At 62.2% G+C, this 55,139-nt stretch carries 54 protein-coding genes, 1 tRNA gene and 3 pseudogenes (1 of these 58 running past the window's edge); 32 read left to right on the top strand and 26 right to left on the bottom strand.

Features of this window, described 5'->3' with window-relative positions:
• From A3AS_RS0114230 to A3AS_RS0114205, 6 genes and pseudogenes are all read left to right on the top strand, one after another.
• Positions 1-28 carry the 3' end of a GatB/YqeY domain-containing protein gene (locus tag A3AS_RS0114230; RefSeq protein ID WP_018318249.1) on the top strand. The gene continues 428 nt to the left of window position 1, outside the view, so only the last 28 of its 456 coding nucleotides appear in the window; the start codon falls outside the window, past its left edge; its stop codon occupies positions 26-28.
• A 224-nt stretch (positions 29-252) separates the two neighbouring features.
• On the top strand, positions 253-1,392 hold the full coding sequence (locus A3AS_RS0114225) for an epoxide hydrolase family protein (protein ID WP_018318248.1): 1,140 nt from the start codon (positions 253-255) through the stop codon (positions 1,390-1,392).
• A 50-nt stretch (positions 1,393-1,442) separates the two neighbouring features.
• Positions 1,443-3,053 (top strand): acyl-CoA synthetase, encoded by a 1,611-nt coding sequence (locus A3AS_RS0114220; RefSeq protein ID WP_018318247.1) that lies wholly within the window; start codon positions 1,443-1,445, stop codon positions 3,051-3,053.
• A gap of 26 nt (positions 3,054-3,079) precedes the next feature.
• Complete coding sequence (locus A3AS_RS0114215; RefSeq protein WP_018318246.1) at positions 3,080-3,547, top strand: MarR family winged helix-turn-helix transcriptional regulator; 468 nt, start codon at positions 3,080-3,082, stop codon at positions 3,545-3,547.
• 112 nt (positions 3,548-3,659) lie between these two features.
• On the top strand, positions 3,660-4,013 hold the full coding sequence (locus A3AS_RS0114210; protein ID WP_018318245.1) for a nuclear transport factor 2 family protein: 354 nt from the start codon (positions 3,660-3,662) through the stop codon (positions 4,011-4,013).
• A 2-nt stretch (positions 4,014-4,015) separates the two neighbouring features.
• Positions 4,016-4,458 (top strand): annotated as a pseudogene (locus A3AS_RS0114205) (hypothetical protein).
• Position 4,459: 1 nt separating this feature from the next.
• Here the strand turns inward: A3AS_RS0114205 and A3AS_RS0114200 are convergent.
• Positions 4,460-6,691: an ATP-binding protein gene (locus A3AS_RS0114200; protein WP_018318244.1), complete on the bottom strand. Its 2,232-nt coding sequence runs from the start codon at positions 6,689-6,691 to the stop codon at positions 4,460-4,462.
• Between the two features lie 240 nt (positions 6,692-6,931).
• Between A3AS_RS0114200 and A3AS_RS0114195 the strand changes: the two genes are divergently transcribed.
• On the top strand, positions 6,932-7,702 hold the full coding sequence (locus A3AS_RS0114195; protein WP_026201985.1) for a DUF2189 domain-containing protein: 771 nt from the start codon (positions 6,932-6,934) through the stop codon (positions 7,700-7,702).
• Positions 7,703-7,905: 203 nt separating this feature from the next.
• On the opposite strand, the gene A3AS_RS0114190 is transcribed toward A3AS_RS0114195, so the two are convergent.
• Genes A3AS_RS0114190 through A3AS_RS0114180 form a run of 3 tightly spaced genes read right to left on the bottom strand, consistent with a single transcriptional unit; the run spans position 7,906 to position 9,192 of the window.
• Positions 7,906-8,418, bottom strand: a complete 513-nt coding sequence (locus A3AS_RS0114190; protein ID WP_018318242.1) for an SRPBCC family protein — start codon at positions 8,416-8,418, stop codon at positions 7,906-7,908.
• Positions 8,415-8,885, bottom strand: coding sequence for an SRPBCC family protein (locus A3AS_RS0114185; RefSeq protein ID WP_018318241.1), 471 nt, complete (start codon positions 8,883-8,885; stop codon positions 8,415-8,417). The genes A3AS_RS0114190 and A3AS_RS0114185 overlap by 4 nt, the downstream gene beginning before the upstream one ends.
• Positions 8,878-9,192, bottom strand: coding sequence for a helix-turn-helix transcriptional regulator (locus A3AS_RS0114180; RefSeq protein ID WP_018318240.1), 315 nt, complete (start codon positions 9,190-9,192; stop codon positions 8,878-8,880). Before A3AS_RS0114180 ends, A3AS_RS0114185 begins: the two co-directional genes overlap by 8 nt.
• Positions 9,193-9,308: 116 nt before the next feature.
• Between A3AS_RS0114180 and A3AS_RS0114175 the strand changes: the two genes are divergently transcribed.
• Together A3AS_RS0114175 and A3AS_RS0114170 are read left to right on the top strand one after the other, a co-directional pair.
• Entirely contained in the window at positions 9,309-10,754 is a 1,446-nt protein-coding gene (locus A3AS_RS0114175) for an LVIVD repeat-containing protein (RefSeq protein WP_018318239.1), read from the top strand.
• 256 nt (positions 10,755-11,010) lie between these two features.
• Positions 11,011-11,631 carry a LysE family translocator gene (locus tag A3AS_RS0114170; protein WP_018318238.1) on the top strand — a complete coding sequence of 207 codons (621 nt, stop codon included), beginning with the start codon at positions 11,011-11,013 and terminating at the stop codon, positions 11,629-11,631.
• 3 nt (positions 11,632-11,634) lie between these two features.
• Here the strand turns inward: A3AS_RS0114170 and A3AS_RS0114165 are convergent, their stop codons facing one another.
• Positions 11,635-12,438, bottom strand: a complete 804-nt coding sequence (locus tag A3AS_RS0114165) for an N-formylglutamate amidohydrolase (RefSeq protein WP_018318237.1) — start codon at positions 12,436-12,438, stop codon at positions 11,635-11,637.
• A 75-nt stretch (positions 12,439-12,513) separates the two neighbouring features.
• On the opposite strand from A3AS_RS0114165, the gene A3AS_RS0114160 reads away from it, so the two are divergent.
• Positions 12,514-12,912: a gamma-glutamylcyclotransferase gene (locus A3AS_RS0114160; protein ID WP_018318236.1), complete on the top strand. Its 399-nt coding sequence runs from the start codon at positions 12,514-12,516 to the stop codon at positions 12,910-12,912.
• A gap of 56 nt (positions 12,913-12,968) precedes the next feature.
• On the opposite strand, the gene A3AS_RS0114155 is transcribed toward A3AS_RS0114160, so the two are convergent.
• A complete protein-coding gene (locus A3AS_RS0114155) occupies positions 12,969-13,532 on the bottom strand; it encodes a chlorite dismutase family protein (protein WP_018318235.1) in 564 nt (187 codons plus the stop codon).
• 309 nt (positions 13,533-13,841) lie between these two features.
• Here A3AS_RS0114155 and dnaG point away from each other — a divergent pair, with 309 nt between their 5' ends.
• The 3 genes from dnaG to A3AS_RS0114140 all read left to right on the top strand — a co-directional run bounded on the left by dnaG (position 13,842) and on the right by A3AS_RS0114140 (position 18,934).
• A complete protein-coding gene (gene dnaG, locus A3AS_RS0114150; protein WP_018318234.1) occupies positions 13,842-15,851 on the top strand; it encodes a DNA primase in 2,010 nt (669 codons plus the stop codon).
• Positions 15,852-16,227: 376 nt separating this feature from the next.
• Positions 16,228-18,369: an RNA polymerase sigma factor RpoD gene (rpoD, locus tag A3AS_RS0114145; RefSeq protein WP_018318233.1), complete on the top strand. Its 2,142-nt coding sequence runs from the start codon at positions 16,228-16,230 to the stop codon at positions 18,367-18,369.
• A 184-nt stretch (positions 18,370-18,553) separates the two neighbouring features.
• On the top strand, positions 18,554-18,934 hold the full coding sequence (locus A3AS_RS0114140) for a thiol-disulfide oxidoreductase DCC family protein (RefSeq protein WP_018318232.1): 381 nt from the start codon (positions 18,554-18,556) through the stop codon (positions 18,932-18,934).
• Between the two features lie 18 nt (positions 18,935-18,952).
• Here the strand turns inward: A3AS_RS0114140 and A3AS_RS0114135 are convergent, their stop codons facing one another.
• Both A3AS_RS0114135 and A3AS_RS0114130 read right to left on the bottom strand, forming a co-directional pair.
• Positions 18,953-19,189, bottom strand: coding sequence for a hypothetical protein (locus A3AS_RS0114135; RefSeq protein WP_018318231.1), 237 nt, complete (start codon positions 19,187-19,189; stop codon positions 18,953-18,955).
• A gap of 460 nt (positions 19,190-19,649) precedes the next feature.
• Entirely contained in the window at positions 19,650-19,994 is a 345-nt protein-coding gene (locus tag A3AS_RS0114130) for a hypothetical protein (protein WP_018318230.1), read from the bottom strand.
• Positions 19,995-20,262: 268 nt separating this feature from the next.
• Between A3AS_RS0114130 and A3AS_RS0114125 the strand changes: the two genes are divergently transcribed.
• Positions 20,263-21,069: a lytic murein transglycosylase gene (locus A3AS_RS0114125; protein WP_018318229.1), complete on the top strand. Its 807-nt coding sequence runs from the start codon at positions 20,263-20,265 to the stop codon at positions 21,067-21,069.
• Between the two features lie 145 nt (positions 21,070-21,214).
• Here the strand turns inward: A3AS_RS0114125 and A3AS_RS0114120 are convergent, their stop codons facing one another.
• On the bottom strand, positions 21,215-22,045 hold the full coding sequence (locus tag A3AS_RS0114120) for an SDR family oxidoreductase (protein WP_018318228.1): 831 nt from the start codon (positions 22,043-22,045) through the stop codon (positions 21,215-21,217).
• 121 nt (positions 22,046-22,166) lie between these two features.
• On the opposite strand from A3AS_RS0114120, the gene A3AS_RS0114115 reads away from it, so the two are divergent.
• The 4 genes from A3AS_RS0114115 to A3AS_RS0114100 all read left to right on the top strand — a co-directional run bounded on the left by A3AS_RS0114115 (position 22,167) and on the right by A3AS_RS0114100 (position 25,907).
• Positions 22,167-22,541, top strand: a complete 375-nt coding sequence (locus A3AS_RS0114115) for a response regulator (protein ID WP_018318227.1) — start codon at positions 22,167-22,169, stop codon at positions 22,539-22,541.
• Positions 22,542-22,757: 216 nt separating this feature from the next.
• Positions 22,758-23,369: a LysE family translocator gene (locus A3AS_RS0114110; protein WP_018318226.1), complete on the top strand. Its 612-nt coding sequence runs from the start codon at positions 22,758-22,760 to the stop codon at positions 23,367-23,369.
• A 665-nt stretch (positions 23,370-24,034) separates the two neighbouring features.
• Positions 24,035-25,246: a GGDEF domain-containing protein gene (locus tag A3AS_RS0114105; protein WP_026201983.1), complete on the top strand. Its 1,212-nt coding sequence runs from the start codon at positions 24,035-24,037 to the stop codon at positions 25,244-25,246.
• A 34-nt stretch (positions 25,247-25,280) separates the two neighbouring features.
• A complete protein-coding gene (locus A3AS_RS0114100; protein WP_018318224.1) occupies positions 25,281-25,907 on the top strand; it encodes a peptidoglycan recognition family protein in 627 nt (208 codons plus the stop codon).
• 59 nt (positions 25,908-25,966) lie between these two features.
• Here the strand turns inward: A3AS_RS0114100 and A3AS_RS0114095 are convergent, their stop codons facing one another.
• The 3 genes from A3AS_RS0114095 to A3AS_RS0114085 all read right to left on the bottom strand — a co-directional run bounded on the left by A3AS_RS0114095 (position 25,967) and on the right by A3AS_RS0114085 (position 28,614).
• On the bottom strand, positions 25,967-26,308 hold the full coding sequence (locus A3AS_RS0114095; protein ID WP_018318223.1) for a hypothetical protein: 342 nt from the start codon (positions 26,306-26,308) through the stop codon (positions 25,967-25,969).
• Positions 26,309-26,489: 181 nt separating this feature from the next.
• Positions 26,490-27,389 (bottom strand): RNA polymerase sigma factor RpoH, encoded by a 900-nt coding sequence (gene rpoH / locus A3AS_RS0114090; RefSeq protein ID WP_018318222.1) that lies wholly within the window; start codon positions 27,387-27,389, stop codon positions 26,490-26,492.
• A gap of 217 nt (positions 27,390-27,606) precedes the next feature.
• Positions 27,607-28,614, bottom strand: a complete 1,008-nt coding sequence (locus A3AS_RS0114085; RefSeq protein ID WP_018318221.1) for an RluA family pseudouridine synthase — start codon at positions 28,612-28,614, stop codon at positions 27,607-27,609.
• On the opposite strand from A3AS_RS0114085, the gene A3AS_RS0114080 reads away from it, so the two are divergent.
• The 3 genes from A3AS_RS0114080 (at position 28,613) to A3AS_RS50010 (ending at position 29,661) form a co-directional block, all read left to right on the top strand.
• Positions 28,613-28,957: a hypothetical protein gene (locus A3AS_RS0114080; protein ID WP_018318220.1), complete on the top strand. Its 345-nt coding sequence runs from the start codon at positions 28,613-28,615 to the stop codon at positions 28,955-28,957. The two genes, A3AS_RS0114085 and A3AS_RS0114080, sit on opposite strands and share 2 nt — an antisense overlap.
• A 57-nt stretch (positions 28,958-29,014) precedes the next feature.
• Positions 29,015-29,089, top strand: a tRNA-Glu gene (locus A3AS_RS0114075).
• Positions 29,090-29,214: 125 nt separating this feature from the next.
• Positions 29,215-29,661 carry a helix-turn-helix domain-containing protein gene (locus A3AS_RS50010; RefSeq protein WP_371260672.1) on the top strand — a complete coding sequence of 149 codons (447 nt, stop codon included), beginning with the start codon at positions 29,215-29,217 and terminating at the stop codon, positions 29,659-29,661.
• Positions 29,662-29,902: 241 nt separating this feature from the next.
• On the opposite strand, the gene A3AS_RS0114060 is transcribed toward A3AS_RS50010, so the two are convergent.
• On the bottom strand, positions 29,903-31,144 hold the full coding sequence (locus A3AS_RS0114060; protein WP_018318218.1) for a hypothetical protein: 1,242 nt from the start codon (positions 31,142-31,144) through the stop codon (positions 29,903-29,905).
• Between the two features lie 158 nt (positions 31,145-31,302).
• Between A3AS_RS0114060 and A3AS_RS0114055 the strand changes: the two genes are divergently transcribed.
• The 5 genes from A3AS_RS0114055 to A3AS_RS0114035 all read left to right on the top strand — a co-directional run bounded on the left by A3AS_RS0114055 (position 31,303) and on the right by A3AS_RS0114035 (position 40,625).
• On the top strand, positions 31,303-34,716 hold the full coding sequence (locus A3AS_RS0114055) for a TM0106 family RecB-like putative nuclease (protein WP_018318217.1): 3,414 nt from the start codon (positions 31,303-31,305) through the stop codon (positions 34,714-34,716).
• 316 nt (positions 34,717-35,032) lie between these two features.
• A complete protein-coding gene (locus A3AS_RS0114050) occupies positions 35,033-38,710 on the top strand; it encodes a DEAD/DEAH box helicase (RefSeq protein ID WP_018318216.1) in 3,678 nt (1,225 codons plus the stop codon).
• 35 nt (positions 38,711-38,745) lie between these two features.
• Positions 38,746-38,943, top strand: coding sequence for a hypothetical protein (locus tag A3AS_RS0114045; RefSeq protein ID WP_018318215.1), 198 nt, complete (start codon positions 38,746-38,748; stop codon positions 38,941-38,943).
• Between the two features lie 12 nt (positions 38,944-38,955).
• Entirely contained in the window at positions 38,956-39,300 is a 345-nt protein-coding gene (locus A3AS_RS0114040; protein WP_018318214.1) for a hypothetical protein, read from the top strand.
• Positions 39,301-39,317: 17 nt separating this feature from the next.
• Entirely contained in the window at positions 39,318-40,625 is a 1,308-nt protein-coding gene (locus A3AS_RS0114035) for a hypothetical protein (protein ID WP_198293697.1), read from the top strand.
• 149 nt (positions 40,626-40,774) lie between these two features.
• On the opposite strand, the gene A3AS_RS0114030 is transcribed toward A3AS_RS0114035, so the two are convergent.
• From A3AS_RS0114030 to A3AS_RS0114005, 6 genes are all read right to left on the bottom strand, one after another.
• Positions 40,775-42,997 (bottom strand): S8 family peptidase, encoded by a 2,223-nt coding sequence (locus A3AS_RS0114030; RefSeq protein WP_026201982.1) that lies wholly within the window; start codon positions 42,995-42,997, stop codon positions 40,775-40,777.
• Positions 42,994-44,136, bottom strand: a complete 1,143-nt coding sequence (locus A3AS_RS0114025) for an AAA family ATPase (protein WP_018318211.1) — start codon at positions 44,134-44,136, stop codon at positions 42,994-42,996. Before A3AS_RS0114025 ends, A3AS_RS0114030 begins: the two co-directional genes overlap by 4 nt.
• A gap of 130 nt (positions 44,137-44,266) precedes the next feature.
• Positions 44,267-45,166, bottom strand: a complete 900-nt coding sequence (locus A3AS_RS0114020) for a ThiF family adenylyltransferase (protein ID WP_157644276.1) — start codon at positions 45,164-45,166, stop codon at positions 44,267-44,269.
• Positions 45,163-45,666 carry a hypothetical protein gene (locus A3AS_RS0114015; protein ID WP_018318209.1) on the bottom strand — a complete coding sequence of 168 codons (504 nt, stop codon included), beginning with the start codon at positions 45,664-45,666 and terminating at the stop codon, positions 45,163-45,165. Before A3AS_RS0114015 ends, A3AS_RS0114020 begins: the two co-directional genes overlap by 4 nt.
• Positions 45,663-45,995: a hypothetical protein gene (locus A3AS_RS0114010; RefSeq protein WP_018318208.1), complete on the bottom strand. Its 333-nt coding sequence runs from the start codon at positions 45,993-45,995 to the stop codon at positions 45,663-45,665. Before A3AS_RS0114010 ends, A3AS_RS0114015 begins: the two co-directional genes overlap by 4 nt.
• The gene (locus tag A3AS_RS0114005; RefSeq protein ID WP_018318207.1) at positions 45,992-46,702 is read right to left on the bottom strand and encodes a multiubiquitin domain-containing protein; all 711 of its coding nucleotides are present in this window, start codon (positions 46,700-46,702) and stop codon (positions 45,992-45,994) included. The genes A3AS_RS0114010 and A3AS_RS0114005 overlap by 4 nt, the downstream gene beginning before the upstream one ends.
• 160 nt (positions 46,703-46,862) lie before the next feature.
• Between A3AS_RS0114005 and A3AS_RS0113995 the strand changes: the two genes are divergently transcribed.
• On the top strand, positions 46,863-47,252 hold the full coding sequence (locus tag A3AS_RS0113995) for a helix-turn-helix domain-containing protein (RefSeq protein ID WP_018318206.1): 390 nt from the start codon (positions 46,863-46,865) through the stop codon (positions 47,250-47,252).
• Positions 47,242-47,934, top strand: a complete 693-nt coding sequence (locus A3AS_RS0113990) for an ImmA/IrrE family metallo-endopeptidase (RefSeq protein ID WP_245283199.1) — start codon at positions 47,242-47,244, stop codon at positions 47,932-47,934. Before A3AS_RS0113995 ends, A3AS_RS0113990 begins: the two co-directional genes overlap by 11 nt.
• 162 nt (positions 47,935-48,096) lie before the next feature.
• On the opposite strand, the pseudogene A3AS_RS45035 reads toward A3AS_RS0113990, so the two are convergent.
• From A3AS_RS45035 to A3AS_RS0113970, 4 genes and pseudogenes are all read right to left on the bottom strand, one after another.
• Positions 48,097-48,771: pseudogene (locus A3AS_RS45035) on the bottom strand (hypothetical protein).
• 53 nt (positions 48,772-48,824) lie between these two features.
• On the bottom strand, positions 48,825-49,547 hold the full coding sequence (locus tag A3AS_RS0113980) for an SOS response-associated peptidase (RefSeq protein ID WP_018318204.1): 723 nt from the start codon (positions 49,545-49,547) through the stop codon (positions 48,825-48,827).
• Between the two features lie 3 nt (positions 49,548-49,550).
• Complete coding sequence (locus A3AS_RS0113975; protein WP_018318203.1) at positions 49,551-50,000, bottom strand: hypothetical protein; 450 nt, start codon at positions 49,998-50,000, stop codon at positions 49,551-49,553.
• 46 nt (positions 50,001-50,046) lie between these two features.
• On the bottom strand, positions 50,047-50,442 hold the full coding sequence (locus tag A3AS_RS0113970) for a hypothetical protein (RefSeq protein WP_018318202.1): 396 nt from the start codon (positions 50,440-50,442) through the stop codon (positions 50,047-50,049).
• Positions 50,443-50,587: 145 nt separating this feature from the next.
• Between A3AS_RS0113970 and A3AS_RS0113965 the strand changes: the two are divergent.
• From A3AS_RS0113965 to A3AS_RS0113955, 3 genes and pseudogenes are all read left to right on the top strand, one after another.
• Positions 50,588-51,519 (top strand): annotated as a pseudogene (locus A3AS_RS0113965) (Ku protein).
• 269 nt (positions 51,520-51,788) lie between these two features.
• A complete protein-coding gene (locus tag A3AS_RS0113960) occupies positions 51,789-52,292 on the top strand; it encodes an NUDIX domain-containing protein (protein ID WP_018318201.1) in 504 nt (167 codons plus the stop codon).
• Positions 52,289-52,753 (top strand): metallophosphoesterase family protein, encoded by a 465-nt coding sequence (locus tag A3AS_RS0113955; RefSeq protein WP_018318200.1) that lies wholly within the window; start codon positions 52,289-52,291, stop codon positions 52,751-52,753. The genes A3AS_RS0113960 and A3AS_RS0113955 overlap by 4 nt, the downstream gene beginning before the upstream one ends.
• 75 nt (positions 52,754-52,828) lie before the next feature.
• Here A3AS_RS0113955 and ligD read toward each other — a convergent pair whose 3' ends face one another.
• Positions 52,829-53,776 carry a non-homologous end-joining DNA ligase gene (ligD, locus tag A3AS_RS0113950; protein WP_018318199.1) on the bottom strand — a complete coding sequence of 316 codons (948 nt, stop codon included), beginning with the start codon at positions 53,774-53,776 and terminating at the stop codon, positions 52,829-52,831.
• Between the two features lie 243 nt (positions 53,777-54,019).
• Here ligD and A3AS_RS0113945 point away from each other — a divergent pair, with 243 nt between their 5' ends.
• Positions 54,020-54,208 (top strand): DUF3606 domain-containing protein, encoded by a 189-nt coding sequence (locus tag A3AS_RS0113945; RefSeq protein WP_018318198.1) that lies wholly within the window; start codon positions 54,020-54,022, stop codon positions 54,206-54,208.
• A gap of 25 nt (positions 54,209-54,233) precedes the next feature.
• On the opposite strand, the gene A3AS_RS45030 is transcribed toward A3AS_RS0113945, so the two are convergent.
• Both A3AS_RS45030 and A3AS_RS48780 read right to left on the bottom strand, forming a co-directional pair.
• Positions 54,234-54,512: a hypothetical protein gene (locus A3AS_RS45030; RefSeq protein WP_018318197.1), complete on the bottom strand. Its 279-nt coding sequence runs from the start codon at positions 54,510-54,512 to the stop codon at positions 54,234-54,236.
• A gap of 183 nt (positions 54,513-54,695) precedes the next feature.
• On the bottom strand, positions 54,696-55,139 hold a 444-nt coding region (locus A3AS_RS48780; RefSeq protein WP_210163479.1), incomplete at its 5' end, for a hypothetical protein.

Here is a 55,139-nt window from a genome sequence, read left to right as displayed (position 1 = left end):
CCTCGTGAAGGCCGCGCTGTCGGGCTAGCTGCTTACCCTCCCCTGGACGGGGAGGGTCGATCGCGCGAAGCCTAGCGGGGTGGGGTGATCTCTCCACTCGGGCAGCGCTTCCGCGGAAAGACTGTCACCCCACCTCGGTTCGCATGCCGCTTCGCTTCATGCGAACCGATCCTCCCCCTCCGGGGAGGATCGGTACCTTTGACGTGGCTGCGATCCGGTCTACTCTCTCGACAAGAAAAATCGGGAGGCACGATGACCGGCGCCATCAAACCGTTCCGTATCGCCATCAGCGACGACATTCTCTCCGATCTCAAGTCGCGTCTCACCCGCACGCGCTGGCCGGAGGCGGAGCTGGTCGACGACTGGAGCCAGGGCGCACCGCTGAAGTGGATCCGGGAGGTCTGCGCCTATTGGGCGAGCGAATACGATTGGAGAGCGCGCGAGGCAAAGCTGAACCGCTTCGATCAGTTCACCACCGAGATCGACGGGCTCGACATTCATTTTCTGCATGTGCGCTCGAAAGAACCAAACGCGCTGCCGCTGATCATCACCCATGGCTGGCCGGGCTCGATCGTCGAATTCCAGAAGGTGATCGCGCCGCTCACCGATCCCGTCGCGCATGGCGGCAATCCTGCGGACGCGTTTCACGTGATCTGTCCTTCGCTGCCCGGCTTCGGCTTCTCCGCCAAGCCGAAGGCGACCGGATGGGGCGTCGACCGCATCGCCGTGACCTGGGCGCAGCTGATGGAGCGGCTGGGCTATGCGCGCTATGGCGCGCAAGGCGGCGATTGGGGGTCGGCGGTGACGGCCTCGCTCGGCGCACAGGATGCCGCGCACTGCGCCGGCATTCACATCACGCTCTCCTTCAACTCGCCGCCGCGCATGGAGGGCGAGCCGACTCCGGAGGAGAAGCGGGCACTCGCCGGCCTCAAGCATTACGTCGATTTCGACTCCGGCTACTCTAAGCAGCAATCGACGCGCCCGCAGACGCTCGGCTATGGCCTCACGGATTCGCCGAGCGGGCAGGCGGCCTGGATTTTGGAAAAATTCTGGGCCTGGACCGATTGCAACGGCCATCCCGAAAACATCTTCACCCGCGACGAGTTGCTCGACAACGTCATGCTCTATTGGGTGACGGAGACGGCGACTTCCTCGGCGCGGCTCTACTGGGAAAGTTTTGGCAAGCGCCGCACCACGCCTGTCGTCAAGGCGCCGACCGGCGTCGCCGCGTTCCCCAAGGAAATCATCACGCCGGTGCGGAGCTGGATGGAACCGAACTTTCACAACATCACGCATTGGAGCGAGATGGAGAAGGGTGGCCATTTCGCCGCCTTCGAGCAGCCGGAGCTGTTCGTGCGCGATGTCAGGAAATTCTTCCGGACGATGCGGTAACTCTCTAGACTGGGCAACAACGACGAGACCCCGGGAAGACGACCAAGCCCATGCTCACCGAAGCCAAGACCTACGACGAGCTCGTCCGCAACTTCCGCTGGGACATCCCGGCGCGCTTCAACATGGCGGAAGCATGCTGCGATCGGCATGCCGACGGCTCCGGCCGGCTCGCGCTTGTTTACGTCGACGAGAACGGCGCCACCACGCGCACCTCCTTCGACGAGGTCGCGGACATGTCGCGCCGCTTTGCCAACGTGCTGAAGGCCGATGGGCTTTCGCGCGGCGACCGCGTCGCGGTGTTCCTGTCGCAGTCGCTGGAGCTGCCGATCGCGCATATGGCGGCGTTCCGCTCCGGCCTGGTCTCGATCCCGCTGTTCGCCCTGTTCGGCGAGGACGCGCTGGAATTCCGCCTGTCGAATTCACAGGCGAAGGCAATCGTCACTGATGAGGCGGGCTGGGAGAAGCTCACGAAGATCCGCGAGCGGCTGCCCTATTTGCAGGACATCTACATCACCAGCGGCGCCGTCCACGCCGGCGCAAAGCCATTCTGGCCGGCGATCGAAACCGCGTCCGAGGACTTCGCGACCGTCGACACCGCCGCCGATGATCCCGCGCTGATCATCTACACCTCGGGCACGACGGGAAATCCAAAAGGCGCGCTGCATGCGCACCGCGTCGTGCTCGGTCATCTCCCCAACGTCGAGATGTGTCACAATTTCCTGCCGCGTCCAGGCGATCTCATGTGGACGCCGGCGGACTGGGCCTGGATCGGCGGACTCGTCAACGGCCTGCTCGCATTCTGGTATCACGGCATCCCCCTGGTCGGGCATCGCGCGCGCAAATTCGAGCCGCAGGCGGCGATGCAGATGATGGCCGATCTCGGCGTCCGCAACGTCTTCCTGCCGCCAACAGCGCTGAAGCTGATGCGGCAGGCGGGCGTCAAGCACGCGGGCGTCAAGCTCCGCAGCATCTTCACCGGCGGCGAGTCCCTTGGCGGCGAGCTGCTGGGTTGGGTGCGCGAGACCTTCGGCATCGACGCCCATGAGGTGTTCGGCCAGACCGAGTGCAATCTCGTGATCGGCAGCAACTCCAACCTGTTTCCGATCCGCCCCGGCGCGATGGGCAAGGCGACGCCGGGCTTCGACGTCCGCATCGTCAACGCCAAGGGCGAGGAATTGCCGCGCGGCCAGCGCGGCATCATCGGCGTGCGCCAGCCGTGCCCCGTCACCATGCTCGAATATTGGCGCAATCCGGAGGCGACGGCGAAGAAATATGCCGGCGAATTCCTGCTCACCGGCGATCTCGGCGCGCAGGACGAGGATGGCTATTTCTGGTATGTCAGCCGCGAGGACGACGTCATCACCACCGCCGGCTATCGCGTCGGCCCGTCCGAGATCGAGCACACGCTGATGAAGCATCCCTCGGTGGCAATGGCCGCGGTGGTCGGCATCCCCGATCCGATCCGCACCGAATCGATCAAGGCCTGGATCGTGCTGCGTCCGGGCTTTACCGGCACTGACGCGCTGGCGCGCGAGATCCAGGACTTCGTCAAGGTGCAGCTTGCCGCGCACGAATATCCGCGCTTCGTCGAATTCGCCGAGACGCTGCCGATGACGGCGACCGGCAAGGTGCTGCGGCGCGAGCTGCGGGCCAAGGGCTGACTTCTTAACAGGGCTGACTTCCGACAATGGCCAAGACGTCTCAAGCCGCGGGACTTCACCGCGCTTCGCTCGACAAGCTGCACGATCTCGATGCGGCGCTCGAGCTCATGTATTACGGCTGGCGCGGGATGACGCTGGAAGCGGACGAATATCTTGCGAAGCAGGGCCTGTCGCGTCCGCATCATCGTATCCTCTACGTGGTGGCGCGGCGGCCCGATATCGCGATCGGCTCGCTGCTCGAGGTCCTCGGCATTTCCAAGCAGGCCTTGAGCCGGCCGCTCAACCTGCTGCTGGAACGCAAGCTCCTGACGTCGAGGCGCTCGCCCGAGCAGCATCGCTCGAAGCTGCTGCGTCTGACGGCCGCCGGGCAGCGCATCGAGCAACGGGCCTCGGACCACGAGCGCAAGGTTTTGCGCGAGGCGTTCGATCGCGTCGGCGCATCCGGGGCGGCGGCATGGATGGCTGTCATGGGGACGATCGCCGACAATAACTGACGGTTCTTAAAGTCAATGTAGTTGACATGAGAGGCGGGCTTTGCCACTGTCCTGGCAACAGGCCGGGGAGGGCCGTGTCGTCATGAGCGGACAGAATACATTGAGCGCGAAAATGAATCGCGCGGCCGCCGAGCGCTTCGTCGCGGCATGGTGCGCGAATTGGTGCAAGGTCGATATCGACGCGGTTGTCGCGCATTTCGCCGAGAATGCGCAGATGCGCAGCCCTCTGGCGCTGACGCTGACCGGTTCGCCTGTCGTCGCCGGCATCGAGAATATCCGCGCCTATTGGCGCAAAGCCTATGGCCACATCGAAAGCGCGGACCTGAAGATCCTGAGCTGGAGCTGGGACGACGCCATCGCGCGCCTGACGGTGTGGTGGCAGCTCGGCGACACGCGCGCCAGCGAGTTCATGGATTTTGACGACGCGGGCCGCGTCGTGCGCAGCGAAGCCTTTTACGGAAAATGACCATGCGCCTTTCGGATATCGTCCTGCTCCTCAACACGCTGTGGTTCGGCGGCGCCTTCATCCAGTTCAGCATTGCGCAGCCAACACGCTGAAGATCTTGCTGCCGCGGGAAGAGCGCAGCAATCCGATCGCGCCGACCCTGGCGGCCAGCGTTGCGTTCCTGGGCGGGATGAACCTGCCGATCGGGCTGTTGTCGTTCTACCTTCTGGCTGCGCGTCCGCTCTTCTTCCAGCCGGTCGAGGCGCAGCTCACGCTGTTCCTGTTCTTTTCGGCCTGCCATTTCAGCCAGTTCGCCTATAACCTCCCGGTGCTGATGCGTGGCGGACGTGTCGGGGTCGCCTACTGGCCGGTGTTGAAGGGTCCGATGCTCCGGATCTTCGTCATCGACGCGGGCCTGTTCGCGGCCAATCTCGCAGTGGCGCTCCAGCTCGCGATAGCGTCCTGATCTACCGCGACGGCTCCGAGAGCGCGGCCCGCAGCATCGCCGCAAGATCCTTTCGCCGGAACGGCTTGGTCAGAATGCGGGCGTCGCCGTCCCCGTCCGGAGTCTTGACGGGCGTCTGGCTGTAGCCGGAGGTGAAGAGCACCTTGAGATCAGGCCGCAGCTCGGTTGCTTGCTTCGCAAGCTCCGGCCCGAACATGCCGCCGGGCATGACGACGTCGGTGAACAGCAGCTGGATGTCTCCGGGTTGGCGCATCACCTCCAGCGCTGCCGGTCCGTTCGACGTCGCGATGACCCGGTAGCCGAGCGTCCTGAGCTCGTTCTCGACATAGGCCCGCACCATGTCGTCGTCTTCGACGAGGAGAATGGTCTCGTGTCCCGCTTGTGTGACGGTCGCTTCCGCTGGGCGCAGGTCCTCGCCCGGCGGTGTTTCGAGGCGGGGAAAGAACAGCCTGACGACACTGCCTCGTCCCGGCTCGGACTGTATCTGCACAAGTCCGCCGGACTGTTGTGCAAATCCGTAGACCATGCTCAGGCCGAGGCCGGTCCCCTTGCCGACCTCCTTGGTCGTGAAGAACGGCTCGAACGCGCGGCTGACCACCTCGGCGCTCATGCCGCTGCCGGTATCGGTCACGGCCACCATCACGTAGTCGCCGGGCCGCGGCTCGCCGTTGACGTCGAGGTCGGATTCACCGAGCGAGCTGTTATGGACCTCGACCGTCAGCTTGCCGCCCTCCGGCATCGCATCGCGCGCGTTGAGCACGAGGTTGAGCAGCGCTGTCGTCAGCTGGCCGGGATCGACGCTGGCCGGCCATAAATCCCGTTCGAGCGCGAAGCGGCACTCGATGTGCTCGCCCAGTGTCCGACGCAGAAGCTGCTCCATGCCGAGCACCTTCTCGGCGATGTCGATCTCTCTCGGCCGCAGCGGCTGCTTGCGTGCGAAGGCGAGCAGGCTCCGCGTCAGGTCAGAGCCGCGCTCGGCGGCGGTCGCGATGTCGCCGGCGATGCGGTGCAATTCCTTGTTTCCCGCCAGCTGGTCGGCAAGATGCTCCGAATTGCCGAGAATGACGGTCAGGAGATTGTTGAAGTCATGCGCCACGCCGCCGGTGAGCTGGCCCATGGCTTCCATCTTCTGGGATTGGCTGAGCTTCTGGTTGAGATCCGCGATCGCGGCGCGCTGCCGCTGCAGCGATTCGGCGGTGCCGTTGAGCAGGGTCATCAATCCGCCGAGCTCGCCGCCCGGATGGGGCTCCGGAATGCGCGCGCTGAGATCTCCGCGCCCGAGCCTCTTCGCCATGGTGGCGAGCCGCCCGACCTGGCGGCCGATGCTCACGGTCGTGAGGATCCATAAGCCGGCCAGGAGCAACAGTAAGGCCACCGCGAGAATCGCCATGTCCTCGTAAAGCCGGCGGTTCGCTGCCGCGACCAGTCCGTCCTTGGAGCGTCCGACCATGATGGTGAGGCCGGCCTTGCGCATCGAGGGCGAGCGGGCAACGCCCCAGATCTGCGTGCGGCCCCCGCGGTCGGTGACTTCCCGAAATGGCTCGCCATCGGGCGCTGCCGCAAAGCGGAACAGATCGGAGCCCGCAATGGTCCCGCCAATGGGCACGCTCCAGCCGCCGCCCTTGGGGGCGACCAGGACCGTACCCTTGGCGTCGACGAACAGGATGTCCTTCTCGGCCAGCAGCCGCTTGTCGTGAAATTCCGCGAATTTGTTCAGGTTGAAGGACGCGAGCAGCACGAATTTCAGCGCGCCCGCCTCCGATCGCACGGGATAGGCGATCTGGAGCACCGATAGCCCGGTGAGGCGGCCGAACACCGGCTCCGCGGCAACGACGCCTTGAAGACCCTTGACCTCTTTGAAATAGCCGCGGTCGTTCAGGTCGAGGGTGCGGTTGGTCCGAAGCGAGTCGCAGAACAGGCTGCCGTCGGGATCGATGGTCAAGATGCCCGTGAACTGCGGATATTCTTCGCGCACTTCCGACAGAAACGCCGAGCACGCCGCCTTGTCGCGCGTGTCGAGGTCGCGGGCGCGGGCCAGACCGTAGTGGAGCTGGGCGGTGCCCTGGATCTTCTCGTTCAGATCGCTCGCGATGTCGTCGGCGGATGCGGCCAGATTGGCCAGCGCCGCGTCGATCTCGCTGGCCCGGTTCTGCACAAAACGCAGCCCGACCAGGATCGCGGGCACCAGCATGGCGGCAATGACGAGGATCAGTAACCGGGTACGCAGGCTCATCGGTGGGGCGGTCCGCTCTCAGGCGCATCTGCTCGGAGGTACAATTTGCGGACGATCGTCTGCCCAGTCCATAGCATTGGCGCGAAAATCGCACCGATGGTGAAGGATTTCGCATCGCGAGCATTGTTACCTCGCCGCTGCTCTTCGCGCAGGCTGGCATCAAGTTGCGCCTGCGCGCGGCGGCGCTAGTATCGCAGCATGCGCGCGACGAAAGATCGCGCCGATGTGTGGAGGGAGCTGATGTCCATCTCCGGCAAGGTCGATCCGGTGGTACGTCGCGTCGCGGCGACCGATATCGCCGAGGCGCTGGTCGAGGGTCTGCGCGATTTCCAGGCGCTGCCGTTCTACGGTCTCTGCTTCGGCGCGCTCTACGCCGCCGGCGGCATCGCCATCATGCTGTGCCTCACCGCCTTCGGAATGGTCTATCTCGTCTATCCCCTGGCGGCAGGCTTCGCGTTGATCGGGCCATTCGTGGCGATCGGGCTCTATGAGGTCAGCCGCCGCCGCGAGCGCGGCGAGCCGGTCTCGTTCGGCGCGATCTGGTCGGCCGTGCGCGCGCGCAGCGAGATCGGCTGGATGGCGTTCGTCACGCTGTTCGTGTTCGTGATCTGGATGTATCAGGTGCGGCTCCTGATCGCGCTGCTGCTCGGTCTGCACGCTTCGTTCTCGAGCCTTCAGGAATTCATGACCGTGGTGCTGACCACGAATGAAGGCCTGCTGTTCCTCGGCATCGGCAATGCGGTCGGCGCGGTGCTGTCGCTGATCCTGTTCTCGCTGACCGTGGTGTCGTTTCCGCTGCTGCTCGACCGCGAGGTCGATTTCGTCACGGCGATGGTGACAAGCGTGCGCGCGGTGGTGACGAGCCCGCTGCCGATGATCACATGGGCCGCCGTGATCGTGATGCTGCTGATCGTCTCGGCGCTGCCTTACTTTCTCGGGCTGATCGTGACGTTACCCGTGCTCGGGCATGCGACCTGGCATCTTTATCGGCGGCTGGTGGTGCCGGTGTAGCTAGTCGCCTCCGCTGCTTTTCCTTCTCCCCTTGTGGGAGAAGGTGGCGCGAAGCGCCGGATGAGGGGTTGCCTCAGCGAATTCTATTGCGGGAGACCCAGACGCGGAGACAGACCCCTCACCCGTCTCGCCGCTTTCGCGGCGAGCCACCCTCTCCCACAAGGGGAGAGGGGAAGAAGCGACCGCTGCTTGTTCTTCATCAATTAAGGCGTCTTGATCCCCATCGCCTTCAGCGCATCCAGCATCCGCTGCGGTGGCCCCATCTTCACCGCCAGCGGCTTGCCGGTTTCCAACAGGCTCTTGAGGCTGGACAGGATCGCGGGCCAGCCCGAACGGCCACCGGCGAGGATGTCGTCGCTAAGCGGGCGGTCGTGGCCTTCGCACATGGTAAGCCGGACCGCATCGCCGGCCTGTTCAATCTCGTAGGTGACGAGCGTCGGGCCGAGCTTCTCGATCAGCTCGGGCCAGTTCACGTTGAATGTGACCGAGAGCTTTCGCGGCGGATCGTAGGCGAGAACCTCGCCGCTGATGTGTAACGCGCCATCGGGCGTGCGCACGGTGAACGCGCCGCCAAGGCGCGGCTCGACCTCCACGGCATTGCCGAAGAAATATTGCTTGCTGAACTCGGCCGAGGTCAGCGCCTCCCACACTTTCTCCGGCGTCGAAGCGATGTAGATGGTGTAGACCGTCAGCGGCTTGAATTGATCGAGGTTCATTTTGCGTCGAATCCCTTGTTGAGCGCCGTGCGGGGAATGGCGAGCACTTTGCCTCTCTCCAGCAGGCTCTTGAGCCCGGACAGGATCGCCGGCCAGCCATTGGAGACGGCGCCGAGATATTTGCCGCCCTCGACGAAGCCGTCATGCAACACGGTCAAACGCACGAGCGCGCCGAACGGTTCGATGGTGAAGACGACGCGTGAGATTGGCTCGCCGCGCAGCTCTTCGAATTTCTGGTGCTTGAAGCTGTAGGACAGGCGGCGCGGCGGATCGGATTCCAGGATCTCGCCGGAATCGGTGATCTCGCCGTCGAGCGTAAGCGCAAAAGGCGAGCCGACCTGCCAGTCGGAGCGGACCTCGGCGCCGAACCAGTACTGCCTGGTGAATTCGCTCGACGTCAACGCCTCCCACAGCTTTTCCGGCGTGGTCTCGATATAGGTCACGTAGACGAACTCCGGCTTACTCATCGCGCTTCTCCAACTGGCGTTTCAACTCGCTGAGCGCGGCAAGCTTGCCGCGCTCGAATTTTTTGATCCAGCGTTCGCCGATCTGATGGATCGGCACCGGATTGAGATAGTGCAGCTTCTCGCGGCCATGCCTGATGGCGGTGACGAGATTGGCCTCTTCCAGGATCGCAAGGTGCTTGGTCACGGCCTGCCGCGTCATCGCGAGGCCCTCGCAGAGCTCGTTCAGCGTCTGGCCGTTCCTGGCATGAAGCCTGTCGAGCAGCGACCGTCGTGACGCATCGGCGAGCGCTTTGAAGACTTCATCCATGGTGTCGATAATAGGCAACCAAATGGTTGCATGTCAAGATGGAGTCTTTGGCGCGCGCAGTCGGCCGTGCTAGCCTCGACGCTCAGCCAACGCAGATTGGTTCCGGGAGGATTTTGATGTTCCGTCGCGTTTCACGTGTTGCCGCTCTCGTCCTTTTCGCGTGCAGCACCGCGGCCCAGGCGCAGAAGCAGACCATCGGCGCGCCGCCTGAAGCCTCCAACATGAAGATCGTCGGGAGCAACGATCTCCAGGCCCGCAGCGCCTATCAGCCGACCATCCATCACCAGGGCGATCGCTGGATCGCCTATATCGGCCATCACGGCGGCACTGATGATGTGCCCGCGCCCGTCAATCCGATGACGGGCAAGGCCGAGCCGAACGGAACCTCGATCGTCGACGTCACCGATCCCGCGCGTCCGAAATATCTGCGGCATCTGCCGGGGCAGGAGGGCAAGTACGAATCCGGCGGCGCGCAGATGGTGCGGGTGTGCGACGGCAAGACCTTGCCGAAGGGCGATCCCAACGCGGTCTACATGCTCAGGACGTTCGGCGGCGAGGCGCACGAGATCTGGAACGTCACCGATCCCGCGAGCCCCGTGCTCATCACGCGCATCGGCGGCCTGAAGGACACCCACAAGAGCTGGTGGGAATGCGACACCGGCATTGCCTATCTCGTCTCGGGCGCGCCGGACTGGCGCACGCGGCGCATGACGCAGATCTACGATCTCTCCGATCCCGCGCGCCCGCAGAAGATCCGCGATTTCGGTCTGCCCGGTCAGGAGCCCGGTTCGACCGGCGCGCTGCCGACCGAATTGCACGGGCCGATCTCGACCGGGCCCGACGGCAACCGCGTCTATTTCGGTTACGGCACCAACAAGGGCGGCATTTTGCAGATCGTCGATCGCGACAAGCTCTTGAGCGGGGCAAAGGAGCCGACGCCGGACAATCTGCGCTATCCCGAGATTGCGCGCATGCCGATGTCCGCCTTCAACGGCGCGCACACGACGTTTCCGATGCTCGACATGCCCATCGCGGAATTCGCCGAGGACAAGGACGGCAAGACCCGCGACATCGTCATGATCGTGAATGAAGCGATCCTCAACGAATGCGGCGAGGCGCGGCAGATGGTGTGGTTCGCCGACGTCACCACCGAGACGCGGCCGATGATGATCTCGAGCTACACTGTGCCGGAGGCGAGCGGGCAGTTCTGTCAGCGCGGCGGACGCTTCGGCGCGCATTCCTCCAACGAGAGCATGGCGCCGGTCTACTACAAGAAGATGGCCTTCATCGCCTTCTTCAATGCCGGCGTGCGCGCGCTCGATATCCGCGATCCCTATCATCCCAAGGAGGTCGGCTATTTCATTCCCTCGATCACGGCTGCGACCGACAAGCGCTGCATCCCGATCGAGGGCGGCGAGCGCTGCAAGGTCGCGATCCAGACCAACAATGTCGAGACCGATGATCGCGGCTACATCTACATCGTCGACCGCGCCAATACCGGCCTGCATATCCTGGAGCTGACCGGCCCGGCCCGCAATGTCGCCGGCCTGCCGAAGAACTGACGATGCGGCGCGGACCGATGTCGGCGTCGATGTTGGTACGTCGCTTCCACATTCTCCGCTGTCATTCCCCGCGCAGGCGGGGAATCCAGTATTCCAGAGACGTTGGTGAAGTGCGGAGGCGTTGCGGCGTACTGGATCCCCCGCTTTCGCGGGGATGACACCGTTGGTTGAGCGCGCACCTTGCGCTCATCTCACTTTCCTCTGCGCTCATCCCATGCATTAATACCCGCAAGCCGCCATCAGCCGAGTCTCCCCCATGATGTCCATGCAAGCCTATTTCGCCTTCGTCGCCGCCTGCATTGCGCTGGCGCTGCTGCCGGGGCCGATCGTCACCCTCGTCATCGCCAACGGCCTGCGCCACGGCACGCGTGCCGCGCTGACCAACGTGGCCGGCGCGCAGGCCGGTCTTGCCATCGTCATCGGCATCGTCGCGGTCGGCCTGACCTCGCTGATGGCGACCATGGGCTACTGGTTCGACTGGGTGCGCTTTGCCGGCGCCGCCTATCTCGTCTGGCTCGGCATCAAGCTGATCTGGGCGCCGGTCGAGGGCGTCGATGTCGACACACCGCCTCCGCCGCCGCGCGGCGGCTTCTTCCTGCAGGGTTTTCTGGTGCTGCTGTCAAATCCGAAGGTGCTGGTGTTCTTCGGCGCCTTCATCCCGCAGTTCATGGACATGAGCCAGCCGCACTTTCCGCAAGTGGCGCTGCTGGGCGCGACCTTCATGGTCACCGCCGTGGTGACCGATGCGCTCTACGCCGTCGCCGCAGGCCGCGCGCGAAAATTCTTCTCGGCGCGCCGCACGCGGATGATGTCGCGCATCTCCGGCGGCTTCATGATCGGCGGCGGCATCTGGCTGGCGCTGACCAGGGCGAAGTGAGGCTTACGCCAACAGCTCCACCTTCAGCTCCATCTCGACCTCGGCAAGGATCCTTGCCAGCCGTTCGGCCCATTGCTGCTGGCCGGTGTGGTCGGTGATCAGATCCTGCCGGATCTCGATGCCGGTGTTGACGAGGCCCCGCCCTTCGCCGTGGACGGGGATGGTGTAGTCGGTGAGGTCGCTGACCGCGTAAGGCTCGTTGTCGCCGACAACGAGATCGCCCTCTGCGCGCAGATGTTTCAACAGCAGTTGCGGCAGCACGGTGTCGCGGTTGTACAGCGCGGCGATGTGCCAGGGCCGCGCGACGCCGGCATAGACGGGCGTGAAGCTGTGCAGCGACACCAGCACCGTCGGCCGCTTGTCGTGCAGGCGGGCGTCGATCGCGGCATCGATGCGATCATGATAGGGCTCGAAAATCTCGCGCCGCCGCGCCTCGCGCTCCCCATCCGATATCCCTTCGTTGCGCGGGATCGCGGTGGCTTCGGAGATCACGGGGATCGAGCTTACAGCAGAAGGCGGGCGGTTGCAGTCGATCACGAGCCGCGAATAGCGCTGCGCGATCAGATGCGCATCCAGCAACCTTGCGAGCCGCTCGGCGACGCCGGCAATGCCGATGTCCCAGCCGATGTGCCTGACAAGCTCGCTTTCCGCGATGCCGAGATCGCCGAGCGCGCGCGGCAGCACCCGTCCGTAATGATCCGAGGTGAGCAAAAAGGGCGAAGTCCCTTCGGCATTTACCTCATGCACGGGCAAAATATCGCCCTCGCCGAGCAGTTGATCGGCGGCCTCGGCCGTGTGCAGATCCATCCTGATTGCCTATGAAACGATTACGTGTCTAAACGGAGTAACGATATTGCACCGACGTCGCAACTTTAGAGCAGCATGACCTCCGATCGCCTTTTCGTCTACGGCACCCTGATGCGCGGCTTCGACCATCCGATGGCGCGACTGCTCGCGGGCCACGCGGATTTCCTGGGTGAAGCGACCTGCCGCGGTCGGCTCGTCCTGGTGAAGCATTATCCGGGATTGCTGCTGTCGAATGCTGCCTCCGACATCGTTCATGGCGAGCTCTTCCGGATGCGCGTGCCTGACGAGCTCCTGGGCGAGCTCGACATGTACGAGGCCTGCGGCGAGGGTTTTCCGGAGCCGACCGAATATCTGCGCCGGCTGATCGACGTGTCGCTGGCTGATGGCGCCACCGAGAAGGCCTGGACCTATGTCTACAACTGGCCCGTCACGGGTCTGCCGCTCATCGAGTCCGGGCGGTTCTTGGCGCACTAGTTGTTTTCGAGCATGATCTTCTCGGAAAACCGCTTCGCACTTTTCCGGATCATGCTCTAAGCCGACAGCACTTCCTTCACCACGCGCACGTCGACCTCGCGCTCGACGTAACTCCATTCCTCGGTTTCCCGGAGCATCCCCACCAGCTCCTCGAACAGCGAGGCATGCGCGGGGGCGAATTCGAACCAGGTCAGGAAATCGAAGGGCTCGCCGAGGTCGCGGCAGTGATAGAGCTGGCGCGCGATCGCGGGTAGGAAACGAAGGCTGCTCGCGATGTGGTGCGACTTGTCCTCGAAGATCTGGCGGCGCTCTTCCTGCGTCAGCTCCCACCAGGCCTGCGATTTGCGGATCGGGATCAGCGCCGCGCTGGTTGCTTCCATCCGGCCGAGCCCGTCCTGCACGGCTGTGAGCTGCTGCTTCTCGGGCCGCTCGGTGTAGCGCAAATTGCTCGGGGCGCCGACCAGCCGCCACGCATTGCGCGAGGGCACCAGCGGCAATGAGACGGCCTCGCTGTCGGTCACCGACAGCGCCGGCATGAAGGGCAGGGGCTCGCCGGTCACGGGTGCGATCGAGATCACACGCCAGCCCCCGCTGTGGCCGCCCCGAAAGGTCCTGAACATGGGGATATGGAAGCGTGGAACCGGGTTAGGTTCAAGGGGCTCGTCATTTCGGCACTACGGTCCCGTCATCCTGAGGCGCGAGTGGCGCGATGCCATACATCGCTCCGGGAGCCTCGAAGGATGAACGGCCGAGGGTTAGAGCCGGGCCGTCGCCCTTCGAGGCTCGCCGAACAGGCGAGCACCTCAGGGGGACGGGACCAAAGGCCTGTGAACAGCGCGTATAATCCTGACAAACCTGACTTTTAGGCCCGCCGCCCCTATATCCCTGATCTTTCGCCCGACTCACCCCGGTTCGCGCTACAGAGGCCCATGCGCTTCACGCCCCAATTCCTCGACGAGCTTCGTGCCCGGCTTTCGGTCTCCGAAGTCGTGGGCAAGCGCGTCAAGCTGAAGAAGGCCGGGCGGGAGTGGAAGGGGCTGTCGCCGTTCCAGCAGGAGAAGACGCCGTCCTTCTACGTCAACGACCAGAAGGGTTTTTACCACGACTTCTCCTCCGGCAAGCACGGCGACATCATCTCCTTCGTGATGGAGACCGACGGCCTGCCGTTTGCGGAGGCCGTCGAGCGGCTCGCCAGCATGGCGGGCCTGGCGCTGCCGGCGGTGACGCCGGATGCGGCGCGGCAGGAGCAGCGCCGCCGCACGCTCCATGACGTCATGGATCTCGCCGCGACCTATTTCGCGGAGACGCTGGCCTCGCGCGTCGGCGCCAAGGCGCGAGGCTATCTCGCCGACCGCGGGATCTCGCCGGCGACTCAATTGCAGTTCCGCCTCGGCTATGCCTCGGCCGATCGCTTCGCGCTGAAGGAGCATCTCGGCAAGCTCGGTGTCTCCGTCGACGACATGGTCGAGACCGGCCTGCTGGTGGCCGGAGACGACATTCCCGTTCCCTACGACCGCTTCCGCGACCGCGTGATGTTTCCGATCACGGACTTGCGCGGCCGCGTCATCGCCTTCGGCGGGCGCGCGCTGGAGAAGGACGTTCCGGCCAAATATCTCAACTCGCCGGAGACGCCGCTCTTCCACAAGGGCGACAATCTCTACAATCACCAGACCGCGCGCAAAGCCGCCCATGATGGCAGCGCGCTGATCGTGGTCGAAGGCTATGTCGACGTCATCGCCATGGTCACCGCGGGCTTTGCCGGCGCCGTGGCGCCGCTCGGCACCGCGCTCACCGAAAGCCAGCTGGCGCTGTTGTGGAAGATGGCGGACGAGCCGATCCTCTGCTTCGACGGCGACCGCGCCGGCCAGAAGGCGGCGTATCGTGCCGCCGATCTCGCGCTGCCCTTCCTCGCGCCCGGAAAGAGTCTTCGTTTCGCGCTGCTGCCGGAAGGGCAGGACCCCGACGATCTCGCGCGCTCCGGCGGTCGTGGCGCCATCGAGGAAGTCATCGCGGCGGCGAAGCCGCTTGCCGAGATGATCTGGTCGCGCGAGCTCGAAGGCGGCAATTTTGCCACCCCCGAGCGCCGCGCCGCGCTGGAGGCGCGCATCAAGGAGCTCGCGAACGGCATCCGCGACGAGGTGGTGCGGCGCTATTACCGCGATGATTTTGCCGAGCGGCTGCGGCGCACTTTCGCGCCCGAGGGTGGCCGCGGCGGCTTTGCCGGCCGGGGCAATCTCCAAGGTAATTCCGGCCGCCAATTCCAGCCCCGGGCCGCGGGAGGCGCGAATCGATTCGGGGGGCAAGGGTTCGGCGGCGGCCGCCGCGGTCCCCCCGGTCCCATCCCGCTACCGTCAGGCCCCTACCAGGCGGCGAGCCCGCAGCTGGCGGCCAGCCCGATCATGCGCGGCCAGCGCAGCGCCATCTCCCGCCGGGAGGCGCTGATCCTGCAATGCCTGATCAACCACCCCTGGCTGCTGCACGACCACCTCGAGGAGGTCGCGGCCCTGGAGCTCGCCCATCCCGAGGCCCACAAGCTCAGGGCCGGCATCATCGCCGCCTTTGCCAATGACCACCACCATTCCCCGGACCCCGGCGAGCAGGCCGAAAAGATGCGCGGCGATCTCGCCAAAAGCGGATTTTCGCAAATCCTTCAACGGGTTGAGAACGGCATCACCACCGCGGCGGTGTGGGGCGCCCGCGAAGGCGCCGCCCCCGACGACGTTCTCGCCACCTGGCATCAGCTGGTTGCCTTGCATCGGCAATGGCATTCACTACTTAGAGAGCTGAAAGACGCCGAGCTGGCCTTGGGGGAGGACCCCAGCGAGGCCAATTTGGCGTGGCTGCGTGACGTCAAGGCCCGGATGGCCGAGGTCGACGGCACCGAAGCCCTGATCGAGGGTTTTGGCGAGCTGTCGGGTCGGTTCCAGAAGAGCGTGTGATGAAAGAATCATGCGGACGGCCGGAGCCGGAACCGCTAAAAGACTCGCCAAATCCAAGGTTTGGCGGCAAAAACAGGGTTAATCGAGGCTTAACGGTCTTGTAGCACTTTGGCCACCAGGCGGCCGCAGGCAGAACAGACGCGTCAGGAATGAATCCGCGCAATTGCTGTTGGCACTACACCTGCATCCGCTGCGACAAAGAGGCTGACGAAGCGTTAGGCATTTCCGGCGAGAGAGAGTTGGGGGTGGCGAGAGATATGTGCGCCGCCCTTTCCGTGTCGAGAGCTGCCGAAGCGAGAGCGTCGGGCAACAGGTTCATGTGAATTCAGGCAGACGCGGCGAGCCGACTGCATTGAAGCGCGTTTAGGAGCAATGGATGGCCACCAAGGCAAAGACGCTGCAGGCGAAGGACAAGGAAAAAGACGACAAGGCAGCGGACGCGCCGGAGAAGGATTCCCAGGACGCGCCCTCGCCGTTGCTCGACCTGTCCGACGCCGCCGTAAAGAAGATGATCAAGCAGGCCAAGAAGCGCGGCTTCGTGACCTTCGATCAGCTCAACGAAGTCTTGCCGTCCGACCAGACCTCGCCCGAACAGATCGAGGACATCATGTCGATGCTCTCCGACATGGGCATCAACGTCACCGAAGCCGACGATAGCGAAGGCGAGGAGGACAAGGACGAGGGCGGCGAGGACGAGACCGACAACGAGCTCGTCGAGGTCACCCAGAAGGCCGTCACCGAGGTCAAGAAGAGCGAGCCGGGCGAGCGCACCGACGATCCCGTGCGCATGTATCTGCGCGAGATGGGCACGGTCGAGCTGCTCTCCCGCGAAGGCGAAATCGCCATCGCCAAGCGCATCGAGGCCGGCCGCGAGGCGATGATCGCAGGGCTGTGCGAAAGCCCGCTGACCTTCCAGGCCATCATCATCTGGCGCGACGAGCTCAACGAAGGCAAGATCTTCCTCCGCGACATCATCGATCTCGAAGCCACCTATGCCGGCCCCGACGCCAAGGCCGGGATGAACAATGCGATGATCGCAGGACCCTCCGGCGAGAACGGTGAAGCGCCTGCCGAGGGCGGCCAGGCCGCCGCGACCGGCGCGCCCGCGCATGTCGCCCCGCCCGCCGCGCCGCCGTCGCCGACCCCGTTCCGGGCCGCGCCTGCGCCGGGCGGCACGGAAGCCGGCGAGGAAAAGGATCCGGGCGAGGCTGCGGCCGAGTCCGACATGGACGACGACGAGTTCGAGAACCAGATGTCCCTCGCGGCCATCGAGGCCGAGCTCAAGCCGAAGGTGGTCGAGATCTTCGACAAGATCGCCGACAGCTACAAGAAGCTGCGCAAGCTTCAGGAGCAGGACATCCAGAACCAGCTCCAGAACGAGTCGCTCTCGCCGCACCAGGAGCGCAAGTACAAGAAGCTGAAGGACGAGATCATCGTCGAGGTGAAGTCGCTGCGCCTCAACCAGGCGCGTATCGACTCGCTCGTCGAGCAGCTCTACGACATCAATAAGCGCCTCGTCTCGCACGAGGGCCGCCTGATGCGCCTTGCCGACAGCCACGGCGTCGCGCGCGAGGACTTCTTGCGCAACTACACCGGCTCGGAGCTCGATCCGCGCTGGCTCAACCGCGTCTCGAAGCTCTCGGCCAAGGGCTGGAAGAACTTCGTCCATCACGAGAAGGACCGCATCAAGGACCTGCGTCACGAGGTGCATCAGCTCGCAGCCCTGACCGGCCTCGAGATCGTCGAGTTCCGCAAGATCGTGCACTCGGTGCAGAAGGGCGAGCGCGAAGCACGCCAGGCCAAGAAGGAGATGGTGGAAGCCAACCTCCGTCTCGTGATCTCGATCGCGAAGAAATACACCAACCGCGGCCTGCAATTCCTCGATCTGATCCAGGAAGGCAACATCGGCCTGATGAAGGCGGTCGACAAGTTCGAGTACCGCCGCGGCTACAAGTTCTCGACCTACGCGACGTGGTGGATCCGGCAGGCGATCACCCGCTCGATTGCGGACCAGGCCCGCACCATCCGCATCCCCGTGCACATGATCGAGACGATCAACAAGATCGTGCGCACGAGCCGCCAGATGCTCAACGAGATCGGCCGCGAGCCGACCCCGGAAGAGCTCGCCGAAAAGCTCGGCATGCCCTTGGAGAAGGTCCGCAAGGTCCTGAAGATCGCCAAGGAGCCGCTGTCGCTCGAAACGCCCGTCGGTGACGAAGAGGATTCACACCTCGGCGATTTCATCGAGGACAAGAACGCGATCCTGCCGATCGACGCCGCGATCCAGTCCAATCTGCGCGAGACCACCACGCGCGTGCTCGCCTCGCTCACCCCGCGCGAAGAGCGCGTGCTGCGCATGCGCTTCGGCATCGGCATGAACACGGATCATACGCTGGAAGAAGTGGGTCAGCAGTTCAGCGTGACGCGCGAGCGTATTCGCCAGATCGAAGCGAAGGCGCTGCGGAAGCTGAAGCATCCGTCGCGGTCGAGGAAGCTGCGGAGCTTCTTGGATAATTGATCGGATCGTCATGCCCGGGCCCGACCCGGGCATCCATCGTAACGAAGACGGCGGGCCGAAAAGCCCGCCGTTTTTTCTTTGTGCTAGCGCCTGGATTGCGTCGGATAGTAAATTGCGAAGCGGATGCCGTTGGTTTGCTCATTCCATCTCCGTTGCTCTTCCGCTTTTTTCAACCCCGCCAGCTATGCCCGACTATCACCTCACCGTCTGGTACAACACCCGCTGCCCCGTCTGCGACGCCGGCATCGACTGGCAGCGCAACAAGCTGCTGGCGCTGGTGCGCGCGGGGACGGTCGAGTTCAGGGACATCAACGAGCAGCCCGACGCGCTGGCGCACTTTGGTGCTTCGCTCGACGACATCAGGCGGCGCCTGCATGCGACCGATGAAGCGGGGCGGCTCATCGTCGGTGCGGATGTCGCGATTGCGTTGTGGAGGCTGACGTCGGGGGAGGGCTGGCTTGCTGCGCTGTTCGGCAATCGCGTGGCGCTGCCATTCACGCGGTTCGGCTACGACCGGTTTGCCGATCTGCTGTTTGCCTGGAATAAAAGGAGCGGGCGCTGGTGAGCGCCTGCTTATGTCGTCCTACTTCTTCTTCACCCCGACCCGCTCGATCCGCTTGATCTCGAGCGCGGGGCGGCCGCTCTTTTCGGCGATCTCGCGGTCCTGCTCCATGATGAAGGCGCGGGCGGGTTCGTCGCCGTCGAGGCCTCCGAGCAGCTCGCTCGGTACGCGGCGGTTGGAGCGCTGGGAATCGTCTTCATAGAAGACGTTGAAAAAGGCGAATTCGCCTTTGGGATTGGTTCCGGGTTTTTTGGCCATGGCGGCTTGTCGTCGATAGCCGCGTCATAGTCAAATGACTTCGCGCGTCGCCGGGGTCGGTACGGAGCCGTGGGCCCGCTGCGCAAGGGATCCTTGCCTCAATAAACGGCGGGCCGAAGCCCGCCGCTTATTTTTGGTCTTCAGCGTCACCCGGGGCTGGCAGGGTGACAACCTAAAATAGAAGGCTATAGAAGACGCCCTGCGATGGCAAGCAAATCGTGGCGGCGTTGATGTCGCAGCGAGCGGATCAGATATGCGATGGTCGCGACATCTGGTTTCGATTCACATCGAAGCAATTGTTTAGAGCGTCAAACCAATTTGTTCATCTTGCCGGCCTTCGCAATGCAACGCGCGTGGCGCGCTGTATCGGAAGGCGTGCCAGCCTGCACCTCTTCCCGCCTGCGTGCAGACAGTGTGATCTCGATTTGTAAAAGCGAGTTCCATCGTCGTGGCTGATGTCTCAATGCGTGCGCGTGCGCCGCGCCGTCTCCTGCACCGCCAGCCGCGACGCGTGTCCGCCGCCCTTGCCGCTGTGCTCTTTAAGTCCCTGCGCCATGATCGCGCTGCCCATCGCAGCCGAGCCGAAGGTGATGAGGAACGAAGCCACCAGCAGCGCGAGCGCGATGCCGGGCGAACTGTCGGCGAAGATCAGCTCGCGCAGATGTCCGGGATTGAGCCAGAGCAGGCCGCCGACGAGAAGCGTCGCGGCGCAGGCGCCGATCGCGAGATTGATGGCGAGCAGGCGGAACAGGGGAATGCGGAGGAGGGAGCGGGCTGGCCGGTGAGGATGTTGATGGTTGGACATGGTTGATCGCTTCATCCTGGCTCAACGTCGTCGTCGATCGCGCAGCGGTGTGGCGCAAGCAACATTGTCACAGCGCCAGCTCTCTCATCCGTCAATCCGGCCGGTCATGGAGGCTTCTCCTTGGCGGCTCCCGTGTATCTGCAATCTAGACAGCAGGGCGTGAGACAGTTTGATGCGGATCAAGCGTGCTGCTTTGACGCTCGCTGCGTTCCCGGGCATGATCCGCGCGCTGCTTCGCAGCTTGAGATTTTTAAGGGGATTGCTCCACATGCTGAGACTGCTTCTCGCCGCCGCGTCCGTCATTTGTCTGGCCGGCGGGTCGGCGCAGGCCGCGCGCTGCGGCGGGGACTTCAACAGTTTCGTCGCCACCATGGCCCAGGAAGCGCAAGCGGCCGGCGTCTCGGCCAGCGTGACCAACGCGGCGCTCAGCGGCGTCACCCCCGATGGCGCGGTGCTTGCCTTCGACCGGCGCCAGCGCCACACCTTCAACAAGAGCTTTGAGCAGTATGTCTCGACCCGCGTCGGCCCCGGCCGCATCAACGGCGGCCGAGCACTGCTGCAGCGCCACGCTGCGCTACTCTCGCGCATCGAGCAGCAGTTCGGCGTGCCCCGCTATATCCTGGTCGCGATCTGGGGGCTGGAGAGCGATTTCGGCAAGGGCGACATCGGCAAGATGCCGGTGGTCCGCACGCTCGCAACCCTCGCGCATGATTGCCGCCGCACCGACCTGTTCCAGGGCGAGCTGCTCGCTGCGCTGAAGATCGTGCAGCGCGGCGACCTTCCGCTGCGCGACCTGATCGGCGCCTTCGCCGGCGAGATCGGCCAGACCCAGTTCCTGCCGTCGTCCTACATCAAATACGGCGTCGATTTCGACGGCGACGGCCATGTCGACCTCCGTCACAGCGTCCCCGACGTGCTCGCCTCGACCGCGAATTTGCTCCACACCAGCGGCTTCAAGATGGGCCAGCCCTATGGCGAAGGCACCGCCAATTTCGAGGCGATGCGCGAGTGGAACAGGGCGGTGATCTACAGGAAGACGATCGGCTATTTTGCGGACCGGCTGGCGGGGCAGTGACCACATACTCAGTCTCGTAGGGTGGGCAAAGCGTAGCGTGCCCACGACTTCTGTCGGCGGCAAAGAGATCGTGGGCACGGCGCAAGGGCGCCTTTGCCCACCCTACGACAGCGGAGGGCGAAGCAACGCCATCGCGTCCCCGACCTCACGTCCCCTTCGCCATTTTCTCCAGCCGCCGCTGCAGCGGCGCCCAATACGTTGCCGGCCGAAACCGCTGCAACAGGTCCATGAAGCGGGCGTCGTTGCCGATCAGGATGCGGGGCTCGTTCTTTTCGATACCCTTGATGATGCGCAGCGCGGCGTTTTTCGGCGTGGTCTTCGCCGCGGTCTCGAACCGCTCGATCGATTGCGCGCGGCGGGCATTGTCGGTGACACCGACCCCGGTGCGGGAGTTGCGCGCGATGGCGGTAGCGACGCCGCCGGGATGCACGACCGACAGTCTGACCGGGCTGCCCGCCACCGCAAGCTCGTGCCGCACGCTCTCGGAGAAGCCGCGCACCGCGAACTTGGCCGCCGCGTAAGCCGATTGCCCCGGCGGCGCGATGATGCCGAAGATCGAGGAGAGGTTGACGATGTGCGCTTCACCCCTCGTCTTCAGATGCGGCAGGAAGGCGCGCGTGCCGTGCACCACGCCCCAGAAATTGATGTCGAACAGCCAGTCCATCTGCGCCTGGTCGATCTCCTCGAACGAGCCCATCAGCGCGACGCCGGCATTGTTGACGACGATGCCGAGCGCGGGATGGGTAGAGGTCGCCTCGTTCGCGAACTGCGCGATGTCGTCGGGCTCGCCCACGTCGACGCGGTGCACGCTGACCTTGCGTCCCGCGCCGATCTCGGCCGCGAGCGTCTTCAGCCCGGCCTCGTCGCGATCGGCCAGCGCAAGATCGCAGCCGCGCTGTGCAAGCTCGATCGCCAGCGCCCGGCCGATGCCGCTGGCGGCTCCTGTGATGGCGGCGGCGCCGCGAATCGTGGTCATGAATCCCCCCGTCAAGTCCCTGCGCGTGGAACCATGATTTACATTTTTTCAGAATGGAACTGAACCGCAGGCGCTCTGGCTCCTTAACATACGTTACGCAAGCGATCATTGGGAGACGCTGATGGGACAGGCACAGCCATTTCGTGCAACTGCGCTGATCGTTGAAGACGACGTCATGCAGCGGGAGATGCTGAGCCTGCTGCTGGAGGAGAGCGGCTACCAGGTCATCCAGTGCGAAAGCGCCGAGGCCGCCGAGCGCGTCCTCGACAAGAGCGCCGGGGCGCTCTGCCTGATGATGACCGACGTCCAGCTCGCGGGGCGCATGAACGGCGTCGAGCTCGCGCACGTCGCCAAGGACCGCAATCCCAAGCTCGACGTCGTCGTCACCTCCGGCCGCCCCCTGATGCAGCCCTTGCCCGACGGCGCAAAGTTCTGGGCCAAACCCTGGGCGCCGCTCGACGTGCTGCGCGAAGCCGAGCTCGCGCAGCTGGCGTGAAGCGAAGGTTTCGCTATCAAATCCGTCATCCTGAGGTGCGAGGCATCGGGCGCAAAGCGCCCGATGGGAAGCCCCGAAGGATGCACGGCCGAGACGCAGCCGGGCCGTCGCCCTTCGAGGCTCGGCCAAGCGGACGAGCACCTCAGGGTGACGGTCAGAGACTGAAGGCCCGAGACCTGACTTCCCCGCCGCGATGCCGGGTGCTAGCGTCCGCCCATGTCCTGGTCCTTCCTGCTCACCTCGCTCATCGTCGTCGCCTCGCCCGGCACCGGCGTGCTCTACACCCTGGCTGCGGCGCTGACGCGCGGCTCGCGTGCCAGTCTCGCGGCCGCCTTCGGCTGCACGCTCGGGATCGTGCCGCACATGATGGCGGCCATGCTCGGGCTCGCCGCCGTGCTCCACACCAGCGCGCTCGCCTTTGCCGCGCTGAAATGGGGCGGGGTGCTCTATCTGCTCTACATGTCCTGGCAGGCGCTGCGCGAGCAAGGTGCGCTGGCAGTCGAGGGCGAGATCCGCGAGCGTTCGGTCGGCCGCGTCATCGTCACCGGCTTTCTGATCAACATCCTCAATCCAAAACTGTCGATCTTCTTCCTCGCCTTCCTGCCGCAGTTCATCGCCGCGGACGAAGCCCATGTGCTGGCGCGCATGCTGGAATTGAGCGGCGCCTTCATGGCGATGACCCTTGCGGTGTTCGTGGTCTACGGCCTCTGCGCCGCCTCGGTGCGCGAGCACGTCATCTCCCGCCCGCGCATCATGGCCTGGCTGCGCCGCAGTTTTGCGGCGGGCTTTGCCGCGCTAGGCGCCAAGCTGGCGTTGGCGGAGAGGTAGTTCCTCCTTCACCTTTTGAAAGGTTCGTCATGCCCGGGCTTGTCCCGGGCATCCACGTTCTTGATGCGGCGTCCGGGAGGGGCAGCGTTCTCAACACCACCCAATAAAAAAGCGGGCCTCGCGCCCGCCACCTTCAAACTTACCCGACGCCCGGGCGGAGCAAGCTCCACCCGGGCAAAGAACAAGCCTCGTTACTTCTTCTTCGCCTTCTTGGCCTTCTTCGCCTTCTTCTTCGTCGCCTTCTTCGCTTTCTTAGCCATAGGATCCTCTTAAGGGTTAATGGTGGAACGCGACACGAGGGATGCTCGGCGGAGGGCCAGCCTCGCAACATCCTCGACGACAAACTCAGCAGATTCGCGCCTTCCTGCCCCGCGCTGTCACATCCGTGTCATCGCGTTATCCACAGCTCAGATGCATTTTCGGGTGATTTTGGTGCGCGAATCCGCATCGCGGCGTCGAAGCGGCGTCGCCGCCGACATCCCTAACGATCCGACAACGGAGCGGCGCCGTTCATGAATCCAAAACCAAAGGCGCGTTTTGCCGGAACGCGGTGAGACTCCATTAAGCGCGAAGGCCGCATTCTTCTCCGCAAGAAAACGGGGATGGGTCATGGACGGACGGCTGCCAGGGACGGGGGGCGCGACGCTGCGCATGCCGCGCGCGTCATGCTGAACGTACCGACGCTCTGGACCGTCTTCGTCGTCAACTTCCTGGCGCTCGGCGTGATCTGGGCCTACGTGACGCGCTCCTATCCGAAATTCGCCGCCGCGCGGTTCTGGATGGCATCGTCCTTCGTCGGCGCGATCGGCGCGATGACGGCGCTGGTGCGCCTGTTCGTCGCTTCTCCCCTCCCGCTTCTGCTCGGCGCGGCCGGTGTCATCGCCGCGAGCTGCCTCGCCGCGATGGGCATTCAGCGCTTCTATGGCCGGCCCGTCTCATGGCGCCTGATGACGGCGACGGGAGGCTTGAGCCTTGCGGGCGTCGTGGTCTTCATGGTCGGCTTCGAGCACATGCAGCTGCGCATGCTCAGCTACACGCTCGGTCAGGCCCTGCCGCTGATGCTGGCGCTGCGCCTGCTGTTGTCGCCGCCGGAAGGGCGCGTCAGCCCGGGCGCGCGGCTGTCCGGCATCGTCATCCTCACCATCATCGCGATCCTCATTGCCCGCACGATCGGCAATCTGCTCGGCCACGATCTGTCGGCGAAGGCCGGCGGCCAGACCCATGCCGTGATGGTGCTGGGGCTGCTGTTCCTGTCGATGACGCTCAATTTCGGCTTCCTGCTGATGGCGATGGACCGGCTGCGGGGCGAGGTCGCCGACCTCGCGCTGCTCGACGACCTCACCGGCGTCGCCAACCGGCGGCATCTGCTGCAGCGCCTGACCGAGGAATGCGCCCGCTCGGAGCGCAGCGGTGCGCCGTTCTCGCTGCTGGTGATCGATCTCGACGGCTTCAAGACCATCAACGACACCCACGGCCATGCCGCCGGCGATGCCTGCCTGCAGCACTTCACACTGATGGCGCAGACGCGGCTGCGGCCCGGCGACATGCTGGCCCGCACCGGTGGCGACGAGTTCTGCGTCGTGCTGCCGTCCTCGTCCTTGCGCGAGGCCGCCGCGATCGCCCGCCGCGTGCTCGAGGTCTGCCGTCAGGATGCCGAGGCCTGCACCGGCAGCGAGATCCCGATCGCGATCTCGATCGGCGTCGCGCAGTGGGATCGCGGCATCGGCGAATTCCCGGATCGCCTGATGGCCAATGCCGACCACGCCCTCTATGCCGCCAAGAAGAACGGCAAGAACGATTTTGCCGTCTACGATCCGTCGCCGCCGCTCTCGCCTGAGCCGATCGGCCGGGGCGAGACCGCGCGCCATTTCGCCTGAGGCCATGCTAGGTTGCGGTCACCGTTGGACCCGCATGATGATCGCTCGCCTGCTCGCGGCCGCTCTGGCCGCTTTCTTTCTGATCGCCCCCGCCGCTGCCGAGGATGCCGAACTCGCAAAGCTCGCACGCGCCTCCGGCACGCCCGACATTCCCGGCCTGAAGCTGGTCTGGCTGGCGCCCTGGGGTGACGTCCGGAACGCAAGACCCTGGCGCAACATCATCGTGCACCAGACCGAAGGACCGGCGGGCTCGGCGCGCGGCGGCGCGCAAGCGCAAGCGAAGACCCCGACGCGGCGCGGCGTCACCGTGTGGGTGGAAACCGACGGCACGGTCTATTGGGCGGTCGCGGAAAACCTAATGCCGACCCATGGCGACGGCGCCAACCGCAACGACAGCAAGTATATCGACAACAGCGCGACCTATCGGCAAGTGGTGCGCGACAATTCGATCGGCGTCGAGTTCGCCGGCAATTATCCTGATGTGACGACCGGTCCGACCGACGCGCAGGTCGCGGCGTGGCGCGTGCTCGTTCAGGTCCTGCGCGCGCGCTACGACATCCCGCTCGACCGCGTCTATGCCCACAACTGGATCGACTACAAGGACGCGCGCTATTGCGAAGGCTGCTGGCTCGCGACGCTGGCGAGGATGTGGGGGGAGTAGGAGGTGCGCTCCCTCTCCCCGCAAGCGGGGCGAGGTGAACGACCGGCGGCCCGGATTGGCTACACCGCCTGCGCCATCCAGCCGAAGAACCGTCGCATCAATCCCGGCCGCTGCGGCAATTCCGGCGGATCGTCGACCGCCAGCACGCGTTTGAAGAAGTAATCCAGAAACACCATGTCGTTCGGCTCGGTGACGGTGAATGTCTCCTCGCCGAAGAACACGCTGTAACTGAAGAAGAATGGCCCCATCAGCGGGATCGTCGCCGTGCCTGCATAGTCCTTGGAGATCACGAACTCCGACGGCTCGAGCCCGTGCTCGCGCATCGCCTGCTCGACCAGCGGCAGCTTGCGCATGAACTGGGGAGAGAAGCCGCCGACGGTGGATTGCAGGATGATCGACACGGTGCGTGTCCGTTCTTGAGGATGTGACCGACCATCATGTGTCGGGCGACCCGTCATAGGCGTTCAAGTGCCCCCGCCAGCTTCGCGAAGCTGGCGCAGCTCACCCAACAAAAAAGCCGGCGTTGCCGCCGGCTTTTTCTCTTTCTCGATCCGCCAATCTCTTGCCGCGGAAACGCCCCGCTTAGTGCGCGGCTTCCAGCGCGGCCTGTTCGGCCCTTGCGATCGTGCCCTTGACCGCGGACTGCACCTTCTCGAAGGCGCGGACCTCGATCTGGCGGACGCGCTCGCGCGACACGCCGAACTCGGCAGCAAGGTCTTCCAGCGTCATCGGCTCATCGGCGAGGCGGCGCGCCTCGAAGATGCGGCGTTCGCGCGGGTTGAGCACGCCCATGGCGCCGTTCAGCGCGTCACGGCGTTCGTCGTACTCCTCGTGCTCGGCCAGCATGGCTTCCTGGTTGGGCGTATTGTCGACCAGCCAGTCCTGCCACTCGCCGGCTTCGCCGTCGTCGCGGATCGGTGCGTTGAGCGACGCGTCGCCACCGAGGCGGCGGTTCATGTCGATCACGTCCTGATCGGTGACGCCGAGGCGCTTGGCAATGATCTTCACCTGGTCGGGGCGCAGATCGCCCTCGTCCAGCGCGTTGATCTTGCTCTTCGCCTTGCGCAGGTTGAAGAACAGCTTCTTCTGGTTCGCGGTGGTGCCCATCTTCACGAGCGACCAGGAACGCAGAATGTACTCTTGAATCGACGCCTTGATCCACCACATCGCATAGGTGGCGAGACGGAACCCCTTCTCGGGTTCAAAACGTTTCACCGCCTGCATCAGGCCGACATTGCCTTCCGAGACGACCTCGGAGATCGGCAGGCCGTAGCCGCGATAGCCCATGGCGATCTTGGCCACGAGCCGGAGGTGGCTGGTGACGAGTTGGTGCGCCGCGTCGCGATCGTCATGCTCGCGCCAACGCTTGGCGAGCATGTATTCCTGCTGGGGTTCCAGCATCGGGAACTTGCGGATCTCGGCGAGGTAACGGGAAAGGCCGGATTCTCCATTGAGGACCGGCAAAGCAGCGGTACGGGCCATACTGAAGCCCTCCAAAGGTTCAGGCCCCCGATAGCGGCGGGCCAGGCAGACGACCGCTGTGTTAAAGCCGGCCGTAGCTGCGATGTTCCGTTGGTCATTTCCAACGCAGGCGCAATATACCCCATGGGGGGGCAAAAAGGGAAGGATTGCTGACGTCACGACCCCGTGTGGCAGCTATAATCTTTTGTAATGTAACGCTTTTCTTAAAGGGCCTGCGTCATACCGCCGCTTTCAGGGTGCTCTGGAGGAGAAGCAAATCCTCCGGCAGAGGCGCCTCCCAGTGGAGTAATTCTCCGGTCCTCGGGTGCTCCAATACCAGCAAATACGCATGCAGGGCCTGCCGCCCAAGCGCGGCCAGAGCGCCCTGCGACGAGGGCGCCAACTGGTTCGCCTTGGTCTTGAAATGCGGGCCATAGACGGCATCGCCCATCAGGGGATGGCCGATATGAGCGAGGTGGACGCGGATCTGGTGGGTGCGCCCGGTCTCGAGCTCGCAGGCGAGCAGCGTCGCGATCGGCTTGCCGTCGCGTCCGTTAAAACTCTCCAGAATCTCCCAATGCGTCACCGCCTCGCGGCCGCCCTGGCGCACCGCCATCTTCTCGCGCGCATGCGGATGGCGGTCGATCGGGGCGTCGACGGTGCCGCGATGGCGGCCCGGGACGCCCCAGGCAAAGGCCATGTAGCCGCGGCGCATCGCACCGGTGCGGCCGTGGTCGGCGAATTGCGCGGTCAGCGAGGCATGGGCGAGGTCGTTCTTGGCGACCACCATCAGCCCTGTGGTGTCCTTGTCGAGTCGGTGCACGATGCCGGGCCGTCGCACCCCGCCGATGCCCGACAGCGAAGAGCCGCAATGCGCGATCAGCGCGTTCACCAGCGTACCGGTCTCGTGGCCGGCCGCGGGGTGCACCACCAGCCCCTTCGGCTTGTTGAGGACGACGATGTCATCGTCCTCGAACACGATATCGAGGGCGATATCCTCCCCCTTCGGCTCCGGCGGGGCCGCCTCCGGCACGTCGATTATGATCGTATCGCCGGATGTGACGTGATAAGCGGGGTCGCGGACCGCGGAGGCCTTCAGGCTCACCGCGCCCGCCAGGATCAGGGCTTTCAGCCGCGATCGCGACAGGTCGGTGAGGTGTGCCGCCAGCACGCGGTCGAGCCGGGCCGACCCCTCGTTGCCGGCGACGACAACCTCCAACCTTTGCGCAGAGCCAAAATTTTCCATGACGACGACTGATACCGCTGTTCCCGAACCGACCCCCGAGCAGGCCGCGCTGTTCGCGCGGGTGCGGCGGATGATGCTGATCGCGGGGTTGACCACGGCGCTGGCGATCTGCGCCGTGCTGATCGCGGTGGGCTACCGCCTTTTCAAGTCGGAGGGAAGGGCGGCCGAGGCGGCCAGTGACGTCACCGCCATCCTGCCGAAGGGCGCCAAAATCGTCTCCACCGGCCTCGCCGGCGACCGCCTCGTGGTCAGCCTGGATGTGGGCGGCATCATCGAGATCCGCACCTTCGACGCCCATACCCTCAAGCCGGCCGGACGGCTGAAATTCGCCAATGAGCCGTAAAAGGCGCCTCGGGGTCCTTGCGGCGGACAAATTTCGAGGCTATTGGCTAGCCCTCACGCTCCCTTCGTCTAGCGGTTAGGACGCGGCCCTCTCAAGGCTGAAACAGGGGTTCGATTCCCCTAGGGAGCGCCAGCAAACTCAGACACTTAGCTAGCCACCAGCCGCATTCGTTGAATAATGGTTGAATAAGACGCTGGTGAACAGCGGCAAACGCTTGCGGAATTTGCTCCCGATATTGGCAGACCAGCCTCGGCGCGATGCCTCAATGTCGCTGGCGCATTTGCGAAAAATTTCTCCGTCGCCCTTGGTGTCCGGAAGTATTCAAACCGCCGCTGACGTGCGCTCTCGTACGCGAGCACCCTCGGATGTTCGCATTGACGTTGCTCGTCGCGCAATCAACTCTTGCCCGGTCGAGCTTTGTGCGAAACGAGGGCCACGTGAGATACAATCGACGAGAGAAAACTGGCGGGCAACAGTCACAAGTCAGTCTATCCGCTCCGAAAGCCGCAGAACCGCGGATCATGCCATTCGCCCAGCGGCTCACTTGCACGGTTGACGATGCGTGCGAAGCGACCGGCTTGGGACGCACGAAGCTCTATGAGTTGATAGGAGCTGGGCGTATCATCACGACAACGATCGGACGTCGGCGACTAGTGGTGGTGCACTCACTCATGGCGCTCCTTGACACCAACATGTCGAACTAACCGCGCGACTTAAGGGAGCGACTCACTTTCAACGCGCTCTTCCTCAGGCACTCATTTTGATGATGTGCTCCCTCAGATAGCGCTGATGGAGCGGTAGGGGGCGGGCTTGTCCTTGCGCCACGATGGTGCTCGGCTCGACGGCCGTCGCCGAATTCGGCAAATCCCTCGACTTCGATCGGGAATTTAACCTGGTCGTTCGGTAGGCTGAACCATCGGCCACCTGAGCGGCGGCTCCTTCGCTTTAGGTGCTCGGGACATTGAATGCCAAGATCGTCAAAAATATCTCGCGGTTATGGTCCGCGGGATTGCCAAAAATGTATCTTAGGCGAGTGTCCCCATCTTTCGTCGGCCCCCGTTTCTTGTGAGGATGAGCGTCCGCTGTTTCCTGAATTCCCTTCAGGACGCTGGAAAAGTCCTTGTTGCGGCTGAAGATAATTACGGCGGCCTTAGTATCCCGCCAGCTCAAATATCCAAGCAGTTGGTCGATGGTCTCCGTGAATGCCTTCGGACCGCTCCAAAACTTACATTCGGCGATGAAGATATTGCGCCCTTCGACCCGGATGAGGATGTCGGTCTTGCCGATGAAGTTAAATGTCTCGCCTGAAGCCGCCCCCTCGAACTGACCGTTCAACTGCACCAGGAAATGTTGCCGGAGATCTTCTTCGCCCATCGATTCGAAGGCAGACGGGCTACGCTCCATAACGAGCGTCATGTTCTCGATAATCTTCAGTATTTCAGAATAGGTCTGGTCATCGAGCATCGGCTCGGGCTTAAACGTAGCCTGGGCTGCCGGTTTCGGAGTGGTCGGCACGATCTTCTTCCGCACCACTGGAGCGACATAGGTCTTGGGAGCGTCCGCGCGACCCTTCAGCTTGAATCCGAGGTTCGCAACCGAGTTGCGGTCCTTCAGGACTTTGACCTTGCGGGCCTCAATGGCCTCGCGCAAGCGCACCTTGATCCGCTCATTGAAGGGCTCGGCGGTAGCTCGCTGCCAGGTCAAGTATCGCTCGATGTCGTCCAGTATCCCATTCAAGGCTCTATTAGCCTCTTCGGGCTTTAACTCTCGATCCGAATGCCTGACGACAACGTGGTTCCCATCAATTTGTGCGCGCGGCGGACCGCTGTCGAAGGTCGTCGGCTGGACATCGAACATTCCTCGGTCCCCCGTGTAGGGAACGGTCAGCTCGACGATGCTGCCCTGTACTGTGCGGCGCCCGTCGCTCCCACCATAGTCGCGAGAAAAGTAGTCGTAGACTTCAACAGGCCCTTCGGAGTGCTCAGCCTCGGCGTTGGATCGATCGAGGACTGGAACGTTGAGGCGGTATTTCTCCGCTAACTCTTCGACCAGGTCCTCGGTGGGCGTGTTCAGAAGAAGGTTATCGTTGATACCAGCGGGCGCCGCCGCGGCACTCTGCTCTTGGCGGTACATGAGATCGTGCATGCCAATTTTATTGAACAGCAGCTCGGGTTGGCCATAACGCATCTGGGAGTCCGTTCGCGAATCTGGGGGACCGCAATATACTCCTCCCTAATCCTCAATGGAGTAGGGATTGCGAGACATCTGTGGGTTGAGTGTATAATCGGGCCTGGCCAAGCGCGGGCGCGTGCCCGATTGCCTTTGCGCCTTTGGGGGCTTGGATCATGCAAAAAGTCGGCGGCGCTTTAGTGCTCAGTGCCCACGATCTCGTGGGCAATCTTTATTGCACGCACTTGACCAGCGTCGATCTCAAGGTCACACAGGGATTGCTGCCTAAACCTGCGCGCTGGGACCCGCTCCTCGACATATTGCGCGAGCGTGGTCAGAAGCACGAAAAGGCCTTTCTCTGTCACCTGAGGGCTGACGGCTTCGAGCCGTTCCTGATCGAGGGCGTCGATGTTACGGATGATTCCGTGACCCAAACGCGCGAGGCGATGAAGGCTGGTCACGCGATCATCGTCCAGGCAGCCGTGCGCGACGGGAACTGGGTCGGACGCGCCGACATTCTGCGGCGAGTAGAAACACCAAGCGCCCTGGGGGACTGGTCCTACGAGATCATCGATACCAAGCTTGCCCGCGAAACTAAGGGCGGCACCATCTTGCAGCTATGCCTCTACGCGCAGCTCCTTGCTGCCATGCAGGGCGTCGAGCCGGAGTTCGTCTACGTCGTAGCGCCCTGGTCTGACTTTCGTCCGCAGCAATTCCGGGTTGCCGATTATATGGCGTTCTTTCGCAAGGCGCAGTGCGCCACTCAGACGGCGGTGGACGGCGGCGCCGACACTGCCAACACCGTCTATCCTGATCCGAAGACCCATTGCGACGTATGTCGCTGGGAGCCGCAATGCGACGCGCGAAGGCGCGCCGATGACCATCTCTGTCTAGTGGCCAACGTGTCCGCGTTACAGATGAACGAGCTGCGGATCAATGGCATCGCGACGGCCAAGGCGCTCTCTACAATGCCTGTTCCTCTGTCGTGGAAGCCGAAGCGGGGGTCTGTTGCCAGCTACGCTAAGGCGCGGGAGCAGGCGCGTGTTCAGGTCGAAGCGCGTGAGACCGGCACTTTGCGCCACGAACTGCTCGATTTTATCCCTGGAACGGGCCTTTACCTCTTGCCTGCACCGTCTCCGGGTGATGTCTTCTTTGATATCGAGGGAGACCCGTTCATCGGTGAAGGCGGTTTCGAATACCTGTTCGGCTTTCGCTACAGCGACGCGGCAGGCAGCGACCATTACGAAGCACAGTGGGCGTTCGACCGTACGTCCGAAAAGGTGATCTTTGAGACGTTTATGGACTTCGTCACGGCAAGGCGCGCCGAGTTCCCGGAGATGCACGTCTATCACTACGCGCCCTATGAACCCGGTGCGTTGAAGCGCCTTATGGGGCGCTATGCCACACGGCAAACCGAGGTGGATGATCTCCTGCGCGGCAAGGTTATGGTTGATCTCTATGCCGTCGTGCGCAATGCGATCAGAGCGAGCGTCGAGAGCTACTCGATCAAGAAGCTGGAGCCGTTTTACGCCTTTACGCGCGTGATGCCTCTCCAAGATGCAAATGTAGCGCTGGCGGCTATTCAGGCGGGTCTAGAAGTGGGCGACGCTCAGTCGATCGATGAGGCGGCACGCCAGGCTGTGGCCGCATATAATCAGGACGACTGCAATTCCACGGCGGCCTTGCGTGATTGGCTGGAGCATCTGCGCGCGCAAGCGATTGCAGATGGTGCTGCGATTGATCGGCCTGCACCTGGAAGCGATGGTCCAAGCGACGATATTGCCGAGCATGAAGCGCGCATCAATGAGCTGATCGAGCTGCTGACGCATGATGTTCCGATCGACCCTGTCGACCGTACGCCGGAGCAGCAGAGCCGCTTTATTCTGGCGCATTCGCTCGACTGGCATCGGCGGGAAGAAAAAGCGATCTGGTGGGAGTATTTCCGGCTGGCGGCGCTGACGGCCGAGGAGCTGCTTGATGAAAAGGCGGGCCTGAGCGCCCTAGAATTCGTTGGGACGGTAGAACGAAGCAAGCAGGGCATTCCCACGGACCGGTACAGGTTTGCCCCGCAGGATACCGATATTCGCGACGAAGCTGACCTACATGCCCTAGGAGGAGAAAAGTTCGGGTCAGCCGCCGCCGTCTCACAGGACGACCTCACGATCGACATCAAGAAGTCCAAGAAGACGGCGGGTATCCATCCTGACGCCGTCTTCGAGCACACACATATTCCGACGAAGGAGCAGCAGGAATCGCTTCTGCGCCTTGGCACCTACGTCGCCGAACACGGCATCGAGGGCGTGGGGGAATATCAGGCGGCGCGTGACCTTCTGCTTCGATTGCCGCCGCGGCTCGGTTCGGCGCCGCTGCGCATCGAAAGTGAAACGACCCTGGAGAATGCCGTGCGGATCATTCCTGCGCTTTCAGGCGGTATTCTACCGATCCAGGGGCCGCCGGGCACCGGAAAGTCCTTCACCGGTGCGCACATGATTTGCCGCCTGCTCACGGACGGCAAGCGCGTCGGCGTCACCGCCAACAGTCACAAGGTCATTCGCAATCTGATCGACAAGGCGATCGAAGTGGCGTTGGCAGCAGGACAGGCCATCAAGGCCGGGCATCGATGCCCGGACAAAGGCTCTGAAACCGATCACGTACGTGTTTATCCTGATAATCCTAAGGCGAATGGGGCGATCAGCTCCGGCGAAATCGCTATCCTGGGCGGCACGTCATTCTTCTGGGCGCGCGAGGATGTGGCGAACAGCGTTGACGTTCTCTTCGTTGATGAAGCCGCGCAGATGTCGTTGGCCAATGTCCTCGCCGTTTCGCAGGCCGCTCCCCAAGTCATTCTGTTGGGCGACCCCCAACAGTTGGACCAGCCCATGCAGGGATCACATCCGGACGGGACAGGCGTATCGGCGCTTCATCACATCCTTGCCGGTCGCCAGACGATTGCCCCTGATCAGGGACTCTTTCTGGAAGAGACCTGGCGGATGCACCCGGCGATTGCCGCCTTCAATTCGGAGCTGTTTTACGACAGCAAACTGCACGCGGTGCCCAACTGCGCGCAGCAGAACGTGACCTCCAACGGTCTATTCCTCGGAACCGGGCTGCGGTACCTGCCGGTTACTCATATCGGCAACCAATCCAGTTCAATTGAAGAGGCCGACGCCGTTGCGCGGATCGTGACCTCTTTGCTGTCTTCAGAAACGCAGTGGACGGACAGGGACGGCAAAACCAAAATGCTGGAACTTTCTGACATTATCATCATCGCTCCCTACAACGCGCAGGTTTTTGAAATTCAGCAGCGCATTCCCGGTGCGCACGTCGGCACCGTCGACAAATTCCAGGGGCAAGAGGCTGCCATCGCGATTTATTCTCTAGCGACATCATCCCACGCCGATGCGCCGCGCGGAATGGAATTTCTCTACAGCGCCAATCGCCTGAACGTTGCGATTTCTCGTGCCAAGTGCCTCGCGATCATGGTTGCGTCTCCGGCGATCTTTGAGGCCGAATGCAAAACACCGCGCCAGATGCAACTGGCGAATGCGTTCTGTCGTTACCTCGAACTGGCACAGACGATCACACTTTAGTCGAGAGAACGCGCCTCCCGACCCTTCCGCATAATCAAAATTGATGCCGACGCATAGATTGCGAGCGCCGATTTCTAGATATTTAGGCATTCGTCCGTGGCCCTGTACTCTGTAAGCACCTGCGCAGGTACGCGGCCTACTCGACACTCATCCTGGCCGAATTGTCGCCGTGCGCGGGCCACTAAGTGGCCAGCTAGGCCGCGCCTGTAGAGGAGGCCGTACGGCGTACAGACTTAAGTGTTTGGAAGGTTTGGCGAAAGAAGGGCTTGCCGCGGCCCGCGCCTAGCGTCACTCTGGTTGTAAAAGGGGCGGGTGCATGGCGTCGGGGCAGGGGCTACAGACCAAGATTTTGCGGCGAGCGAAATCGCCAGAAGACTATACGGTGTATCGGGCCGCGCTGGAATGGGGGCTGACCGACCCGATCGTGATTGAGAGCCGAGATGATTTTAAATCGGAGTTCCGCTGGAAGGAGCGCCTCGATCCTTTCCATCACCAAGTCCAAAACCTCATCACCTTCTGCCGGCGTCTCCCGGTAACCCTGCTGGCGGACGATGTCGGTCTCGGCAAAACCATATCGGCGGGACTTGTGGCGAGCGAGCTTATCGCCCGAAACCGCGTTGCTAAGATCCTAATAGTCGCCCCCAAATTGCTTGGCCCTCAATGGAAGGACGAGCTTGGGACGAAGTTCGATATCCCGGGTGAGGTTGTCACCGGAAGCAAGCTTGTTTCCGCTGAACCTGACGACGTAGGGGCCGTCATCACGACATATCATTCAGCGCGCTCGCACTTGGACAAGATTCCCGACGACCGCTTTGACATGTTAGTGCTGGACGAAGCCCATAAGCTTCGCAATCTCTATGGTGTCGATCCCACACCGCAGGTCGCAAAAGTCTTTCATCGAACTCTTCAGCAGCGCCGCTTTCGCTATGTGTTGATGCTGACGGCGACTCCAATCCAAAATCGGCTCTGGGACCTCTATTCACTGGTCGATCTGCTTAGCGTTGCGCGCGGTCACGAAAACCCCTTCGGCAATGAAGGTATGTTCGCCCGCCGTTTCATCGAGGACAAGCGCGAGAGCGCGCGGGTCCTGAAACCTGACGCGCGTGAGGAATTTCGAAAGATCGTTTATGGTTACATGTCGCGCGTGCGGCGGGGCGATGCCAATCTGGATTTTCCCGAGCGAAAGATTCAGCTGCACAAGGTCGATCCTTCTGCCGAGGAGCTCGCCCTTATCGAGGCTATCGCCAAGCCTATCCAGAAGCTAAATCGGCTAGCGCAGATAAGTATTCTCCAAGCGCTGACCAGCAGCCCGCATGCGCTTATGGCCCAGCTTCAGACTATGGCTCGCAACGAGACCGTGCCGATGGAGCTCGCGGAGACTGTCAAAGCCATCGTCACACCCATGAAGACGAGCGCGAAGCTTGAAGGGCTGCGTCAGCTCGTTTCGTTGCTCAAGCAGGAAAATCCGACCGGCTGGCGTATGGTCGTATTTACTGGGCGGCGTGAAACTCAGACCACGATTCAGGTTTTTCTCGAGGAGCTCGGTCTCAAGGTCGGCATCATCAACGGATCATCCGGCCAACGCAACCAAGAGACCATAGCTCGTTTCCGTGCCGATCCGCCTGAAATCCGTGCCATTGTTTCAACCGAAGCTGGATCGGAAGGTGTCAATCTTCAAATTGCGAACGTGTTGATCAATTTCGATCTGCCTTGGAATCCAATGATCGTGGAGCAGCGTATCGGTCGCGTTCAGCGCCTCGGCTCTCAGCACAGGAACGTAATCATCTACAATGTGATGCTCGCCGGCACGTTCGAAGAATATATTGTCGGCCGTCTGATGACCAAGTTGCAGATGGCGACCGATGCGATCGGCGATATCGAGTCGTTGCTCGAAGCATCGGGCGTCGGCGACGAGGAAGAGGGTACCGGTTTCGACGAAAAGATCCGCGAGCTTGTGGTTGCGGCACTTGCTGGCCGCGACATGAAAGCTGCCGCAGAGAGGATCGCCCGCAGCATCGAAGCTGCCAAGAAGACCCTCGAAGAAGAGAAAGAGAATATTGAGCAAACGCTAGGGTCGCAGGATGGCTACGACTATGTCGGCCCCCAGACGCCGATGCTCGAAAAGATCAAGCCTTCCATGGACCTCGAGTCATTCGTGCGCGCGGCGTTCGCAAGTCTCGGCGGAACTGTCAACGATATCGCTCCTGGTGTTCTGCGCATCACCGGCAAGGGTAGGCCAGAATTGGCGCGCCTCACAGAGGATGCGGGGTCCGATTACGCAAAGGTACCGCTCTATAGGCCAGGGAGTCCTGCCTTTCTTCGTCTTGTTGATCGCGTCACGGCTTCCGGCCTTCATGACGTTCAGGATACCGATCATGAGCCGCGGCAGCGGATAGAGGCGCTTGTCAGCGACTGGGTGTCTGTTTTTAAGGGAACGAAGCCGGAGGTGACAATCGTGAGCGTGCAGCGCGGGTTCGCAGGTAATGCTATTACCCGCGTACGCGCGACAACTGCCCATGACAGTTATGAGCGCATAGTGACGATTACGTGCAATCCCAGCGAGCACACCCAGGCGGCCGCTGCACTCGACGCTATACCGGATCTACTTCAGCACCCCGCAGTTGCTGGTCTCAATTCCAATCTCGTTCTGGATGAAGCCAATCGCGAGCCAAACATCGTTGAATTTAACCGCTTCTATCTCGAGCGGCGCGACACTGAACTGAGGTCGGCCGGTAAAGATGCTCGGAAGCGCAAGAAGCTGGAAGATGAATTCACGCCACAGATTGACACAACACTTGTCGCCTTGGACGGCCAGGTGACCCGGCGGGTAAATCTAAAGGTGCGTTACCAGCTGGATGGCGCGTTGTATGAGAGCGACCTCGCGATCACGCCTTCCGCCAATCGGATCGACACTGCGCCGGCGCTGGAGCTATGCGGGCTGACGCGTGTTGAGGTGCCTGCCGACTGCCTCGCCGCCTGTGAACTGTCCGGCGTGCGCGCGTTAAGGCACCGGTTGGCGCGTTCGGAGGTGAGCGGACGTTACGGATTGCCTGAACATCTCCTTCGTTGTTCGCTTTCTGGCAAGTCGCTCCTTGTTGACGAAGCTGGCATGTCTGACATCACGAACGCTGTCGTTGACCGGACATTGCTCAAATCTTGCGCCATCACCGGCAAGAAGGGAGAGCCTGCCCATTTTGGGCAATGCGCCTTCACAAGGGCCGATGTGCTACTGGAGCAGCTTGGGAAAAGCGAGGTTTCGGGCAAGCCCTATCGGCTTGATCAAGAGGCCTCCTCCGTGGTCTCCGGTAAGCGCGGACATGTTCGGGAATTCGTCCGCTGCCAGGAAACCAAACGCACATTGCTGCCGCCTGAGGCCGAACGCTGCGCCAAGACTGGACGGATCGTTGCACCAGACGTCCTGCAACTCTGCGACGTCACAGGCAAGCGCGTGCTGCCCAGTGAGCTTCGGACATCGTCCGTCAGCGGCAAACGTGTGCTAGCGGAGCATTTGGTCTCGAGCAATCTGTCGGACGCTATTTTCCTACCAGATGAGGGCATCCGCTCCGCTTACGGGAAGTTCTGCGCGCCGATCGAGGCGAAGCACTGTCAGTGGAGCGGTGCCGCTACCCATCCGGATGATCTCAAGACCTGCGCTCTCTTGGAGCTTTCCGTTCATTTCCAGTATCTGTCAAACGAGTCGGGTCGTCTTCAGCCTGTTGAAGAGCTTCTCGCCGGCAGGCGCCGTGCCGTAGATGCTCGAGATCGTTGGGACATCATCCTTCCTTTGGTGTCGTCAGCGGTAAACACGAAGAAGTGCCAGATCGAGTCCGGACAACTCTCGCCTGATGGTCAAAAGATCGCGCTCGCCGTCGAGATCAAATCCTTGCTAGGGCTCAGAACGCAACATGCGGCGATGCTCTACTCACTCAAAGACAATGCGATCCTTGGCAATATTGCGATCGTCAAGCGAGACGGACACGGCGGTTTCCGCTAGAGCATACTTCAATTCCATTGAACGGATGTCTAACGATGGCAAATATCGAAACTATCAAGCGCAACTTCATCGGTGACTTCAAGGTGGGCGACAACATTCTGGCCAATGGCAAGGCTCTGTGTCGTTTAAGTTCGACCAACGAAGCCGATACGTTCAACAAGCTCATGGTGGTCCAAGCGGGCTCTATTGTTGAAGCCGCGCTTGATCAGATTATCTATCGAGCACAAAATTAGACTACGGAAGGGGTGCCCAACATTCCGGCTGAAGTCCTCAAAAAAATCCGTGACACTCAGATCGAGCGATTTAACAACATCATTCAGGCCATGAAGACCCACAAGCTTCTCGATGGTCTGGGCGCGACCATTTACGACGACCTGCATCGCCTGCGCGAGCTTCGCAACCGCGTACATATTCAATTCGACGATAAGCCCGAGGAATCGGGCCGGAACGACCATGACGCTTTTACCAGCAAGAATGTCGCATGGTCGCTTGATCTGTGCATCAAAACCTTGAAGCATTTGAGCGAGAAATTTCCGAGGCCCGAAAGGCTGGGCATGTTTGCCCACGACGTTTCCATTCCGAGAAGTTAAGTAATATTAGGCAAGACGTGTCATCCGCATTCAGTGAAAAACAGGTTCACGACGCTTTGTGTGCCATGGGCGGACTTGAATCGATCGTTCAGGATAGTCCGGAGATTGAGAAGGCGCTCGATGAAGCGGATTACACGCCGCCGAAGATTGATCCAGCGGAGTATCCCGGACCTGATTTCGAGCTTTGGAAATTTGTGAAGTCGCGCGCCCTGCAAAAGATCGGTCGATTGCATCGGACCGTACGTTACGGCGATTTTATCGGCAGCAAAATCAATCTTCGCACCGACGATACGAAGCCAATGCAGCTCGACCTTTTGGGGCAGCACGAACTTGGCTTATTCATTCTAGAGCTGAAGGTCGATAAAACCGCGGAGCGTAACGCGTTCTCTGAGCTGTTCGCATACAGCAATTACATCGCCGAGATGTTCGCTCTGTCGGGCAGCAAGGATATCACGAATGTTCTGGTAGCCAACCTGGACAACAAGATCACCACGCAAGCCTACCTGTACGATCTATTGATCGCCGATCGCAACGTGATCGTCTACCGGCCCGAGTTCCCGACCGCTTCATTGGACGATCTCACGCTTCACCTGCATATTCCTGACGACGAGGACTTTAAGCATCTCACCAATCGTTTGCTGTCCCACGAGTCGATGGACTGCGTTGTCGTTTCCTTCGATGACATGGGGGGATGGTTCGATAGCAATGAAGATGGCGGCGACCTCAACGATCCCACGATCGAGCATCTGAGCAAGCTAAGTACCTACGCAGCGCAACTCATGGAAGCCGAGCGGCTTCACGGATTTTGCTTTGTCCGGAAGCGTTGGAAAGAGGTCCAGATGGGCTATGGCAATAGCCTGATCTTTTGCGCGATCAATCCGTTTCGGATCGCTGGCCGCGAGCAATCAAATGACATTTTGGAGCAACTGGACGAAAAGCACCACTACGCATTCTTCGAAGTTCCTGAAATGGGGTTCGACAGTCGCCTTTTCGCGCTGGCGAAGCGTACGATCAAGGATGGCCTCACCCACGATTACGACTGTGAGTTGGAAAGCGCGGTATGGAGCGCGATGGTAGTCTCCATGATCGAAGTTGTTTTTACGCACAACTTTGCTTTCCGGCCTACTGGAATTTTTCGAGAGGCCTACTCAAACTATCTGAACATGCTCTATGCCGATGAAAATGCAGGCCTGTGCGACGAGGATATCTCGGTGCTCAAGGTCAACGAGCTGTACAGCTGGTTCAACGCTTGGCAGTTCATGGAGCGGTGCGGTTTCACGGAGCCCGATCACAAGAACGGGTTGGAAGATGAGAGCGTGGGGTAACCGGAAGAGCTTTCGTTACGTGCTTCTCATCACCTTATTCTAAAGCTCAACGACGCCAGCCGGGACTGTAAGGGCGGAAGCCGATGGTCTCGTCGATCGTCATCAGGATGCGTTTGATTAGGCCAATGTAGTTCTCCGCACCACGGCTGCTATGTCATGACCGGAATCTCGATGACTGGCCGGAGCGCTTCGAGCTGGCGTGCATATTTGCGAACGATCTTGTCGTAGAGGTCACCAAGGTGCTTGGCGTGGACACTTACGACAAGTGCGTACGGCAGATCCTCCTTCGGCGAGAAGTTACGCCCGCCGAGACGCGCATTGTAATGAATGTCGAGAACAGGATTGCGCAGCGTCTTGCCCATGAACGTAACGCGGGTGTGGAGGCAGTTCTCCCATTTCCAGGCATCGCGGCGGAGCTCATCCTCCATCAGGCCGCTCTGTGTCTTGCCGAAGAAACTCTTGCTGTCGGCGTGGACCTGGTTCGGATCCTTGCGCTTCTGGTCATGTGGCCTGAAGGTCGGCTCGAGCCCGGCGCGGGTGTAATTGCCGGGATGGTGCGGATCGACGCCAGTCGGATAGCAAAGCGTCGCGGTAATCGTGACCTTGCCGGGTACGGTGCCCGATGGCATGGGGATCGGGGCGCGGATATAGCGGGTCGGCGTGATTTTGCCCTGGTAGACGACGCGCACCGTGTCGTCGTCGCATAGGACGACGTCCTGTACGGATCGCGCGACACGGCCGCGGCCGACATCCTCGGCGGGATAGTCTGATGGTTCGGCCGTGTGGATGAGCAGCGCCCGGATCGCAAGCATGTCTAGGCCGTCACCGAAATGCGCACGAACACCGGCGCCAAGGCGTAGGACCGACGGCGCGGAGAAGGACGTGCCCTCCGTGGCTTCGAATGCCGCTGCCGGTGTCTCGCTGACGACGATGAATGGCCGTTGCAGGCAACCTCCGAATTCCACGAAGTCGGGTTTGACGACACCGGGGCTGCGTCCCGGACCAACCGAGCTGTAGCCGCTGCGCTGCCACGGGGTCTCAGGGCTGTCGCAAGATCCGACCGCGAGGGCATTCACGCAATCTGACGGGACCTGGATGCGGTTGAAGCCGCCCTTGGCCGGTCCGTCTCCATCGTTGCCGACGGCGATGGTCGCCAGAGTGGTGCCCGCTGACAGTCGGTCATCGAGAACCGCGGTCCACGCATGAACGTCATCGTCTTCGATTGGAAGCCGGGGGCCGATGCTGAGGTTGATGAAATGGTAGTGCTTCTCGACTAGGACCTGGTCGATACGAGAGAGCACCTCGTAGAGCTCGTGCGGATTCTGTTTTGGGGCGGTATCGAGAACGCGATAGTGGTCGACCGCCGCATACGGACGCGGAACAGGGCTTGCGGGATCGATATGCCCGAACAGGAATGCGGAGCTGACCCCCACGCCGTGCTTCTGCAAATCGGGAATAGTGCCGCCGATACCGGGGGGATCGATGGGCTTGACCCATTTGCTGATCGGATGGTTCTTCGGCAGGCCACCATCGAAGATCGCGACGCGGATCTTTGGATCGATCGGACCGACAGTCGGCAACACGATGTTTTCCATCGGGACGCGCGACGAACGGAATGTCGGGCGCAGCATGCGCAGGCTCGGCATCTGCCGCAACGCGCGGACTGGCGTGAAGGTGGCGATTTCGTCGGCGAGCTCCACAGGGGCCTCGAGTTCGACAAAACACAGCCCGCCGGCCGAGAACCGTCGGCCAAGGGCCTGATCAATGCCGATCTCCTCGAGATATTCGCTGAACAGCGGAATGATCCCGTTGGAGCCGGTGCCCGCGTCACTGTGCAGGACGACCTCGAAGACAGTCTCGCCGGTTTTCGGGAGCCTGCCCTTGATCTTGTCGCGCGGCGTTGGCGCAGCCACCTGCTCGATGGTCGGCAGCTCATCGGCACCCTTCACCTCCTCACCCCACCGGGGCAGTGCGCTGCGCCAGGCGCGAAAGGCGTCGCGGCTGCCTGCAACGAACAGCTCCGTGGTGATGGTCTCTTCGGGTTCGCGACCCTTCGAGCGCTTCTGCGGCTTGATGCGCCGCGGGCGGCTTCCGATCGGCTCTAGCCCGACGGATTCGAGCAGGCGTTCCGGGAAATACGATTTTGCAATGTATTCGGGGTTGAGCGTGACCGTTGCAACGGCGCGATTGTCCGGACAGGCCGCGTCCGGCAACTGGTCGATGCCGCGGACCACGCGCGCGAGCATGGGCGCAATGCGCTCCCTCGCCTCGAAGAACGTGTAAGGATGGCTCTTCGGCGCGCCGCCGCGGACGCCTGCGACATCTTCGACAAGGCGTTCGCCCTTACCCAATAAAAAATTGCGTTTGGTCATGACGTATCTCTGCCGTTTTTCCGTTTCGTCATTTTCTTAGATTTGCCGGCGCGGCTGCGGATGGTGTCACGCGCCACGCCGGTAAGCTCGCCCGCCTTGCGCTGCGAGAGGAGGCCGCGATTGACAATTGCTGTCGCGAGTTGAATGCGTTTGGCTTTGACAATCGATTTGTTGGTGAGCAGCCCGGCCAGTTGCTCTTCGAGCGGGACATTGCCCAGCGCTGCGCCACGTCTCGCGGCAGACAGGTCGCGCTCGATGTCGCTGAAGGATCGGCCGGCGAAGCCCGTAGCAAGCAGACCGCTCCACTGTTTCGTTGCCGGAAAATAAGGGGCGAGTGTCGCCTCAATGAAGCGCGCAATTGCCTCCTGGTCTGGCAAAGGAAATTCAACGTGCAGCTCGAACCGGCGCCATATGGCGGGATCGAGAAGATCGGGGTGGTTGGTTGCCGCAAGGAGCACACCAGAGGTCGGCCAGTCGTCGATTTGCTGAATGAGGACCGTGACAAGCCGCTTGAGCTCGCCGATCTCACCGCGATCATCGCGGCGTTTGGCTATGGCGTCGAATTCATCGAGAAGCAGGACACAGTCGATGGTCTTCGCATATTCCAGAACATGGCGCAGATTGCTGCCCGTCCTGCCGAGCAGGCTGCTCATGACAGCGGCCAGGTCCAGGATGAGGAGCGGGCGCTTGAGCTCGCGCGCCAGCCATCGCGCCGCCATAGTCTTCCCGACGCCGGGAGGCCCCACGAACAAGGCCGCCCGTGTGGGATCGAGACCGGCACGGGCCAGTGCCTGCGGATTGCGACGCTCTTCCATGACCTGACGCAAGGCGCGTTCCAGCTCGGGTGAAAAGATCGGGTCGTGATCGAGAACAGGCTCGGATTCGACCCGCATCAGGTGAAGCCGGGAGTCGATGTCGACCGGCAGCGGCACTTCGGCCTGCCGGCGCAAGGGGGAAGCCGAAGAGGGCGATTCGTGAAGCAGGCTGGTGAGCGCCTCGGCGAACTGAGGCACGGCCTGGTGATAGCGCTTGGCCGCGCGTCGCAGGACGACCTGGACGTCCTGTATGCGGCCCGAAAGGGCAGTCCGGGCAAGTTGGAGAAAATCGGCTTCGATATTGGTCTTCGCAGGTTCTGGCATGTCTCATTCAGTACAAGGGTTCAGCAGGCGTGCACGCTAGCAGAGGTGGACGAGTTTTCACATGAAAAATGAAAACTCGTCCACAATACAATAAAATATAGTAATTACAAATGGATGTACGTGGACGAAATTATGCGCCTTGTCCGTTAAGCCAAATCCGGAGGCGGCGCCACCACGGCAGCCCCACGCTCTTCGATGCCGGCGCCGGCCGCGGTGCAAAGGCCTGCTTGCGGATGTCGAACAGCGGATCTCCGGCCTCGTCGTGCGGGTGGTGGGGGCAGATGTGATCCTTGAGCAAGTCCATGCGGGCGTTGCGGGTGACCGTTCCCTTGTTGCCGTCGTAGTCGAGGAACACGAAGGACGGCGGGTTCTGGTACCAAGGCGTGAGCACCTGGGTCAGCAAGCCGACCGCCGTCGACGCGAGCACGCCATTCGACCAGACCACTTGGGGGCGTGAGCCTGCAGCACCGTACTTGCGGGCTTCCTGCTCGAGCCTCTCGTCGGTGATGAAGCCGCAGCAGCGCATGCACGGTGCTCCCGGCATCGAGAGGATGACTTGGCCGCTGACCAGGTACCCATCCCTGCCGAGATCGTGCACATCCATGCCGATGTCGATGTACGGGATGAGGTGACGGCGGGCAAAACGCTCAAGTTGTTCGCGCTCGCGGAAGCCGTCGACCGCGCCGACGATGATGTCGCAGCGCTTGAGATCATCGACTGCGTTATGCCAGTCGTCCTGCACCGAGATGATCCGCGCTCCGGGATTGAGGCCGCGGATGAGGCGCGCGGCGATCGCGACCTTGGGCATGCGCGCGCCCACGTCGGCCAGCGTCCCGCCGATCAGGCGGTTGGTGTTCGTGTCCTCGATCACGTCTGGGTCGGCGTTCACATACCCACCGACGCCCATATGCGCCGTCTGCTGCGCCACATGCGACCCGCCGCCGCCGAGGCCGACGATGCCGATGGTCGCACCTTCCAGGATTGCGTCACTGTTGGGCCCTAGGAAGCTTTGTCGATCGAGGCGGCTCATGCAGCCCTCCATGTGTGAACGGGCATGCCGACCTCGGTGAAGCGGGCGATAAAGGGCTGTGGCGCGTCGCGACCAAGCCAGACCTGGCCGAACGCGGCCGTGTCACTGAGAACGATCGCTCCGTGGACCGCATAGGGCGCGACCGACACGAAATTCGGGATGAACTTGGCGTTCTCGCGGTTATCAACGCCGCTAAACCCCGGCACGTCATGGCCGCCATGCGTATGTACGTGGAAGATGGCGGCGCGGTCGTTCATGGCCCACTGGCGCGCGCGGCGGATCGCCGCGGCGCTCATCATCGCGCCGACGCTCGGGTCGCGCAGATATTCTTCATCGAGTACGGGACGGTATTCCCGCGCGAGAATCAGGAGATCGTCGTGTGCGGCAGCGAGGCCGGCGGCGATGAACCCGACGCGCTCGTGCGCAAACGCGTGGGGGCGGCGCAGATCCGCGCGGATGCCGGCCAGCAAGGCCTTGTTGATCTTGAAATGAATGTTCATGCGACGGCCCTCAGATGCGCCAGCAACATCTGCGTCCATCGCAGCGAGGCGGGCACGTGATTCCAGGACGGCGCCCACCAGTTGCGCTCAACCACGCGGTGCGGGTTCCAGTTGGCGCCGCGCCCTTCGATCTTGGTCTCGAAGAACAGGCGGGTGTCGTAGCCCGAGTGCGCGAACGGCACGAGCAGCAGGTCCATGCGGTACGGAATGTCGCCCGCCATGAAACCGAAGGAGGGCAGCAGCGCGACGGGTTGGCCGCCCTCCTTGAGGAGGACGGCCTCACGGTGCATCGCCTGCAGCCCGGCGAAGTTCGCGGAGGCGTCGGTCACGAGGAACCTCCGCAGGGCACCTGCTCGAAGAAGCGCATCCCGTCCTTCACCCGGAGCTTCTGGCCGGGCTTGAGCTCGGTGAGATTGCCTTCCTCGTTGATGACCTCGAGGACGTAGCCCTGCTGCACGCCGAACAGGTCCTTGAACTGCTCCGTGGTGTAGGTCCCGCGGGGGATTTCCCGGGGATTGTTCTCGAAGAACACCGTGATGAGCCGCTTCTCGGTGTGCAGGTGCTCGGTGCCGGCCTCGCCAAGGTCGAGCTCGTCGCCCGGCTTGAGCTCGACGTCGTCGCCGTCGCGGTCCTGGATGATGACCTCGTCGTCGCGGACGTGGCCGATGACGCGCAGCTCCGGCTCCCCGATCTTGCGGACCCCCCATTCGAAGCCGTGGTCATCAAGAATGAACCGGAAGATGCGGTCGCTCTTGAAGGCCCGGAACGTTTCGGTGCCCGGCGCGGTCAGGTCGACGGTCTCGTCGAGCCCGATCGAGCGGGTCCCGTGGCGCATCAGTTGGATCAGCACGTAATCGCCGGCCGGCTTGAAGCCCGCCTTCTCCAGGATGCGGTCGCCCTTGGGCTGCGCATCGCCGAATTCGACCGTGGTGCCATTCACGGTCGTCGAGAACTTGCCGTCCGGCCCGGGGCGGCGCGCCGCTTCGGCCTCGACATGTTGGTTGCGGCCCTGGCCGCCAGTCTGGGTATTTTCCATCGTCCTAGTCCTTGCCTTTCTGCCAGCCCATCGCCAGCTCGGTAGTGATAAGATAAGGCGGCATGCAAAGAATGTCAAGCATTTTACGCGCACGCTTGACGTTCTTATCGTTTTGCGCTAAATACACTAACGGAATCAAGCAGTTTGGAGGATGATAGACATGATCAAGAAGAGCGCTGAGCCAGAGGTCAAGCTCACGCTTGGACAATATCTCGCCTCAATTCGTGAAGACCGCGACCTCTCGCAGCGCGATGTCGAGAAGGCCACCGGCAAAGTCGTGTCCAATGCGTACCTGTCCCAGATCGAAAACGGCCTGATCAAAAAACCAAATCCGAACATCCTGCATGCGCTCTCGGAGCTCTACGCGATCAGCTACGAGGATCTGATGGAGCGCGCGGGCTACATCGTGCCCACGCGTTCGCGCAGCGCAGGGCAGCGCCACGGGCGCGTCGCGACGTTCGCAGGACATAACCTGACGGACGAAGAGGAAGCGAAGCTCGTCGAGTTTCTTGGATATTTGCGCAGCAGGAAGAAGCCCGGTGAAAGCTGACGATAGTAGTCTCGATCCCGAAGAGGTGCGCGCCGTGCATGCCGCTGCACGGCGCGCACTGGACCGGGCGTCGGCATGGGGGATCTATCCCACACCAACTTCTGTGATCCTTGAAGCGGCGAGCCTAAAGATCGCGCCAAAGAGCGCATTTGACCCGCGCCGGATTACGGAATTTCTGCTGGATAAGGCCGAGAGCGCTGCCACTGCTCTCAAGTCCGCAATCGCAAAGGTGTTCGGCATCTACGACGCCGACGACCAGCTGATTCATATCGACGACAGCGTTCACAAATCCAAGCAGAACTTTCTCAAACTGCATGAAGCGGGGCATCACGAGCTCCCTGCTCATCGGAGTGCCTTCCGGCTGTTCCACGACTGCGAAAAGACACTCGATCCGGAGATTTCCGATCTCTTTGAACGGGAGGCAAACAACTTTGCCAGGTTTGTCCTGTTTCAGGGGGACAGCTACGCGTCGATGGCCGTCGATCACAAGTTCGAGCTGCGCACGCCGATCAAGCTGGCGGGAAAATTCGGGGCGTCGGTCTATGCCTCTTGCCGCGAGTTTGTGCGGACGCATCACCGGGCATGCGTCATCTACATCCTCGAGCCGGTCACGTACTGCGAACGCACTGGCGCCAGCGCCGAGGTGCGCCGGATCGAAGCGTCGCCGGCCTATCTGAAGTAGTTTCGCCGGCCAGATGAGGACGTGATAACCCTCGATCATTCGCTCGGACGCGTACTACCGATCGGCAGGAAAATGACCCGTCCGACGACGGTTTCAATCACGGACCGTAACGGTCAGGCCCACGAATGCATTGCAGAGGCATTCGATACGACCTTCAATATCCTACTGCTGGTCTACCCGGTGAAGGCCCTTACGAGCACGACGATCATCTTTTAGGGATAAGGCGCTCGCAGCGCGGCCGCGGCTCGCCGCGCGATCGAGGATCCTAATCGGTACAGACTGAGCTCGACGACCAACTTGAAAAGGCGGTGACGTGACGCGATTACATCGGCAGCGCCAGCTGAAGTTGCGCGTCGGCCCCATCTCCAGAGTGATAATGTACTGGCCGTTCGGCTTGCGGTGGTCTGATGCGAGCTTCGCCAGAAACTTGTTGTAGGAAATACCGGCGGATGCATTGAGGCCGGTTACCTCCTTGATCTTCGCGCGGATCGCCAACGCCACGTCCCGCGCAACTGAATGCGTCTGCAAATTTTAGGTCACGTCGAGGTAAGCCTCGTTCAGTGACAGCGGCTCGACGATCGGAGTGTGCTCGGCGAAGCTCGCGGATCTGCTGGGAGACTGCCTTGTAGACCTCGAAGCGCGGCTTCACGAGAAGATCAGGTCTGGGCATTGCCGCCTCGCAGTAACTGATGGCATTGCCGATCGGACACCGAATTTGCGGGCTTCGTAGCTCGCGGCAGCCACGACACCCCGCTCGCGGGATCCGCCGACGGCAATCCGCTTGCCGCGAAGATCCGGATTGTCCCGCTGCTCGACGGACGCAAAAAAGGCGTCCATATCGACGTGGATGATCTTGCGTTGGCGGGGCGAGGGCTGTGCCTGGTCGTTGGTCACGTTGTTTGCCCGGCGTCTTCCTTGACGCCGCGGGCCACGATCCGGAGGCTCCTGTCCGGAAGCGGCCGCTGCAGCTTCAGGGCCTCGTCTGGAGGAGCCGTCATCCAGGTCTCGACTTCTTCCGGCGTTGTCAGGATGACCGGCATCGCCTTGGGATGGATGAAGCCGACCTCGGTGTTCGCCTCCGTCGTGAGGAACGCATAGAGGTCGTTGGTGGTCTCGCCTTCCTTGACCTTCCGGACGGACGTCCAGTTGGTCCAGATGCCGGCGAAGCAGGCGAGAGGCCGGGTCTCGTCGAGCGCGAACCAGATGTCGCCGCCTTCGGCCTTGTTGAACTCGCTGAAGGAGTTGAACGGCACCACGCAGCGGTTCTCGGCTCCCAGCCATCGCGTCCAGTGTTTGCTCTTAACGTTGCGAATGTTGGTCGTCCCGCCGTCCGGCTCCATTCTGAGCAATTCCTTGAAATCGACCGTCTTGCCCTTGGCCTGCAGCTTCTCGGCTCGCGTCTTCGTGGCGTCCATCAGCGCCTTTGACGACGATGGCATTCCCCAGCGTGCCGTAGCGAGCTCTCGGCCCTCAGCCCCGTTGCGCACGATCGGTGCCTTGTAGTCGGGAAAAACTCCCGGCATCGGCGCCAGATTGCCAACGTATCGATTCACGACGCGAAATAGCGCGCTGATCGCGGCTTGGTTGGTCGTGATCGAATAAAGATTGCACATCGGTCAGGATTCGGTTCGAGGGTGGCGCGGCTGCCACGTCAACTGTAGCAGAGTCGCGGATGGACGCCGGCCCGCCTTGGCGCATTTGCGGCAGCGCAGCCGGCTGGCGAGATCGTGCACGAAGGTGGTCGGCGGGTGCTTCATCGCTGCGAGGTCCACGTCGCTCGGCGTCTTGCAGCGCGCGCATCTGATCTCCAGCCAGGGGAAGCCTCCGTTCACGGCTTGATCGATGGTAGGCGACGGATCGATCGGTTCGCCGTCACTCCACATCCGCTCGTTCCAGCTTTCGCAAAGCAGCCTGTCGGCTTGCTGCATCATCGCCTCGCCTTTGGCCCGGATCTCCGCCGATTGGGCAGCAAGCATGTTGGCCATCGCGCGTGCCTTGCCGAGCTCCTTTGCCAGAGCCTTGCGGTCGCCGCCCGACAGGGGCGTAGGGTGATACTTCGGGGCCATCCGGATATCCAGGCGCAAAGAGATCGGATCGGCAAATGCAGAGCGGCTACGGCGTCTCGAATGCTGGCCAGCACCCATCTTCTTCATGCCTGCCGGTGCGCTGCTGGCAGGTGTTGTCGAGCAACCGCTGCGCCACGTCCTTCCAGACTGCGTTGGTGCCATACAAGCGGACGGCATCGGCGGTCTGGATTTCCACGGTCCGCTCGCAGCGGCGGCAGGAGACGCGCAGAACGTGGGGCTTGATTTCCGAAAGGCGTCGCTGTCGGGCCTGGGCCACGGTCGCGCCGGCTCGAGGGTCTTTGAGGACCGATTCCCAATATTCGGCCGGGAGCGGGGCATCTGGACGGGCAGCCGACGGCGCTCGTCTACGGGCGGCTTCAGCGGCCAGTTTTTCCATCTGTTTCGGGGTGGGCATGCGCCAGCTCGCGGGTCGGTCGGTCATGCCCGAATTAGAACATAACAAGAACAAATGTCGAGTCCGACCGGGCAGCAGCTGAGAAAAATCCTCCTGTGGGACGGGTCGCGATGTCGGAACCAAGGCGGGTCGTTCGTCTTGAATCCGGTATCAGTATCGGAGTTCCCCCGCGATGGCCCCCCGCGCTAACTGGAAAGGCTTCCTGCGTCTTTCCCTCGTCACCTGTCCGGTCGCGCTCTATCCGGCCACCTCGGAATCCGAAAAAGTCTCGTTCAACCAGCTGAACCGAAAGACCGGCCATCGGATCAAGTACGCCAAGGTCGCGCCGACACCGGCGAGGAGGTCGACAACGAGGACATCGTCAAGGGCTACAAGGTCGACACCGATACGTTTATCGAGGTGACTAAGGAGGAGCTTGAGAACGTCGCGCTGGAATCGACGCGAACCATTGAGATCGACGAGTTCGTCGACCGCAGCGAGATCGATCCGCGATATCTCATTCGCCCCTATTACCTGCGTCCTGACGGTAAAGTCGGGCACGACGCTTTCGCCGTCATTCGGGAAACCATCCGTGAGATGAACAAGGTCGCGATCGGCCGTGTGGTGCTGACCAATCGCGAGCACATCATCGCGCTGGAGCCGCTTGATAAGGGGCTGATGGGCACGCTGCTGCGCTATCCCTATGAGGTGCGATCCGCGGATGAGTATTTTGACGACATTCAGGATGTCAAAGTCACCAAGGACATGCTCGATCTCGCCAAACACATCGTCAATCAGAAGGCAGGCCATTTCGACCCGGACAAGTTCGAAGACCAGTACGAAACCGCCCTCATCGATCTCATCAATCAAAAGCGCGCCGGCAAACCCATCACCGCGAAAGCGCGTCCCCGCGGCGAGAACGTGGTGGACCTGATGGACGCCCTGCGAAAGAGCATCGGAAGAGAGGGCGCGGCCGCGACAGAGGCACCCAAGAAATCAGGCAAAAAGCCGCGCAAGGCGGCGGCCGGGCAGAAGGAAATGCTGATGCCGATCGCGGGCAAGAAGCCGGCGAAGGAGACCGCGGCGAAGAAGCCGGCGGCCAAGCCGCAGCGGAAGTCGGCTTAGGTGTCGTGACGCGGGCGGCCACTACTTCGTGGTCCGCGGCAGGCGGATGGCAAATCCCATCTCGACGAGGTCACGCGAGATCATCACGTCGGCAGAATAATGGCCGCCCGGCGGGTCGGCGCGCGACGCCAGGAAGGGGGCCGACCGCGAGGCCGAAGTAACGGCGCATAGGACCGTAGACGAGGTTAAGCAGGCGCTCGGTGAGCGCAGTCCGGTATGGTGGGACGACGGCTCGCCGGATCTCGATTGCTCGGCAAAGTAGGAGCGATATGGCTGCGGTGAAAAAAACTTCCAGGAGATCGACCTCGAGCGCGGGCATTCTCGCTTACCGCAAGGGCGCTCGTGGGCTCGAGGTCCTGCTCGTTCACCCCGGCGGTCCGTTCTGGCGCAACAAGGATGATGGCGCCTGGTCCATTCCTAAGGGCGAAATCGATGCCAATGATGCCCCGGAGAACGTCGCTCGACGCGAATTTGCCGAAGAACTCGGCCCGAGCGCTTCGATTGGTCCACTCCAGGCGCTGGGGGAAGTCCGACAGCGAGGAGGGAAGCGCGTCATCGCATTCGCCGGCGAGGGCCATTTTGATCCGGCAGCGCTGACCAGCAATACCTTCGATATTGAATGGCCGCCTCGAAGCGGTCGAAGGCAGAGCTTTCCTGAAGTTGACCGGGCGGAATGGTTTGATATCGAGCTCGCGCGGACCAAGCTGCTGTCCGCTCAAGTAGAGTTCCTCGATCGACTTTTGGCAATCGCGGTTGAGAGTGCCGGGAAATGATGTTCAGGATTGGAATCATTTCGGACACACATGGCCTGTTGAGGCCCGAGGCGGAACGAGGCCTGACGGGCGTCGATCACATCATCCATGCCGGGGACATCGGGCGCCCCGAGATCGTCGATGCGCTTCGCCGGATTGCGCCCGTGACGGCCATTCGTGGAAACGTGGACGGTGGCGAGTGGGCTCGCGACTACCCCGACACGAAACTCGTACGCCTGGCGGGAAAGTCGATCTACGTTCTGCACGACTTGAAAACGCTGAAGGCCGACTGCGGCGCCGGCATCGACGTCATCGTCTCCGGGCATTCCCACGTACCGAAGATCGACACGGTCGGTGGCGTTCTCTATCTGAATCCCGGCAGCGCGGGACCCCGGCGTTTCAAGCTGCCGATCACGTTTGCGATGCTCGAACTCACGCCTGACGGCATGCGACCAGAAATCCACGACCTTGAAGGCGAGTGAGTGCCCACCCCGGAGGTCCGCCGGAGGCGAGTGCGTCGATCCTTCCATTTGCCGGGTTACTCCCGGAGGGAAGCGTTATTTGCGCGGACGTTCTCGCTCGCGCACGACCTCCTTCGCCCGCTTGTCGGACCTGAGCCCAAGGTAGACGGGCTGGCGGAGCTCGCCTTTGCTCGTCCACTCCGCGAATTTGACCTCCGCAACCAGCGAGGGCTTGACCCAGGTCGTGGCGGCCTCGTCCTTTACTTTGGCAGGGAAGGGTGATTTCGGGGTCGTCAGCTTTACGAGCTTGGCGTGGAGCTCTTCCAGGACCTTGTGGCTGAAGCCAGTCCCGACATGTCCGATATAGCGCCATGTGTCGTCTTCCCGCACGGCGAGGACCAGGGCGCCGAAGAACGGCCTCGTGCGCCTCGGTGCCGTGAAGCCCGCGATCACCACTTCCTGCCGCTTTGCTGTCTTGATCTTCAGCCAATCCGCCGTCCGGCTTCCGGATGCATACACGCTGTCGGCGCGCTTCGCCATGACGCCTTCCAGACCCTTCCGCTCGGCCTCGGCGAAGAATTTCGTGCCGTTCGCTTTGCGGTGTCTGCTGAAGGCGATCAGCCGGTGGCGCGGCAGGATCGCTTTCAGCCGCTCCTTCCGCTCGAGAAGAGGCTGTTTGCGCAAGTCGACTGCGTTCTGAAACATGAGATCGAAAGCGCAATACAGGAGCTTCGCTTCATGGCGCAGCGCGTTCTGCAGCAGCTGGAAATGCGAGACGCCGTCCTTTCCGATCGCGACGAGCTCGCCGTCGATCACGGCATCGCCCTTCACGCCCTCCAGTGCTTTGGCGACCTCGATATAGCTGCGGCTGATGATCTTGCCGTTACGGCTGTAGAGTGCAACCTTGCCCCGCCGGATTTCCGCGATCATCCGGAAGCCATCGTACTTATCCTCGAAAACCCAGCCGGGGTCGTCGAACGGCGCGTCGGTGAGCGTAGCGAGCATTGGCTGTAAGCGTTTGGGCAGGGTCGACGTCCGGCTCATTCAAGGGCCAATCCTTCGGAGCGTGTTGCGTAACGCACGGACGGCACCTTATCGCTCGAGGTGGCCAGGGCCGATTCGATGAAGCCGGGGAAAGCGCCTTGACACCGATAGCCGCCGGACTTTTACGCTGAAACGCCACTGAAGAACTGCACGCTACAGGGGATTCAAATTGGCACAGTTCGAATCGTTCCGGAACCTGCGAATCCCTGTCGCGTTGCTTCGATGTCACAACAGGAGGCACCGATGGCGGTAGCGAACAAGAGCAAGACGGCGCGCGGCCGAAAACAGGACCGGGCGCGGGTGGCTGGCGGGCAGGACTACGAAGTGCAGTACGAGGCAAAGAAGACGCGAAAGTCGGCATCGGCGGTGAAAAAAGCAGTCAAAAAGGTCGGCAACGCGCGCAAGCGTGTGGAGAAAAGGCTGGGCCGCTGAGCCGGGGCACGGTTGGCGTCGATGCTTAGCGCCGGTCCTCCTCGTCAGGAGGGCATTCTGGGCAGGCATCACCAATCGAGTCCATCACGTCGCGAACCGCGGCCTCCGCTGCTTGACGGGATACGCCTTCCAGCAGGTCTCGACGGGCGATATCGAAGGCCCGCTCTCGGGCATGCGGATCGGCGCGATCCTGCATCCAACCGTGCTCCTCGCACTCGCGGATGGCGCCGGCTTCGATCAGCACGTTGATCGCCCAACCGCGCAGGGTGCGGATCGCTGACCGTCTCGGCTTGGTCATCAGCATTGAAAGGTTCTCCCACGCTGAGACGAATCGTTTAGTCCCGCAGACGTTCCCCATCGCTAACACACGACTGGGATTCCGGATCGTGGATCTTGTGGTTTTTCGAAGGCCGAATTTTCCAGCAGGCCAGGTGGTGGGGTGGGCGAGAACGAACTGAAGACACCGTTTTCCGATACTTCAGACGTCTTATCCGTTTTGCGCGTGCGGCTGTCGCCACACCGGGCTCTCGTGAACCGAGCCGCGCAGCGTCTCGGCCTTGCGGCTTCGATCCGTCGCGCACGAGCAGAGCATGCTCCTCGCGGTGCAGAAACGAAAAACCGGACCTTTATGCAGCAGCCACCTGCACAAAGGTCCGGCCTTATCTTGGCGTGCCGCGATACCGAACGGCTGCAAAGGACGCTTCATATCCTTTGGGAGGTCTCGCTTTTCATCCGGGTTGCGACCCGGAGGCGGCGATAGATCAGTAGCCGATACGACTACTTCTTTTTCTTTGAAGTCTTCTTTGCCACCTTCTTGGTAGCTGCCTTCGCGGTCTTTGCCTTCTTCGCTTTCTTGGCCATGTCGTCCTCTGTAAGAATTGGCTCTCAGTGAACATGCCCACGCCGTGCATAGACATGCGCACGAGTGAGA

It is taken from the genome of Bradyrhizobium sp. WSM2793 (genome assembly GCF_000379585.1).
Lineage (GTDB): Bacteria > Pseudomonadota > Alphaproteobacteria > Rhizobiales > Xanthobacteraceae > Bradyrhizobium.
Note: the sequence above shows the minus strand (reverse complement) of the source record. Positions and strands in the feature narration are given on the sequence as shown.

What these genes read in the sequence shown, in the direction of transcription:
- A3AS_RS0114225 (WP_018318248.1), top strand. Translation starts at nt 253, where the DNA reads ATGACCGGCGCCATCAAACCGTTCCGTATCGCCATCAGCGACGACATT.
- A3AS_RS0114220 (WP_018318247.1), top strand. Translation starts at nt 1,443, where the DNA reads ATGCTCACCGAAGCCAAGACCTACGACGAGCTCGTCCGCAACTTCCGC.
- A3AS_RS0114215 (WP_018318246.1), top strand. Translation starts at nt 3,080, where the DNA reads ATGGCCAAGACGTCTCAAGCCGCGGGACTTCACCGCGCTTCGCTCGAC.
- A3AS_RS0114210 (WP_018318245.1), top strand. Translation starts at nt 3,660, where the DNA reads ATGAATCGCGCGGCCGCCGAGCGCTTCGTCGCGGCATGGTGCGCGAAT.
- A3AS_RS0114200 (WP_018318244.1), bottom strand. Translation starts at nt 6,691, where the DNA reads ATGAGCCTGCGTACCCGGTTACTGATCCTCGTCATTGCCGCCATGCTG.
- A3AS_RS0114195 (WP_026201985.1), top strand. Translation starts at nt 6,932, where the DNA reads ATGTCCATCTCCGGCAAGGTCGATCCGGTGGTACGTCGCGTCGCGGCG.
- A3AS_RS0114190 (WP_018318242.1), bottom strand. Translation starts at nt 8,418, where the DNA reads ATGAACCTCGATCAATTCAAGCCGCTGACGGTCTACACCATCTACATC.
- A3AS_RS0114185 (WP_018318241.1), bottom strand. Translation starts at nt 8,885, where the DNA reads ATGAGTAAGCCGGAGTTCGTCTACGTGACCTATATCGAGACCACGCCG.
- A3AS_RS0114180 (WP_018318240.1), bottom strand. Translation starts at nt 9,192, where the DNA reads ATGGATGAAGTCTTCAAAGCGCTCGCCGATGCGTCACGACGGTCGCTG.
- A3AS_RS0114175 (WP_018318239.1), top strand. Translation starts at nt 9,309, where the DNA reads ATGTTCCGTCGCGTTTCACGTGTTGCCGCTCTCGTCCTTTTCGCGTGC.
- A3AS_RS0114170 (WP_018318238.1), top strand. Translation starts at nt 11,011, where the DNA reads ATGATGTCCATGCAAGCCTATTTCGCCTTCGTCGCCGCCTGCATTGCG.
- A3AS_RS0114165 (WP_018318237.1), bottom strand. Translation starts at nt 12,438, where the DNA reads ATGGATCTGCACACGGCCGAGGCCGCCGATCAACTGCTCGGCGAGGGC.
- A3AS_RS0114160 (WP_018318236.1), top strand. Translation starts at nt 12,514, where the DNA reads ATGACCTCCGATCGCCTTTTCGTCTACGGCACCCTGATGCGCGGCTTC.
- A3AS_RS0114155 (WP_018318235.1), bottom strand. Translation starts at nt 13,532, where the DNA reads ATGTTCAGGACCTTTCGGGGCGGCCACAGCGGGGGCTGGCGTGTGATC.
- dnaG (WP_018318234.1), top strand. Translation starts at nt 13,842, where the DNA reads ATGCGCTTCACGCCCCAATTCCTCGACGAGCTTCGTGCCCGGCTTTCG.
- rpoD (WP_018318233.1), top strand. Translation starts at nt 16,228, where the DNA reads ATGGCCACCAAGGCAAAGACGCTGCAGGCGAAGGACAAGGAAAAAGAC.
- A3AS_RS0114140 (WP_018318232.1), top strand. Translation starts at nt 18,554, where the DNA reads ATGCCCGACTATCACCTCACCGTCTGGTACAACACCCGCTGCCCCGTC.
- A3AS_RS0114135 (WP_018318231.1), bottom strand. Translation starts at nt 19,189, where the DNA reads ATGGCCAAAAAACCCGGAACCAATCCCAAAGGCGAATTCGCCTTTTTC.
- A3AS_RS0114130 (WP_018318230.1), bottom strand. Translation starts at nt 19,994, where the DNA reads ATGTCCAACCATCAACATCCTCACCGGCCAGCCCGCTCCCTCCTCCGC.
- A3AS_RS0114125 (WP_018318229.1), top strand. Translation starts at nt 20,263, where the DNA reads ATGCTGAGACTGCTTCTCGCCGCCGCGTCCGTCATTTGTCTGGCCGGC.
- A3AS_RS0114120 (WP_018318228.1), bottom strand. Translation starts at nt 22,045, where the DNA reads ATGACCACGATTCGCGGCGCCGCCGCCATCACAGGAGCCGCCAGCGGC.
- A3AS_RS0114115 (WP_018318227.1), top strand. Translation starts at nt 22,167, where the DNA reads ATGGGACAGGCACAGCCATTTCGTGCAACTGCGCTGATCGTTGAAGAC.
- A3AS_RS0114110 (WP_018318226.1), top strand. Translation starts at nt 22,758, where the DNA reads ATGTCCTGGTCCTTCCTGCTCACCTCGCTCATCGTCGTCGCCTCGCCC.
- A3AS_RS0114105 (WP_026201983.1), top strand. Translation starts at nt 24,035, where the DNA reads ATGCTGAACGTACCGACGCTCTGGACCGTCTTCGTCGTCAACTTCCTG.
- A3AS_RS0114100 (WP_018318224.1), top strand. Translation starts at nt 25,281, where the DNA reads ATGATGATCGCTCGCCTGCTCGCGGCCGCTCTGGCCGCTTTCTTTCTG.
- rpoH (WP_018318222.1), bottom strand. Translation starts at nt 27,389, where the DNA reads ATGGCCCGTACCGCTGCTTTGCCGGTCCTCAATGGAGAATCCGGCCTT.
- A3AS_RS0114080 (WP_018318220.1), top strand. Translation starts at nt 28,613, where the DNA reads ATGACGACGACTGATACCGCTGTTCCCGAACCGACCCCCGAGCAGGCC.
- A3AS_RS0114085 (WP_018318221.1), bottom strand. Translation starts at nt 28,614, where the DNA reads ATGGAAAATTTTGGCTCTGCGCAAAGGTTGGAGGTTGTCGTCGCCGGC.
- A3AS_RS50010 (WP_371260672.1), top strand. Translation starts at nt 29,215, where the DNA reads ATGCCTCAATGTCGCTGGCGCATTTGCGAAAAATTTCTCCGTCGCCCT.
- A3AS_RS0114060 (WP_018318218.1), bottom strand. Translation starts at nt 31,144, where the DNA reads ATGCGTTATGGCCAACCCGAGCTGCTGTTCAATAAAATTGGCATGCAC.
- A3AS_RS0114055 (WP_018318217.1), top strand. Translation starts at nt 31,303, where the DNA reads ATGCAAAAAGTCGGCGGCGCTTTAGTGCTCAGTGCCCACGATCTCGTG.
- A3AS_RS0114050 (WP_018318216.1), top strand. Translation starts at nt 35,033, where the DNA reads ATGGCGTCGGGGCAGGGGCTACAGACCAAGATTTTGCGGCGAGCGAAA.
- A3AS_RS0114045 (WP_018318215.1), top strand. Translation starts at nt 38,746, where the DNA reads ATGGCAAATATCGAAACTATCAAGCGCAACTTCATCGGTGACTTCAAG.
- A3AS_RS0114030 (WP_026201982.1), bottom strand. Translation starts at nt 42,997, where the DNA reads ATGACCAAACGCAATTTTTTATTGGGTAAGGGCGAACGCCTTGTCGAA.
- A3AS_RS0114025 (WP_018318211.1), bottom strand. Translation starts at nt 44,136, where the DNA reads ATGCCAGAACCTGCGAAGACCAATATCGAAGCCGATTTTCTCCAACTT.
- A3AS_RS0114020 (WP_157644276.1), bottom strand. Translation starts at nt 45,166, where the DNA reads ATGAGCCGCCTCGATCGACAAAGCTTCCTAGGGCCCAACAGTGACGCA.
- A3AS_RS0114015 (WP_018318209.1), bottom strand. Translation starts at nt 45,666, where the DNA reads ATGAACATTCATTTCAAGATCAACAAGGCCTTGCTGGCCGGCATCCGC.
- A3AS_RS0114005 (WP_018318207.1), bottom strand. Translation starts at nt 46,702, where the DNA reads ATGGAAAATACCCAGACTGGCGGCCAGGGCCGCAACCAACATGTCGAG.
- A3AS_RS0113995 (WP_018318206.1), top strand. Translation starts at nt 46,863, where the DNA reads ATGATCAAGAAGAGCGCTGAGCCAGAGGTCAAGCTCACGCTTGGACAA.
- A3AS_RS0113980 (WP_018318204.1), bottom strand. Translation starts at nt 49,547, where the DNA reads ATGTGCAATCTTTATTCGATCACGACCAACCAAGCCGCGATCAGCGCG.
- A3AS_RS0113975 (WP_018318203.1), bottom strand. Translation starts at nt 50,000, where the DNA reads ATGGCCCCGAAGTATCACCCTACGCCCCTGTCGGGCGGCGACCGCAAG.
- A3AS_RS0113970 (WP_018318202.1), bottom strand. Translation starts at nt 50,442, where the DNA reads ATGACCGACCGACCCGCGAGCTGGCGCATGCCCACCCCGAAACAGATG.
- A3AS_RS0113960 (WP_018318201.1), top strand. Translation starts at nt 51,789, where the DNA reads ATGGCTGCGGTGAAAAAAACTTCCAGGAGATCGACCTCGAGCGCGGGC.
- A3AS_RS0113955 (WP_018318200.1), top strand. Translation starts at nt 52,289, where the DNA reads ATGATGTTCAGGATTGGAATCATTTCGGACACACATGGCCTGTTGAGG.
- ligD (WP_018318199.1), bottom strand. Translation starts at nt 53,776, where the DNA reads ATGAGCCGGACGTCGACCCTGCCCAAACGCTTACAGCCAATGCTCGCT.
- A3AS_RS0113945 (WP_018318198.1), top strand. Translation starts at nt 54,020, where the DNA reads ATGGCGGTAGCGAACAAGAGCAAGACGGCGCGCGGCCGAAAACAGGAC.
- A3AS_RS45030 (WP_018318197.1), bottom strand. Translation starts at nt 54,512, where the DNA reads ATGCTGATGACCAAGCCGAGACGGTCAGCGATCCGCACCCTGCGCGGT.